Here is a 57,549-nt window from a genome sequence, read left to right as displayed (position 1 = left end):
CCGACGTGCAGGAGTTCCTGAACGTCGGCCAGCACACGGCGCGCAACCGCGACCAGGAGTCCGCGACGGTCTCGCGGCTCGCCAAGCAGGTCAAGGAGGCGGGGGCGCAGGCCGAGCGGTCCAGCAAGCTCGCGGACGACAGCTCCAAGAGCGCCGTCGAGGCTTCCCGGCAGGCCAAGGAGGCCGCGCAGGAGGCCCGTAAGGAAACCGAGGCTGCCAGGAACGACGCCAACCGGGTGGCGGTGGCCGCGGCCACCGCCACCGACGCGGCCCGCAAGGCGGCGGGTGCGGCGCAGCAGGCGATCGCTGCCGCCCGTGGGGCGAGCCGGGCCGCGCGGATCGTTTCGTTTTCCCACGGCACTGGGTGCCGTGGTCACCACAGCCGCCCTGGCCGGGGCCGGCACGCGGTCGCGGCCCTGGCCGTCGCCGTCGCCGCCGGCGAGCCGGGCACTAGGCCGTACGCGGTGGAGGACTACTCGTATCCGGGGCCGACCAGGTCGCCAGCGCCCTGAGGCCGGACCAGTGCGTCAACGTCCTCAGCGAGGCCACCCGCATCGGCCGGCATCTCACGGATGATCTCCACCGCGTCCCTTGCGAAGCAGCGGGGAGACGACCGGCAGTCGGAGCTGTCCACACCCGTACGCTGCTGCCGTGAGCGCACCGACGGCAAGGGCTGCGCCGATGGCGGCCCTTTTGCGCGGGCTTGCGCCGGCGGACCGGGAAGAGGGCGCGGGGACCGGCGGCTGGGTGATGATCCGGGGGTACGGCCGCACGGCCGCCGCATAGCGGCGTCGGCAGACCTGCTCGACCCGTGCACGCCGCGCGGCTGGCAGTGCGGAGAGGCGGTCCAGGAACATCGACTCGTACCGGTCGACCTCGCTGCGCAGCTCCGCGGCGGCCGCGTCGCCGAAGAGCTCCACGAAGGCGGCGTAGACGTTCACGGTGCCCGAGGCGACGTCCTGTTCGTAATGCCCGAGGTCGTTCGCGATGTCCGCGAGCACTTCCACCGGCCAGAGCAGGTCTCGGGTCGCGGGGTCCATCGGCCGTCCGCGCAGGGCGAAGGCCATGGCTCGCAGCAGGCGTACGTCGGTGGGCCGCAGTTCGACCAGGGCCAGGGCGTCCTGACGGGTGACGGTGCCGCGCGACGTGGTGGCGTTCTCCAGGCGGATGAACCGCTCCGCCTCGTCGACCAGGAAGGCCACGTCCTCGTTCCATGCCCCCAGGGCTCGCAGCACCTTCTCGAAAGCCTTCTTGTACGTGTGGAACGCCTCGTAGTCGCTGTTGCGCTCGGCGTCGAGGTCCACCGACGTGTTGCGTTCGGCCAGGGAGTCGACGCGGTAGACCAGGTACTCGACGCCGAGCAGCACGGGCGTGAGAGGTATGCGCTGCCGGCGCGGCACCTCGTCCACGATGTAGTACATCCGCAGCACGTAGTCCCGTGTGATGCCCACCGCCTTCCCCAACGGGGTAGCCGCCAGGCGTGCCAAACCGTTCACCGTGCTTCCTTTCCGGAGATGTCCAGGGAGCGGGCGTCGACCCGCCGGGCAACCGCGAAGGCGACTGCGAAGCCGACCACGAGACCCAGTAGGACGCCGCCCACGACGTCGGAGGCGTGGTGGGCGTCTGCCAGCACGCGGGAGACGCCGACAGCCGCCACGAGGGTCGAGCCCAGGCCCAGGCACAGCCACCACACCGGCGTTCTGGCACGCAGCACGACGAGGAGCACCATGAGAATCAGGGTCGCGGAAGCCATGTGCCCGGACGGGAAGCTGTACCCGGGAGCGGGGAGCGTGCCGTCGGCCGGCGGCGGCATCGGCCGTCCCACCAGCGCTCCGAGCGCCGTCTCCGCCGCGAACTGCACCGTCAGGCCGACGAGCACCCACGTTGCGGCGCCGGGTCGGCGATGGCGCAGCAGTACGCAGAGGACCGTAAGCATGCCTGCTCCCAACAAGGCCGAGCCCACCGTGTCGGCCGGTCCGTCGGCGCCGAGCCAGGAGCCGGCCGGCGTTCCGAAGGCGCGGTCCGCACATGCACGGGCGTTGCCGTCGAACGCGCTGACGGCTCCGCTCCCGGACCCCACCAGCGCGGTCAGCGTGACGAGCGCCATCGTCGCGACTGCCGATCCGAGGAGATGCCTTCTGCCACCCGAGCGGGAACGCCGGCCCTGTTGCGGAGACGAGTTCGTCAGAGCCGGCGCCAAGGCGACATGCCGGCGGCCTTGATGGAGCGGTGGAGCAGGACGCAGTAGGCGACGTCGAGCAGGAACGTCCATCCGTACATGACGTTGATCAGCGGCGTCAGCGGATACGAGCGGCTTCCCAGCGACTTCCGCGTGAAGTCGGACCAGCTCGTGGGCCAGGTCTGCTGCGGTGACGTGGTGACGGTGAGGGCCGTGGCGATCCAGGCACACAGCGTGCCCAGCCATTTGCCGATGGCGATGTACATCGACTGGCCCTCGGGCGAGCCGCGGTCCTCCAGCATCTTGAGGTACAGGATGGACATCATGAGGTTGATGCCGAATCCGGTGTACTCCCCATCGGGGTCTGCCAGGTCGATGAACGCGTGGTAGTTGACCGACAGGGCGGCGGCCACGCACAGTCCGAATATCGGCCGGAAGTAGCGGCCGAGCACGCTGTTCGGGAACTGCGCCGCGCCGTACTTCCACACCTGCCAGGCGATCACTGCGTCGACCAGGAAGCCGAAGATGCTCGCGGTGTGGAAGTAGTCGCCCAGCGGGTCGAGGAGGAAGCCGTAGGCGAACTCCCAGGTCAGATTGGCGAAGAAGGCGGCGAGCGGCACACCGTACGTCTGGTCGGCGAATCCCCGGTAGACGACGGCCACGTAGGCCACCAGCCATCCGACCGCGCACAGCATGCCGAACAGGACGACGGCGCTCGACACCCCTTCGGCCGCGCCCTCCTCCTCGTGGTGGTCGGCCGCCGGTTCCGGGAAGTCGTCCCGGAGCGGGGCACAGTGGAGCGTGAACGCACGCTCAAGTCGCTCGCGGTCCGCCGCGCCGACCGATCGCAGTCCCGCCTCGAACTGCGCTTCCAAACGGGCGACTTCCTCACGCAATCGCTCCGCGGCAGCGTCGCCGTAGGCGTCGACGAAGGCAGCGTAGAGGTTGGTGCGTTTGATCGGACGGGTGCCACCGGCGTACTGCTTCAGGTCCCACGCGACGTAGGCCAGGGTCTCGGCGGGTCGCAGCGTCTCTCGGAGTTCCTCGTCACCGTCGCGGTCCCACGGCCGGCCGAGGTCCCGGACGAGGCGCAGTTCGGCGGGGGCCAACTCCAGGAGCCGCCGCAGTTGTTCCGGTTTCGCCGAGCCCCGGCGGACGTCGAATTCCACTTCGGCCAGTTCCGTGACATCCCGATGGGCGCGCGCGCCGTCGGGGATGCGCGCGCAAAGACGGGTCAGCGCCTTCTCGATGCCGGCATCTCGAATCCTCGCCAGGTGTCCGGACAGATTTCCCCCGACGGGTTCCGGGGCGAGTGCCGCAAGACGAGCGCGCTTCACCGCGAAGGCGAGGTATCGCGCGGTCAACCGGACAGGTGTGGCGCGGAGTTGTTGCCCCGGCGACGACCCGAGGACGGGACCGTGCAGGCCCTCGATGATGGTGGCCTCGATGCCGCGTCGAATCGGTGGGGCCACCTGGGTGACGGCCGAAGCCAACATCCGCCCGGCCCGCTGGGACGCCGCCAGCCTCAGGTTTCGCATGGTGCTCAATCCAGCCTCCTAGAGCCGGTCCTCGCACAGCCCGTCCGATCCGTGGACGCTCAACTGGCTTACCGGAACGCGTAGTTCAGGCGCTACTCACCTGACCGGGTGGTGAACATGGTGTACCATCACCATCCGCACCGCCAGACGTACTCGCAAGACTTGATGCGCAGGCTTCACATCATTCACTACAGATGCCGCCCGCCTGTGCCGCTCTTCGCAGTTTCGGTCGCGTCCAACCAAATCACGGGGGATTGCAATGGACGACGTCTCAGTGCATTCAATTCCGGATTTATGGTACTCACTGTCGGCTGAAGAGGCCGATGGCTTGTGCACGGTAGCGCAGACTGCGCTGACCGCTCAAGGCTCTCCCGCAGAGCCCCTTTTCTATGACGGCCTGGAAGAGTTCGTCCATCGAATACCGGAGTCGATTCACTCGGTATTGAATGAATTCAGGGACTCGTCCTCGTTGTGCGCGCTGCACATCTCAGGCGTGCGCGTCGACCCCGACCGGTGCGGGCCCACGCCGGCCTCCTGGCAGGAAGCCGTCGACGACGGCCGCCAAGAGCTGGAGGAGGCGCAGCTGGCGCTGCTGGCCTCCAGTCTGGGCGAGGTCTTCGCGTGGCCGACCCTCCAGCGGGGCCGGATGGTGCAGAACCTCCTCCCGGTCGAGAGCGACCGGGAGGAGCAGAGCGGCCATGGCTCGGTCGCCCTGGAATGGCACACTGAGGACGGCTTTCACCAGGACAGATGCCGCTACCTGGCGCTCCTCGGCCTCAGGAACCTCGACCGGGTGCCGACCACGCTCGGCACGGTCAACGACCTGCGGCTCACCGAGGCACACCGGTCCGTGCTCCGCGAGCGGCGCTTTCTGATCCGGCCCGACCTGGAGCATCTGCGTCAACTGGCCGCGTTCGCTCCCGACAGTGAAATGCTCCGGCGTGCGCGCGAGATGTACGAGAACCCGGAGCCGGTCGCCCTCCTCTTCGGCGATGCCGAGGCCCCCTGCCTGCGGATCGACGCACCGTACACGACCGCACTGGCCGGCGACGATGAGGCCGTCGAGGCACTGACCGCGATCGTCGACCAGCTCACCCGTGCCCAGCGCGACGTGGTGGTGGACGAGGGAGATGTGCTGATCGTGGACAACTACCGTGCCGTGCACGGCCGTCGGTCCTTCCAGCCGCGGTTCGACGGTACGGACCGCTGGTTGAAGCGCATGAGCGTGGCCGGCAGTCCGCTGTCCAAGGCGACCGCAGGCCCGGACGCGCGGGTACTGGCGATCTGAGCGCACCGGCTGTCGCACCGCGATCCATCCGCCGTCAACCTCTATTTCATCGCCGACCATCGGTACCGTCACCCATTCGCTCGGCGGCCCGTTCGGCGTATCCATGGGGAGAGTGAGCGCTCGTGTCTTTCACGATTGGCAACGCCCGAATGGAAACAGGCCTTCCGGTTTCGATGGATAAATTTCGCCGGCAGGTCAACGAGAAACTGCGTTCCTCCGTCGACTCGGTGGAGCCGCCTCAACTGCGCGAGGCCATGGCCTATTCACTACTGGCCGACGGGAAGCGCATCCGGCCGACTCTGTGCCTGCTGACCTGCGAGATATTCGGCACCGACGTCTCGATTGCGCTTCCCACTGCCTGCGGCCTGGAAATGCTGCACACGGCTTCGCTCATCCATGACGACCTGCCGTCCATGGACGACGACGATTTCCGCCGCGGTAGCCCTTCCAATCACCGGGTGTTCGGCGAGGGCATGGCCCTGCTGGCGGGCGATGCGCTGCTCGCCTATGCGCTGGAGTTCATCCTTCAGAACTCCGGCTCGCTGCACCCGGAGAAACTTCTGGCCGTCATGGCGAAACTGATCGAGGTGGTCGGCCCGTCCGGGCTGTCCGGCGGTCAGGCGATCGACCTCTACTGCCAGGGACGCGACGATGTCGGCCCTTCGACCGTGGAGGAGATGCACATCAAGAAGACCGGCGCACTCATCGAGGCGTCTGTGGTCACCGGGGCGATTCTGGGAGGGGCTTCGCAGGACGACATTGCCCGCCTCACCACGTATGCGCGGAATCTCGGGCTCGCCTATCAGATCGTCGACGACATTCTCGACGAGACGTCGAGTTTTGACGAGTTCGGCAAGGAGGTCGGCCAGGACCGGGCCGCGGGCAAGTGGACGTATCCCCGGCTGGTGGGGGTGGCGGAGGCACGTGAGCGGGTAAGCGGACTGCTCACGCGGGCGGTGGCGGAACTCGACGGGTTCGGCGAGCGCGCGTCGTTGCTCCGCTGGGCCGCCGAGGTGGTCGGCAGCCGGGCGGCGGCGTGACCGGCGCGGACGGATCCCAGGCAAAGCTCCGGACCGTCCCGGCCTCGGCCCTTCCGCCGAATCCCGCCGGGGTGAACATCGCCGCCTCCTGGTATGCCGCGATCAAGACTTCCCGCCTGGGCAAGGGGCCACACCGGATGCGGTTGTTCGGGCGCGAGGTCGTGCTGTGGCGCGACCGGAAGGGGGTGGCGCGCTGCGTGGCCGCGCATTGCCCGCACCAGGGTGCAAACCTCGGCCTCGGAGACGTCGTCAACGGCGAATTGCGCTGCCCCTTCCACCACTGGCGGTTCGACGGGAACGGGGTCTGCTCCGTGATCCCGGGTCTCTCGCGCCCCCCGACGACGGCCCGGGTCCGCTCCTACCCCACCCGCGAGGCGTACGGGATCGTCTGGGTCTGGTACGGCACCGCCGACCCCCTCTTCGAGCTGCCGGAGTTCCCGGCCCTGACCGCCAGACCCCGTCGGTACCTCGGCTTCTCCTACGACGACGCGACCACCGGGACGATCCGCCAACTGCTGGAGAACGCGGTCGACCACCAGCACTTCAGCGCTCTGCACGGACTGGCTCTGGACGAGGTGGAGTTCCGCGTGCTGGCCAAACAGTCCGAGGCGGCGGACAACGGCCCACCGCTGACGCGGGACGACGCCTGGTTCGGCGTGTGGTTCTCCGGCCGGCCGTGGCGGCCACCGCTGCGCCGCTCGCCGCTGGGCTGGATCACCGGTGTCGTCTCCACCTTCGCGATGGGCCGCCGCATGCAGCTGCTGGTCGACGGGTGGCCAGGCGGTCAGCGCTTCACGGCGTACGTCGACGGCGCCGAGGTCTACAAAGTGATCATGGGCATCGTGCCCGAGGGGGACCGGGCCACCCGGCAGGTCGGCTGGGCTGGGGTGCGCCGCACCGGACGCTGGCACCGCACCCTCTTCAACTACGTCCTGTTCTGGGTCCAGAACCGCGCGGGGACCTTCCAGGACGTACCCGTCTACGACTCGACCCGCAACGCCCAGCCCACGGTCTACGCACGCTATGACAACGGGCTGCTCAGGTTCCGCCGCTACTACCAGTCATGGGTCGACCGCGCCGCGGACGAGGGAAAGGCCGGCACATGAGCCTCGCGCCGGTACGGGGACAGCCGCCCCGCGATCTGGAACCGCCGCGCGATCTGGCGCGCGGCTGGTACGTGGCCGGGCGTTCCAGCCGGGTAGGACGACGCCCCCGGGCCGCCGTGGTGGCCGGGCGGGAGGTGGTGCTCTGGCGCGCAGGAGACGGCGCAGCCGTCGTGATGGACCGCTTCTGTCCCCATCAGGGAGCCGCACTGGAACTGGGGCGGGTGGTGGACGGTGAGCTGCGGTGCACGTTCCACCACTGGCGGTTCGACGGCAAGGGGACCTGTGTGGCCGCCCCCGCCACCCGTCGGCTGCCGCGCGGCGCCTCGGCCCGGGTCCACCCCTCCTGGGAAGGGCTCGGCTACGTCTGGACCTGGGTGGGCTCCGCGGTCCCCGAGTACCCGCCGCCGGACTTCCCTCACCTGGACCGTCGGTCCCCCGCCCACCGGCGCTACCGGTTCGCCTTCGACACCCCTGCGCCGGCCCGCCGGGTGCTGGAGAACGGGTTCGACGTACCCCACTTCCCGGTGATCCACGGGGTCGCCGACGATCTGCGGCTCACCTGGGACGCCGTGGCGGAGAAGCACACGATCGCGGCACGCCTCACGACGGACTCGATCAGCCTGCCCGCTCCGCTGGACCGGCGGCAGCGCGGTCTGGGACGGCTCTGTCTGCATCTGCGCTCGACGCCCTCGTACCAAGTGCTGACCTTCGAGCTGAACGACCGCCCGGTGGTGCACGAGTTGCTCGCCGTGACGCCGGTGGCGCAGGGGCGGACCACGATGCACGGCTGGACCGTCATGCCGCGGGCCGATGGTCTGCTCGGCTCGTCCCCGGTCTTCTGGGGCTACCGACTCCAGCACTGGTGGGGGACCCGGGCGGATCTGCGGATCTATCGGGACGCCGAGGAAACAGACGGTTCGATCAACACTGCCGACGACGAGGGTGTGCTGCGGTTCCGTCAGTTCCATCGCCGTTGGACGGGGCGGGGGGACACGTGAGAGGCCGGTCGACGGCGGCGCAGACACGACGGCGGAGTGTTCGGCAGGGGAGGACGGGATGAGGCGCAGGACGTCTGAGCGGATGGCCGCGTCGGCACGGCCCGTCACGAATCTCGCCTCGGGCTGGTACGTCGCGCTGCCCTCCGCAGAGCTGCGTCGTCGGCCGCGCCGGATCACTCTCTTCGGCAAGACCTACGTGGGTTGGCGCGGCGGCAACGGCCGGGCCCGTGTACAGAGCGCGGTCTGCCCGCACGCGGGGGCCGCCCTGCACGGCGGCAAGGTGGTCGACGGCACGCTCGAATGCCCCTTCCACCGATGGCGGTTCGACGAGTCCGGGGCGTGCGTCTTCGTGCCGGGGCGACGCCCCCCGGCGCGGGCCGCCGTCACCACGCTGTCCACCCGTGAACGCTCGGGCTACGTGTGGGCGTGGTACGGCAGCGGGACGCCCCGTTACGAGCCGCCGGACCTGCCGGATCTCGAAGCGCGACGGCTTCCGGGCATACGGAGCTTCCGGCTGGCCGACCCGACCCGGGCCACTACCCGGCGGATCCTGGAGAACACCTACGATCCGGACCACCTGGTGGCCCTGCACGGGCTGACGGTGACCGGAGAGGCCCGGATCGCATTCCCGGACGTGGGCGAGGGGGCAGCCGGCGGCGGAGCGCCGGGCTACGGGCCGGAGGAACGCTGCGACGCGACCCTGACCTGGCCGGCGTACCGGGGCGCGCTGGGCACCGTGTCCAGGGCGTTCGGGCTCAACGCGCACGAGTTCACCCTGCGGATGCGCGGCTGGGCGAGCTGCCAGGACATCGAGTACTACGCGGACGGCCGACGCCTGTACCGGATGATCCTGGCCGTCACCCCGATCGGCGAGCACCACAGCATCCAGCACATCAATGCCGCCGTCGACCCCGACGGGGCGGGGGCCCTGGGGTGGCTGCGTGCGCTCGTGCACCGTGCGGAAGTGCAGGTGGCTGCCCGCCAGGACCTCCCGGTCTTCGACACCTTGCTGCCGGGGGACCGGCACGGCATCTACGTGCCCGGTGACGAGGGTGTGCGGCGGTTCCGGCGTTTCTATCAGCAGTGGGTGGAGGTGCCAGAGCGTGGCTGACGGCGTTGTGAGCCTGGCCGAGGCGGCAGACCTGCCCGTCGAGCGGGTCGGGGGCAAGGCCAAGGGGCTGGGTCGGCTGATGGCGGCGGGCTTTCCCGTACCTCCCGGGTTCTGTCTCCCGGTGGATGCCTTCACCACCGCGGCGGGCCTGGAGGAAGACGGGGAGAGCACGGGCGGGTCAGGGCTGCGCGACGACGCGGTCGCTCAGGTGCGGGCGTACTGGGAGGCCCTGCCCGCCCCGCACGGCGTCGCCGTGCGTTCGTCGGCCACCAGTGAGGACGGTGCGGAGGGCAGTGCCGCCGGCCAGTACGAGAGCGTGCTCGGCGTCCGCACCTTCGAAGAACTGCTGACCGCCGTCGGCCGCTGCCAACGGTCCCGGCACTCCGCCGCCGCCGGGGTCTACCGGGGCCGGATCGGCCTCACCGAGCAGGTCCCGGCGATGGCCGTCGTGGTCCAGGCGATGATCGTCCCCGAATGGGCCGGGGTGGTGTTCACCGCAGAGGCCCCCATCGCGGACGCCGACCATCTGGTCCTCGTGGAGGCGGTCGAGGGGCTCGGCGAGCAGCTCGTGGACGGGACGGTGGAGCCGCACCGGGTGGTGTTCTCCCGGAAGCAGCCGCACGCGCCCGTGTTCAGCACCGCGTTCGGGGAACGGATGGGCGAGACGGACCGGAGCGGGGGCCCGCTCCGCTCGCTGGTGCACACGGCGCTGGCGGTGGAGCGGGCGATGGGTGCACCGCAGGACATCGAGTGGGCGCTGGACGACACCGGACTCCACCTGCTGCAGGCTCGCCCGATCACCGCCGCCGTCCCGCAGCCGACGCAGTTCGGCGACTGGGCGAGCGAGGTCCCCGGTGCTCGGTGGGCCCGGATGAGCATCTGCGACTCGTGGCTGTCCGATCCGCTCTCCCCGCTGTTCGCCACCACGCTGTTCCCGGCGCTCATCGACCGGTGGGCGACCAACTGGGGCGGTCCACGCAGACTGCGCGCGCGCAGCCCGCTGATCCCGGAGCCGATGCACGGGACCGTGAACGGGTTCGCCTATCTGCGCTTCGACTTCCCCCTCTCCCGGTATCCGCTGCGTACCTTGCGACTCATCGCGCGGTGGCTGGCCTTCCACCTCTCGCCGGTGGAACGGCTCTGGCGGCACGAGGTACTGCCCGCGCTCCGGGCGGGCCTGGACCGGGCGCAGGACACGCCTCTCCAGGACCTGACGCCGGCCGAGGTGCTGCGACGGATCCGGACCGTCGAGGGCCTGAGCGCCCGCTACTGGGCGGTGATCGGCGGCCTCGCCTGGCACTGGAACACCAGCGAGTGGCTGCTGGGGGCGGTGTTGGCGCGCGGCGGCCGGCACACCGCCGGGCTCACGACCGGATCCCTGCTCGTGGGCAACGACCGGCTCGCCCACCAGGCCGACCGAGCCCTGGACCGGATCGCCGCGGCCACCCCGGAGGACGAGGAACAACTGCTGCAGGAGTACCTGCGGCGCTTCGGCCACCTGGTGTACAGCCTCGATCCGGCCGAACCCACCGCAATCGACGATCCTTCCATGCTCCGTTCAGTGATCGCCGGCCGCCGCGACGGCGGCGAACCGAGCGCCCCGGGACCGGCATCGAGCCCCGGCGGCGTCCCGGCAGGCCGGCTCGGACGCGGTCCGGTCGGCCGACTGCGGCGCGGGGTCCACCGGTGGGCGAACCACTGGAGCGGAGTACGGGACGAGGCCCTGCACTCCTTCACGCTCGGCTGGCCGTTCATGCGAGCCGGATATCTCGAACTCGGCCGCCGACTGGTCCTCGCCGGCCTGCTCGACGTCGACGATGACGTGTTCTACCTGACCGGCGAAGAGCTGAGCGGCTGGGTGAACGCCGATGCGGACGACACGCGGTGGCGCGAACTGGTGCGGGAGCGCCGACTGAGGCGTCAGAGGCAGCGGCGGCTCAATCCGCCCGACGTGGTCCCCGGCGACGCGCGGATCACGCTCTTCGGGTCCGACATCACCTCCTTGGCGCTGTTCGGGACCGCGCGGGGGGAGAGCAAGGGCGACGGGCTGAGCGGCTCAGCGGTGAGCCCGGGGCGCTACACGGGCCGGGCCCGGGTGATCCACGAGTTCGCGGACGCGGGCACGCTGGAGAAGGGAGAGGTCCTCGTCGTACGGCAGGTGACGCCGGCGTGGGCGCCACTGCTGGCCCGGGCCGGCGCGGTGGTGGCCGATGTCGGGGGCGCGCTGTCCCACGGCTCGGTGGTGGCGCGCGAGTACGGCATCCCGGCAGTGATGGGCGTGCGGACCGCGACCTCCCGGATCGGAACCGGGGACATGCTGGCCGTGGACGGAGACGCCGGCACCGTGAGGTTGCGGAGCGAGCCGTGACCCCGACCGAGTCCCCGCCGAAGAGCATCAGCACGCGCGACCGGGTGATCCGGACGCTGCTCTTCGTGGCGGTGGGCACCGGCCTGGTGATCACCCTTCGGGGTATGGATCTGAGCCACTTGTGGGCGGCGCTGAAGGTCGCCGACTGGCGCTGGCTGGCCGTGGCCGTCCTGGCCAACGTGGCTTCGCAGGTGACCCGGGCCGTCGGCTGGAACGCGATGTTCACCGAGTTCCGGATCCGGTTCCCGCTCCTGGTGCGGATCGAGTTCGCAGTCCAGGCGGCGGCGGCCGTCAGCCCGGAGGGGGTGGGCGAGTTCGTCCGGATCGGCTACCTGTCGCGCGAGGGGGTGGCCCGGTCGGTGACCGTCACGCTCATGATGGTCCGCAAGTTCTTCTCCAGCCTGGGCCTGGTGCCCTTCCTGGTGCTCATCTGCTGGCCGGGGAGCAACGTGCCAGGCTGGGCAGTGGCCGTCACCTGGATGTATGCGGCCCTGCTGACGGTGCTGTCCGTACTGGTCGTGAGGGTCGCGCGCACTCCGTCCGCCCCCGCCCGGGAAGGCCGGCTGCGCAAGATCGTGTTCGACGCGCGCACGGCACTCGGGCCGGTCCGCCGTCCGCGCGTCTTCGCGGAAGTGGGGGCAGCTGCGCTCGTCACCCGGGCACTGGACCTCCTGGCTGCGGTGACCATCGCGAAGGCCCTGGACCTACGGCTGCCGACGGCCGTCCTCGTGCTCGTACTGCTGTCGATCGAGGTATCCAATGTCCTGCCGACCCTGCCGGGCCAGCTGGGTACCTTCGAGGCGGCCGTGCTGGGCGCGACCGCGGGCACGCTTGGGCAGGCTGAAGGTTTGGCCTTGGCTCTGGTTCTCCATGCTCAACAGGTACTTCCCCAGATCCCGGTGGGAACCATCGCAATGGGCAACACCTCGATTTCACGGAACCGATCGAAACGGGACGCATCATGACCGAACTGTGGAACACAGACACCCCCAAGGTAGTGACGCTTCCCTCGGGGCGGATGATCCGTGGACGCGGGCTCAGATACGACCTGCCGGAAGGCCAGACCCCCACGTTCGCGGTGCACTTGACCGATCACGAGCCGCCCAAGCCGCCGTGGGAGTCCCTGTGGATTCCCTGGCGGGACTTCTGGCTTCCCGCCGACCCCGTGGACGCGATGCGCAAACTTCGCATCGCCTACGAACGCGCCGCGGGCGAACGCGTGGAGATCTGCTGCGGGGGCGGCATCGGTCGGACCGGCACGGGGCTCTCCGCGATCTGCGTCTTCGAGGGCATGAATCCCAAGGAGGCGGTCAAATGGGTGAGGCAGAACTACCACTCCCGTGCGGTCGAAGTGCCTTGGCAACGGCGTTTCATCCGCCAGGTCTACGCTGCCGACGCGTCCGGCTCGGGGCGATGAGCCCTTCTCGCCAACGCTTCGTGAAGGTTCATGCTCTTCGTTCAGGTGGTGCGTCCGTGTCCCGGTTGGAGCAGACTCGACGTTCATGCGCGGTCCACTGTGAATGAGGAACGCCCGGGATCCAGCCTGAAGGCAGGATCCCGGGCGCGCGGTGGACCGCCGTTTCCGTCAGATGTTCGCGATGACCCGCGTCAGCTCTCCGTTCGCGGAAAGCTCGACAGTTGTTCCTCCGCATCGCGTGCGCCTGCTCGACGGCTCAGCCGAGAAGACGAGGGCGAACCGGCCTGGAGATCGGCCATGGCCCAGATCGCATTCCGCCCGCGCGACCCTCCTGTCTGTCGCCAACTGGTCCCGATGGGGCCAGAGGGCGACATCAAGTGTCGGCACGACCGCTTCCTCGGTCCTTCCAGAGGTTTCCGGCGCCGCGCTGTCAACGGTTGTGGGAAGGTCGATCACCGTGAGACCGACCAGGGCCCCGGTCTCGGGGTCCACCTTGATCTCCACGTACCCGCCGCTCGTCCCCGTCACCATGAGGTACAAAGGCTGGCGGCCGTTGTCGTGCCATGAGATCTGCAGAGGGACCCAAGGGTCCGATTCCACGGTGGAGCCCTGACAGGGAACCGTTCCAGTGGTTTGGATCATTACGGCTTGGCCTTCTTCGGGCCTTCCGTGTAAAGGCCGTGGACGAGTGCCGGCAGGGGGTCCTCCGGCCGCTGGCTGAACTTCAGCTCCCAGCCGCCCACCTTGAGGAGCTGGTCCTTGGGAACGCCGTTGCGGGTGGCTTCCCGGACCGCCGACTGCAGGCTGCTCAGTTCGACCTGAGCAGCGAGGCCTGCCTGCTCGGGGCTGGCTCCCGCCTTGATACGGGCCTGCAGGTACTCGTCGATGTGCTCGGTCACGTTCGGGTGCACCCACACACGCTGGTTGCCTGCCTGCATTTCGAAGGACTTGGGAACCACGGTTCCCGGCATTTCCGGCTGAGTCCCCTTTATATCGTCCCACACTGTGCCGGTGGGGCAATCCGTGTTGTGTACGAGGACCGGCGTGGCGCCTGCCAGCACGTAATACGTGTGCAGATCGGCGACGGTGAGGTTGAACGCGGGGGCGAGCCCGGTCCAGTGGCGTACGCTGCCGATCCGTGCCGAACCGCCGTCCGGAGTGCGGAGGGCGTCCGCCGTGGTCAGGTCAACGGCGTCCTTCCACTTCTGGTCGCTCTCGGACCAGAACGGGTGGTGGTCGGTCGTGGTGAGCGAACCGCCGCCACTGGCCTGGTCGAGGGTGATGCCGGTGAACTCGCGGTCGTCCGGGGTGTAGATCGTCGCGTCGACCCGGCGCGGCCCGCTGACACCCGTGGTCGGGTCGGTCGCCAGGACCTCGTCGCCCACCTTGACCTGCTCGATCGGACGCGTGGTCCGATCGCCCATCAGCACCGGCGTGCCGACCGGGAAGCTGTTCTTCTTCAGGCAGGGCGGCAGGCTGCCGATCCTCGAACGCTTGGCAGCGCTCTCGATGCCGTCGTAGATCTTACCGGCGATCTTGAGCTTGCCGACCGGCAGGACGCCGGCGGCGGCCATGACGCAGCCACCGAGGGAGGGATCCTTGATGCACTTCTCGATGTCCGCGGCGCCGGAAAGTTCCCAGGCGGCCTTGCCCAGCAGCTTGGCAAGCTCCATGTCGGGCCTGGGCTCGACGAGTTCGAACCTGTCCGGGTTCAAGGCACACGGCGGCAGGTGGTCCCGGTTGAACGGGATGATGCAGCGCTGCTTCTTGTTCTTCTTCTCGGCCTCGGCCTGCTGCTTGCGCAGCTCCTCGGCCTGGCGCTGCGCTTCGGCGATCTCCGCCTCACGCTTGACCTTGACATCGGCCCAGGCCTGGGAAGCGGCGGCCTCCGCCTCTTCCTTGCTCTTGCCGGCCGCGGTGGCCGACGCCCTGGCACGCGCGGCGGAGGCGTCGGCCTGGCGTGCGGACTCGCGGGCGTAGCCGGCAGAGAACTCGGCCCGGGCGGCGCTGGCCTGGGCGGCGTCGGCGTCGCGATCGGCATTGTTGGCGGCAGTGCGGGCGGTGATGGCCGAGGCCTTGGCCTGCTCGGCGCTCTTGGTGGCCGCGTTCGCGGAGGTCTGGGCCTGCTTGGCATAGACGCCGGCCTGCTGGGCGGACTTCTCAGCCTCTCCCTTGGCCTTGTTCGCCTCGATCTCGGCCTTGTTGGCCCGGTGTGCGGCCTCGGCAGCGCGCCAGCTGCTGGCCTGCGCGTTGGCGGCGATGATCTCGCCCTCGGCGAGCATGCGGCCGATCTGGGCGCGGTGGTGATCGGTCAGGTCGTCCTTGCGGGCGGCCACGTACTGGCCGGAGACGACGAACTCGTGCAGCTGCTGCGGGGTACCGGCCAGAGCGGCCTTGGCGGCGTTGCGCAGCTCGGCATTGGTCTCGCTGCCGTCAGCCGCGTCCTTCTTGTTGGCTAGGGTGGAGGCGATGACTTCTTCGTCGGTCATGCGGGCCCCGTACTGGCCGACCTCCAGGAAACTGGCCAGGGCCTTGCCGGAGCCGTCCGCGAGGGCGGCCTTGGAGTCGGCCTTGACGCTCGGACCGCCGTCGTTGTTCACCTTGGACACGGCGACCGCCAGGTCGTCCGCGCCGACGGTGTACTGGCCGGCGGTGTAGAAGTCGGTGATCTGCTGCTGGGTGCCCTTGAGCGCCTCGGCCGCGCCCTGCCGGATGGAGGGGTGCGGGCTGCTGGTGCTCAGCTGGAGGACCTGGTCGCGGATCTCTTCCTCGCCGGCCTTCTTCCAGCCGCTGCGCAGGAACTCCAGGACATCGGCGTCGGTGCCGCCAAGCGCGTTGGCGGCGGCCTGCTGGTTCCAGGGGCCGCGCAGATTGTAGGCGTCCATGGCGAGCTTGCGGCCCTTGGCCGCGATCGCCGGCACTGCCACGTCGGGCTTGGCGGCCTCGGCTGCCAGCGTCTGGGCGGTGGCGTCCAGGGCGCGCGCGGAACGGGCGACTGCGGCGGAAGCGGAGATCAGGCGATGGGTCCGCTCCTTCTCCGAACGTGCCTTCTCCAGAGCGGCCTGGCCACGGGTGGCCAGCTCCTCGGCCTCGACGTCGAGGGCGACCTTGTGGACTTCCTTCGCGGTGGTCACGGCCTTGGTCGCGGCGTCGGCGGCGAGTTTGGCCTCTCCGGCCCACTTGCGTGCGTCCGCGGCGGCCTGGGTGGCCTGGCCGGCGTACTTCGCGGCCAGTTCGGCTGCTGCTGCTGCCTTCTCCGCGTGGCCGGCGGCCTCGCGTGCCGCGTCCCGGGCGCCCCAGGCCTGCTGGGCCGCCCGGCGGGCCAGACCGGCGGCGCGGCCGGCGGCGGCGTTGGCGGCGTTGGCGTGGCGGCGGGCCTCGGCCGCGGCCGCGCGGGCCTCGCCGGAGTAGACGCCGGCGGCCTCGGCCTGCCGGTTGGCCTCCTCGGCGGAGTCCGCCGCGGAGTTCGCGTGGTTGCCGGCGCTGCGGGCCGCGTCGCCGGCGACACCGGCGGCCCACGAGGCCTCGCCGGCCTTCTCGGCGGCGTCAGCAGAGGCGCGAGTCAGCAGGGCGGCGTTCTTGGCGGTGACGGCGGCCTGCTTTGCCTGCTCGGCCTTGCTCGCGTCACCGGCCGCAGCGATCGCCGAGTTGTAGGCATCGTTGGCCGCCCGGGCCGCGGCGGCGGCCGCGTTTGCGGTCTGCGCGGCGGCGATCGAGGCCGTGCGTGCCGCGCGGTTCGCGGCGTTGGCGGCGCCGATGGCCTGCTGCGCCGCGGCGGCGGCACCGCGTGCCGAGGCTGCGGCCTGCTGGGCCAGGTAGGCGGCGCGCTTGGAGTCCTTGCCGGCCTCGGCCATCTGCCGGGCGGCGTTGGCGGCGGCATCCTTGGCGTTCTCTGCCGCGGTGACCGCCCTGGCAGCAGCCTCCTCGGCCTTCTTGGTCGCGGCCTCGGTCTGGGTGCCGGCCTGCTGGGCCTGCTCCACCAACTGGTCGACGGTGGCGTGCTCCTGGTCGCGGTTGCGGGCGACGTACTGCCCGACCTCCAGGAACTCCGCGATGTCGTCGGCCGAACCCCGAAGGGCGTTCTTGCCCGCGAGCTTCATGTTCGGCCCGCCGGAGTTGATCAGCTTCGAGACCTCGACCTCGTTGTCGATCGCCCGCGCTTCGTACTGGCCCTTGTCCAGGAACTTGGCGATCGCCTCCGGGCCGGCCTTGAGGGCGGCCTTTCCGGCCTCCTTGACGCTGGGACCGCCGAAGTTGATGACCGTCGAGGCCTCGACCTCGCGGTCCTCCTCCAACGGCTTCTGCCAGCCGGTGATGAGGAAGGTGCTGAGGTCCCGCCGGGATCCCTTCAGGGCGGTCTTCGCCGCCGCACGGACAGCCGGGCCACCGGTGTTGAAGACTCGGCTGGCGTCGATGTAGTCGTCGTCGTACTGGATCTCCTCCTTGACGGCGAAGAACTTCCTGATGTCCTCGTCCGTCCCGAGCAGAGCCTGCTCCGCGGCCTCCTTGATGCCGGAGCCGCCGGACATCCAAAGCTTGACGATCCGCGCTCTGTCGTCAGGAGCGATGTCCGTCGAGGCATTGGCTGCCACGGCCGGCGTGGTGCCCAGCAAGCCGGCTACGAGCGCCGCCGGCAGCACCAGGCCGGTGGCGGCCCGCAGCACCGAACGGCCTCGGCCTGTTCGGTGGCGGGATGCGGGGCGTTGTGCCCCTGTTGTGAACAGTGTTCGCCGCTTCATTCGGCGTGTTCCCCCTTGGTCAGTGTGGTCGACCGCACCTGTGTAACTGCCACGCATATGCCGTAGCGGCCCTCATGCTCTTGGCGCAGGAGGAGCCTGGACGGCGGCCCGGTTGGTCCCATATCAGGCCGTCATACAGTGGCGGAGGAGCCTGGACCGGCTCCACGTCAGATGGTCGACAAACAAGATGATCTTACGTGTGCTTAACTTCGTTCTGGTTGGGGGGACATGGGGACCCCCCGGCGTCTTCACTGACTTCTAGGGGGAAAAACAGTGGCGATCACTCGCGCCCGCAAGGGACTCTTCGGCAGTCTCGTCTGTGCTGTGACGGCTGTGGTGGGGGTGGGGTCGTTCGGGATTGCGAACGCGAGCCCGCAGGCCCGCGCCGCGGAGGCGGACATGCCGTCCGCGGTGGAGGACTTCGCGTACCCGGGTGCGGCGAAGATCCAGCAGGAGCAGCGGATCCTGCTGAAGAAGGGTGACGGGCACCTCGTGCTGGAGGCCTGTGGTGAGACCAACGACATCCAGGTGAAGTCCCGCATCGGTCAGAAGCTGTACTGCTTCGACGTCATCGGCAACAAGGGCTACGTGGCGCTGGAGCTGCCGGACGCCTTCGGCATGTGGACCGAAGACTTCCCGGTCAAGGCGACCCTGACGGCCAACGGTTCCTCCACGACCGTCAACGCCCCGGCCCACGAGTACCAGCCGCTCGGCGAGAGCGGCGACGTGGGCGCCAAGTCCGTCCTCGTCGAGCTGCGCGTCGGCTACTGAACCTCACCATCACCACCCGGTCACACTCCTCGGCGGTGCCCGGTCACACTCCGGGGCGGGTCTGCCTGCGTGGCGTGGCCGTATCCCGGATGCCCGGCTTCCAAAGGCTCGGGCCTGAGGAGACCGCCGCGCCGACGGCTACTGCGGAGACAGCGCGCTGAGGTGACCTGCCGGCGTCGGCAGGGCCGGACGAGAGACGGACAGGGGCGGGGGCATGATGCCCCGCCCCTGCTGTTCGCACCCCGCCTATCGCGTCTTACAGGATGAGCGTGGTCTCACTTCTACCCGATTCGCAGCCGAATCGGATTCGGGACCGCACGCCAAGTTCCGGTTTCATCGCCACGATATGCCCGTGCAGCGACCTCTCACTCATACCGTGCCGGCGCGCAATCTGCTTGCGCCGGTGGCTGCGAACAACGAGGCCGGGGCAACTGCAGCCGGTCGCCGAATTCGCCGCCCCGGCCCACGAGCGCGGGGCACTGTTCCACTGCGACGCCGCTCAAGCGGCGGGGAAGATCCACACAGAAGATCGGCTCCCTTCAGCGCTCGACGGCCTCGCCATCGGCCTCGTCGTACGGGTCCAGGGCCGCGCGAGCACCAGAGCGGCGCGCGTGACGATCTGGTTCGTGGACCTCTCGGAACTGAGCACTGCCCCTCGGATCTCCGCGCCGCGCTTGCAACACTCCAGCGTGTCACCTGCGCCATTCGCCCCCTCGTCCCGGCGCCGCCCTCGTCTACCGGCGAGCTGCTCCACGGCCTGATCCATGCGCGAACCCCTATGCCTGCCCGCCCTCCCCGCCGAGCACGTCACCGACGGCACGGCAGGAATCCACTCTGTGCTGTGCGCGCCGGGCGCGTTCACCCGGGTCTCGCACGAAGAGAGCCTGCCGTCCCGGACGGTAGGTGCTGACCACCTTCACACTCCGTTCACGGACAACTCCGGGGTGCGTCTTGAGTAGGCGACGCCACGCGTCCTGGGCTTCGCTGCCCTGGAGAAGCACGACCTCGACCCTCGGCATCAACCCGAGCAGCTGTTTCAGGACCTCGACACCGGCCTGAAGCTCGGCCGCCTCACACCTCGTCCCGCATGCGTCTCGTCATGTCCCCTCTCCTACCGACTCACACCATCGCGGGGACCCTACAGGGAACATCTGACACTGCAGACCGCTCGATCGACCCTGCCCACAGGCGCCGGAGAACGAGTAGGGGCTCGGGAACCCCGGCGTCAGATCGCACGCCCTTACGTTCTGTGACGCTCTACCGCAGCGGCTGACCAGGATCGCAGCGCGCACAGGCTCCTGCGGAAGGACAACGCGATGGAACGGCTACCGGGCGAGTACGAGGTCACGCGCTACGAATGCGACGCGACGGGTCCATGCGAGTCATTCGTAGCACCGGCGACGAATGAACCCGAACTCGTCTGCGACAAGCGCGACGGCGGCGGCCGGCGGATATCCGTCGGCCGTCGTGTGTCAGGCGAGCGTGAGGAAAAGTTTCTCCAGTTCCTGCTCGCTCATCGGGGGCGCGCCCTCCTCGCTCTCGGCGAGGCACTGGCGCATACCGCTCGCGACGATCTTGAAGCCCGCCCGGTCGAGGGCGCGGGAGACGGCGGCGAGCTGTGTGACGACGTCCTTGCAGTCGCGGCCGGCCTCGATCATGGCGATGACGCCCGCGAGCTGCCCTTGAGCGCGCCTCAGCCGGTTGAGGACCGCGGTCGCCGCCTCTTCTTCCACCTTCACCGAGTTCCTCCTTCATACCGACCATCGACTCAAGAATACCCCGGCGGGTATAACGCTAGGGGTGTGCGGCCGATTCCCGGGAGCCTACCCGGGGCGCGTCCATGGCGGGCCGTGAGCGTCGTGCTCGCACTGTGCCCCAGGTCACCGCGGTCGCCACCGCGAGGCCGATACCGGTCCAGGCGAGCGGGCTGGCCCAGATCGCGATGGGCAGTTGCTGGCTGAGGACGAAGACACCCATGACGACGACGAACCAGCCGAACGCCTTGCGCAAGGTGTCCTGGGGGATGCGTCCGGCGAAGCGGCTGCCGATGAGGCTGCCGACGACGGCCGCGGCGGTAACCATCAGGGCGAGGTTCCAGTCGATCTGGACGTCGGCGAGGTGGCCGGCGAGTCCGGAGAAGGACTTCATCGCGATGACCAGGAGCGAGGTGCCGACGGCGACGCTCATGGGCAGTCCGCCGAGCAGGGCGAGGGCGGGAACGACGAGGAATCCGCCGCCGGAGCCGATCAGGCCGGTGACCGCGCCGACGACGAGGCCCTCCACGATCACGTGCTTGACGGGCAGTTCCGCATGTGCGGGCTTGGCCTGCTTCGGCTTGCGGGACTTGCGGAGCATGGCGGCGGCGGTGGCGAGCATCATCAGCGCGAACGCGACGAGCAGGACGGTTCCGGGGACGTACTCGGCGAGGCGTCCGCCGCCATAGGCGCCGACCATGCTGACCGCGCCGAAGATCAGACCCGTGCGCCAGCGCACCCGACCCGCGCGAGCGTGCGGGACGAGCCCGACCAGGCTGGTGGCGCCGACGACGAACAGCGAGGTGGCGATGGCCTCCTTGGTGTCCATCCCGGCCAGGTAGACCAGGATCGGCACGGTCAGGATGGAACCGCCGCCACCGAGGATGCCCAGACTGACGCCGATCAGGACGGAGGCTGCGAGGACGAGCGTGATCACGAGCGGTCCCGCAGGGAGGAGATGACGGTGCGGATGTCGGTGCGCGGGCCGCGGTTGTAGGGCAGCTTGGCCAGCATCATGCCCATCGCGCAGGTGTCGCTGAGCGCGGCGAACGTCAGCCCGGCGCCGATCGCGGTGCCGATCAGGTGCGCTCCGGGCACGAACACGCCCACGACGCCGGTGATGAGCACGATCGATCCGGCGATCAGGCGGACCTGGCGCTCCAGGTCCCAGCGCGCCTCACCGCGGTTGACGGGAGCACCGGCAGCCTCCCAGGCCATCATGCCGCCGTCCAGAACCCGCAGGTTCGGCAGACCGGCCTCAGCGAGGGCCTGCTCGGCCTGGGCGGCGCGGGCACCGGAACGACAGACGAGGACGACGTCCTCGTCGAGGTGGGTCAGGAGTTCGGCGCGGTGCTCGCGCAGGGTGTCGAGCGGGACGTTGTAGGCACCGGGGATGTGGACCGTCCGGAACTCGCCCGGGGTGCGCACGTCCAGCAGGCGGGGGCCGCGTCCGCTTTCGATCAGCTGCTGAAGGGCGGTGGGGGTGAGGCCGGCGATACGGGAGGCGTCGGTCGTCATGAGAACTCCGTCGTGGTGAGGTGACTCCGTACGCGAATACGGGGCGGGGTATACGTGAAGTCAAGGGCCGGCGCCCGCGCGAGGAGGGCCCGTCAGGGCAGAGGGTCTCCCCCGAGGGCGCCGGCGGTTCGTCGCGGCCGGGAAGGGCCGGTCTGCGGGCGCGCCAGCAGGTCAGACGGTCGCGGGGGTGTTCAGCAGCGCCCAAGCGGCGTAGCCGCCGAGGATGTCCGAGACGTCGGTGAAGCCGTGGTGGCGCAGCAGGCTCGCGGCGATCGACGAGCGGTGGCCGCCCGCGCAGTGCAGGACCAGGGACTGGTCGCGGGGAACCTCGTCCAGGCGGCGGGGTAGCTCGCCGAGCGCGATGTGCAGGGCTCCGTCGATGAATCCGCTGTCCCCGCGCTCGCCGCAGTTGCGGACGTCGAGGACGACCGGCGGATTGTCGCCCGCCAGGGTGGCACGGACCTGGGCGGCGGTGAGGCGGCTGGCCGGGGTGACCTCGTCGGCCAGGGCGGTCAGGGCGTCGTCCGGAGAGCGCAGGTAGCCGGCCACACGGTCGAAGCCGATCCGCGCCAGGCGCGTGACGATCTCCTCCTCGCGGTTCTGCGGCGCGACCACCAGCAGGTCGACGTCGGCGGGCAGGACGGTGCCGGCCTGCTCGGCGAAGCGGCCGTCGGCCGGCACGTTCACCGAGCCGCGCAGGTGTCCGGCGGCGAACTCCTGCGGGTCCCGGGCGTCAACGACCACCGCGCCGGAAGCGCGGAGGTTGGTGAAGTCCTCGACGCTCAGCGGCCTCGGTGCGGCGGCCGGGTCGAACAGCTCGCGCTCCTTGCGGTTGAGCTCGGCGTCGAAGGCGAAGTAGCCGGGAGCAGCGGACTGGCCGGCGGTCACGATCGCCACGAAGTCCTCCTGCGACATGGGTGCGCAGGCGTAGTTGGTGGCTCGCTGCTCGCCGATGGTGGACTGCTTCTCGGTCGAGAGGTTCTTGCCGCAGGCGGATCCCGCGCCGTGCGCGGGGAAGACCCGCACCTCGTCCGGCAGGCTCATCAGCTTGTGCTGCACGCTATTGTAGAGCATGGCGCCGAGTTCCTCGGCGGTGACACCGACGGAGGCGAGCAGGTCGGGGCGGCCCACGTCGCCGATGAAGAGCGCGTCACCGGTGAGCACGCCGTACGGGACGGCGTCCCGGCCGTGCTCGTAGACCAGCACGCTGATCGACTCCGGGGTGTGCCCGGGCGTCTCCATGATCTCCAGGGTGACGTCTCCGAGGCTGATCGTCTCGCCGTCGGCCAGTGTGCGAATCGGGTACTCGGTCTCGGCCCGGCGGCCGTAGCCGATCCACGCACCGGTCTCGGCCGCCATCTCCAGGTGTCCGGCGACGAAGTCCGCGTGGAAGTGCGTGTTGATGACGCCGACCACGGTGAAGCCGCGAGCCTCGGCGTCCGCCAGGTACTCCGAGACGTCCCGGCGGGGGTCGACGACCACCGCCTTGCCGGTGGTCTCGTCGGCGATCATGTACGACGCCTGCGAGAGGCAGTCGAGGTAGTACTGAGCGAAGAACACGGAAACCTCCGTAGACGATGACTCGGATACCCTGGGGGGTATCCGAGAGGTCAAAAGGTGGCCCGCTCCCCGGAAGGGCCGGCCCGCGTGAACGGGGGAGGGTCAGACCGCCCCGGGGGCGGACCCCGTCACGACCGGGCGGCCCGCGCCGGCCCAGCCCCGGGTCCCACCGGCGACGGAAACGGCGTCCATCCCAACGGCGGCAAGGCGGTCCGCAGCCCACGGGCTGCGATTGCCGCTCGCACAGATCACGTACACCGTTCGCCCCTTGGGTACGCGGGGCAGCGCGGCGGCCAACGTCGACATCGGGGTGAGGCGCGCACCGGGCACGCGCCCCGCCCGGCACTCCTCTCCCGCACGTCCAGAACCACGGTGCCGGCAGTCCAGGCCCCGGCGAAGGTCTCCAGGTCCACTTCACGAGCCATGAGCGAGATTCACCTCCAGATACCCCCTGGGGTATTTCGTTTTCGACGGTAAGCAACTCCCGCCAGGGTTGTCAAATACCCCTCCGGGTATCTGAGCCGCTGGATGGCGGGGCCGTGGAACAAACCCACACTCAACCCCGTTGAAGCTCTCATATACCCCACCGGGTATATGAGAGGAGAGTGGAACCCATGCCGACCGTCGAGCTGACCAAGGAAAACTTCGAGCAGACCGTCACGGGCTCGGAGATCGTGCTGATCGACTTCTGGACCGGATGGTGCGGACCCTGCCGCATGTTCGGCCCCGTCTACGAGAAGGCGGCCGAGCGTCACCAGGACATCGTCTTCGGCAAGGTCGACACCGAGGCGCAGCCGGAACTCGCCGGCGCCTTCCAGATCTCCTCCATCCCCACCCTGATGGCCGTCCGCGACCGGACCGTGCTCTACGCGCAGCCCGGCGCACTGCCTCCGCAGGCCCTGGAGGAACTGATCGCCAGGATCCGGTCCGTCGACATGGACGACGTGCACCGGCAGGCCGCCACCCGCGCGGCCGAGCGGAACTGACGCGCGGAGCGCTACCACGAGATCGCGGCCGAAGGGCTGCAAACGGCCTCTCAGCGCCTGTCGTCCGCCTCCGGCCGGATGCGTCAGGACATCATGCTGCTGTACGCGTCCCGCTCGGGGCCGCCCTCCAACGCCACGACGAACCGGGGCGGCCACACAACCAGGTTGGCGCGGCAGCCGGCGACTCGCAGGCCACCAGCGCTCTACAGACGAGTGACTGAAAAGCCGATGAGAACAACCGCGGTCACCACGATGCCGATCAGCCCGACCCAGCCGCCCACCAGCACGCACGCCGCCACGATGAGGAAGACCCCGACAGCCGTGTTCAGCGTGGCGTACGGGCCTGTCGGAGTGGCGGAACCGGCCAGCGTGTGGGCAGCGGTGTCACCGAAGGACGTGCGGATCAGACCCGGCTCGATCAGGCTGACCTTCACCCCGAAGGGCACCACCTCGACGCGCAGGGCATCGCTCAGGGCCTCCACCGGGTACTTGCCGGCGTGGTGGTAGCCGCCACGGGGAAGACGAGACGCCCGCCCATCGAACCGACGTTGACGATCCGGCCCCCGCCCGCACGGCGCATGCCCGGCAGAACGAGCTGCGTCATCCGGGCGAGGCCGAAGACGTTGGTCTCGAACTGGCGCCGCACACCGTCCAGGCCAGCTCTTCCCCTGCGCCCTCAGCAGCGGCGTGGGGTGCATCTTCCTGCTCCTGCGCATTCCTCTGCGCGGGCGCGGCTGTGCCGCGGCATCTCCTCGCGGGTGCCCGGCTTCGGGGAGCCCGTCGCCTTGTCCGTGGGAGCCAATGCCGGCTTCCTCGAGGACGCCTTGTCCCGACACCGTGGCTGCCGAGCGGGCCAAGCTCACCGGCGGCACGTCCTCCAACGCCGGGGCGGCCGCGTGAGTGGCGCGCTCGTCCTGGACAGTGAGGGCCTCGCCAAGGCCGTGCAACGCGACCGCGAGGTCCACGAATGGCTCACCGCCGCCCGCGACGCCGACCTACCGGTGATCAGTGCTGCGCACGGCCGGACTACACGGCCACAAGTACGCCATCGACGCGATGCTCTGCGCCACAGCCCTGGCACAGCCGGGCCGCGTCACGATCCTGACGTCCGATGGAGAAGACATCGGAATGCTCACCGCCTCTCACAGCCGTGTGGCCATCGACGAGGTCTGATCCAGACCCTCACTCCAGACGCTCCACGGCCAGGTGGGTAGGCCCTCCGTTTCGGTCCGGGCCCCGGCCCGAGCGCGGGTGGCACCCCGACTGGCCCGGTCCCGCTCCTGTCGTCCCGGAGGCCGGTCGGTCAGCTCGTCGCCCGTACCGCGTCTCTGATCAGGTCGGCGACCCGGGTGGGCTCGGAGAGGACTACGGCGTGGGAGGCGTCCGGAAGTTCGACGACGACGGCTCCGGCCCGTGCGGCGCCGAAGCGCTGGACCTCGGGGCTGATCGTGCGGTCCGCCCCGGCCACCAGGGCCCAGGACGGTTTGGTCCGCCACGCCGCCGCGGACGCGGTCTCGGTGAAGGCGGCCGCGGCGAGCGGCCGTTGAGCCGCTGCCAGGACGCCGGCGACGTCCTCGGGCACGTCCGCCGCGAACACGGAGGGAAAGGCCGTCTCCTCGATGGTGACCTCGACCCCGGAGTCGCCGTCGAGGAGCGGGTACGTCCACTCCTTCAGGCTGCCCGTCAGCGGGGACTCGGGGAAGCTCCCTTGGAGCTGGCCGAGGCTCTCGCCCTCGTGGGGCACGTAGGCGGCCACGTAGACGAGCGCCACGACGTTCTCCGCGGCGCCGGCCACGGTGATCAGCGCACCGCCGTACGAATGGCCGACGAGTACCGCCGGACCGTCGACCTGTGCCAGGACGGAGGCGAGATAGGCGGCGTCCGACGTCAGGCCCCGCAGCGGGTTCGACGGAGCGATCACCGGGATACCGCTGCTCCGCAGTTCCGAGATGACGCCTATCCAGCCTGTCGCGTCGGCGAAGGCACCGTGCACGAGGACGACGGTGGGGTTGGTCATGCGAGTTCTCTTCTCGGTGTCGGGCCACTTGTGGGGCGTCGTCACGACGGTCAGGTCGCGGCCCGGAATTCGGCAAGAGGTCCGTGCGACCGTTACTCACGGTAGGACCGTGGATGTGGCGCCTCTTGCCCGTGCGCGCATCCGTGCTGTCACACGCGCGCACACACGTCTCAACGCCTTCGCTCGTCCGGGGCGCCGGCAGTCGTCGCCGCGAAGGCCGATGCCGCCAGCGCCTGCCATTCGCTGGGGCTCATGCCGTAGGCCCCACGGAACGTGCGGCTGAAGTGCGAGGGGCTGCTGAAGCCCCAGCGGTGTGCCACCGCGGCCATGGTGATTCTCCCGTCGGAGCGGCCCAGCTCAAACCGGCAGAACTCGAGCCTGCGCCGCCGCACCCATTGGCTCACCGTGCTGCCGTCGTTCTGGAAGAGCTTCTGCAGGTACCGGACGGAGATGTGGTGGGCGCGTGCGATCGACTCCGGCGAGAGGTCCGGGTCCATCAGATGTTCTTCGATGTAGCCGTGGATACGGGACAGCATCTCGTTGACGGCCCCGGACGCGTCGTCGGCCTCGTCCGTCGTGTCCGCATCGAGGAGCTCCATGACCAGGACGGAGAGGAGGTGTACGGCCGTCCGGGCACGCCGGTCCCCGATCGTGGACCGACGGAACTCCGCCTTGCCGGCGAGCGCGGTCAGGAACTCGGACGCCAGCGCCCCGATCCCCTCCCCGCCGCGTACGGGTACGCCGAACACCCTGTTCAGTTCCGGCTCGGTGACGCCCAGATAGCACCGGGGCACCCGGAAGAAGATCATCTGGCAGCCTTCTCCGAACTGCAGCAGATGCCGACGGGCCGGGTCGCAGAAGACCAGGTCGCTCGGCTCCAACAAGGTCTCGGCGCGCTCGTGGACGACGGTGACGGGCCCACGGACATGGACGCCGAGGTAGACGTGGGTCCGGTCGTTCGTCTCCGGCATCTCGGAAAGCATCTGGACCAGCCACCCCGAGCGGGAGGAGGGCGAGGTCAGATCGGGCGCTTGCCGGGGCACCCGTTCGTCCGCACGTGACATCAGTGTGAGGGTCATGGGGATTCTCCTAGCCGTGGGTGCGTGCGGGCGGAGGGCGGATTCACGCCCCGTTCGCCGGCTCCTCGGCCAGAAACTTCTCCACCACGGCATTGAAGGCCGGCGGGTTCTCCAGGAAGGGGAAGTGCGAGCTCGCCACGTCGGAGGCGAAGACGTGCAGGCGTGCGCCGGGAATCCGCTCGGCGACGAAGCGCTGCGAATCGGGGTGCACATGGCTTCCCTCACAGCCGATCACCAGGGTCGGCACATCGATCCGGGGAAGCACGTCGCGCCAGTCCTGCGCGCAGTGGTCGAACAGCAGCGGTACACCCGCACAAGCGGGTGTCGACCGGATCTCCTCGCCGACGAAGGCCAGCACCTCGGGGTCGGGCTCGCCGGAGAACATGCCGCGCACGAAGTCGGCGCGGACCGTGTCGCCCTCCGGCCCCGCGAGGGCCGCACCCAGGTACAACAGCCCCGACACATCGAAGATGGCGCCGGAGTCCCGCTGTTCCCGCTCGGTCATCCAGGGCACGGCGGCGACCGCCGCGGGCTGGTCGACGGCGACGAAGCGCCGGATCCGTCCGGTCCCGTACTGGTCGATGAAGCTCCACCACACCGAGACGCCCATGGACCAGCCCAGTGCGTCGAAACGGTTCAGCCCGAGATGGTCGACGAGTTCGAGCACGTCGCGGGAGAGCCGGGCGATGCGGTAGCCGTGACTCGGTTTCCCGGACTTGCCGTGGCCCCGGAGGTCGACGGTGACGACACGGCGACCGGGCGCCAACCCCTCGATCTGGTGGCGGAACATCCCCTGCGTCTGCCCCCAGCCGTGCAGCATCACCAGCGGGACGCCCTCGCCGCCGGTGTCCTGGTACGCGAGCCGTGCGCCGTCCGCCGTGAGCAGTTCCTTCATGACCTCTCCCCTGGCCAGAGGCGGTACACCGTTCCCGCCCGTCCCGAACATCATCGATTGGGGCCCGCTGCCCGCACCACCGCGAGCTGTAGGAATCGGGCCGTGGATCTTCCTCGCTTTGTCGAAGCGAGTCGGAGGTCACGTGGCTCCGTCGGCACCCGGTGTGAGGAGTTCTTCGATCCTGAGGCCGAGGTGGAGCGTGAGCCGGTGGGCGCCGTCGTCCAGGTCGAGTCCGGTGATCTCCTGGATCTGGCGCAGGCGGTAGTAGAGCGAGGTGCGGTGGATTCCCAGCGTGTCCGCGGTCCTGGGAATCGATCCGGCGTGTTCGAGGAAGCAGCGCAGGGTGTCCCGCAGGCGGTCGCCGCCATGCGCCTCGGTCAGGGTGCGGAGCGGCTTCGGGACCAGGGACGTGTTCAGGGCGTGCTCGGGGAGCTGGAGCAGCACGGCGAGTTCCCCGAGGAGTTCCCAGTCACCGGCGCTCTTCAGGGCGGGCAGTCGGCGTGCCGCGCGCGCCGCCACGAGCGCCTGCTCGTACGACGTCCACGCGTCGTCCAGGCCGGGGTGCCGGCCACCGACGCCGATCACGGGGTCCGCCGACGGGCCGAGGAAGGTGTGGAGTTCTTCCAGGATGCGAGCGGACTGTGCGGTTACCTCGTCCTGACCGGGTGGGCGGTCGCGCAACTGCAGCAGCGTCGCCCGTTCCCTGCCGATCGCGATGAGGCCCTGGGCCGAACGCGTCTGCCGGAATCCCTCGAGCGCCCCCCACAGGGCCGCCTCGGACTGTCGCACGAGCTCGGTCGCGCAGCTCAGCTGCACGACGGTGACCAGGACGTGCTCAGCCACTCCGAGCAGCCCGAGTTCCCTGCCTCGCCGGCGTGCGGTGGTACGGGCGGCGACGTCGGTGCCGACGAGTTCGAGGACGAGGTCCCGCTCGTCGGCCTTCCGGGTGTCGGTGGCGATGTGCTCTCCGTACATCTGGGCGGCCATGGCGTCCGCGGCCCGGGCGATGGCACGCGTCTCGTGTTCTGCGAGCGTCTTCTCGGGCACGACCACCAGGAGCAGTCCGAGGAGATGCCCGCGCTCGCGCAGGGGCACGACGTAACGGGGCAGCAGTCCGAGATCATCACGGCCGTCGATGAATCCGGCTCTGGACCACTGCGTCACGCCCTGGGCGAGGACGTAGCGGATGGTCGCGTTGTCGGCGCGGCCCTGCAGCAGGGTGCCGATCCGCACCGGGTCCTCGTCACCGAAGTGGCGGCTCGTGCAGACCATACGGACCAGCGGGTCGTCGACGGCGACGGACCGGCCGAGCCGCTCCGCGAGCTCGTCGACGAGTGCCTGAAGCTCGGGGCTGCCGGGGCGGGCTCGCTGGAGCCTTACGGTCATGCGTTGTTCCTCTCTCGATCAACTGTCCCCGCGGACTTCTCCATTCGGCGGTTCTTGATCAGTCTGAGGAAACGACGACGTCGGCACATCGCATGAATCGTCCATTGCCATGACGCTCACATGGGAGACGAAGCGACTACTCTCCGCTGTCACGATGCTTCACCAGCCGGGTCAGCTCCGCGCGCGAGGTGACGTCCAGCTTGGTGAAGGCCCGGCGCAGGTGCGAACTCACCGTGTGCGGCGAGAGGGAGAGGTTCCCGGCCACCTGTCGATTGGTCAGCCCTCGGGCCACGAGCCGTACGACCCGTGTCTCCGCCGGCGTCAACTCGGGCCATTCACCGTCGAGTCGGGCAGGTAAGGGCCGGCGGCGGACACCGCTGGCCCGAAGGCGCCGGCGCACCCGTGCGACGTCCCGTTCGGCGCCCGCCCTCGCATAGAGCGCGAGGGCCTTCTCGAAGTACGGCACCGCTTCGGGCTTGCGGGTGGCCGCCAGCTTGCGTCCGGCGTCCTCCAGTGCCGACGCCCGGGCCAGCACCCGGGGGCAGTCGTCGTACAGCCGGACGGCGTGTGCCAGCCGGTCCAGGTCGTTGTCGAGGAGTCCCCGGGCGTGCGCGGCGGTGGCGGCGAGGAACGTGAGGTCGGGATTGAGCGCGGCTCGCCGCTCGGCCTGGGCGACCGCCTGCGCTGCCCGTTCGTGGGCGCCGGCGCGCAGCGACATGCGGACGAGCACCGGGGCGTCGGCGGGGTCGATCAGGCCGGCGTAGGCGGGCCGGTCCGCGGCGGGTGACGTCATCACCCCGTCGAGTTCGGCCATGGCGCGGTCGGGCCGCCCTTCGAAGTCGGCCATCAGCGCCAGCATCCAGGAGCCGAAGTGCCGGACGACGGGGGCGCCGTCGCCACGCATGCGCCTCGCCTCCGCAGCGTACGCCTGTGCGGTCTGCCGGTCGCCGGTGTGGAGGGCGACGCGCATCATCACGTACCGGAGCGTGACGTCGGCGAGGTTGCCCGGGCCGGGATCGTCGGCCGTGGGGGACGCGGCTTCGGCGTCGGCCCGGGCATCCGTCAGCCGTCCGATCTCCAGAAGGATGCGGGAGCGGGTCATCAGCCACATACGGGTGGCGGCGGTCCGGCCCTGCTCCCTGGTGATCCGGATGCCGTCCTCGGCGACGGCGAGCGCCTCCGCGGTGCGTCCGGTTGTGTTCGACAGGAGAGCATGCCACAGGGCCTCCGGTACCCACAGCGAGGTGCTGACGCCCAGGGCGTCGGCCAGCGCGGCGGACCGCTCGGCCTGCCGGAACGCCTCGGTCAGGTCCATGCGGTGGAAACTCACGGCCGAGCGGACCGTCGTCAAGGTGGCCTCGGCGGTACGGTCACCTGCTGCCGCGGCGGTCTCCCACGCCTCCGCGGCGACCTGTTCGGCCGCCGCGTGCTCGCCCGACATCGACAGGCCGACGGCGAGCATGGCGAGCAGTCGCCCCTTCGCGGTCGCGGAGATCCCGGGCAGTGCTGCCCCGGCGCGGGCCTGCCGGACGGCCTCGGAGAAATCGAACGGTACGGCGAGGCGTGCCAGGGCGAGCCGGATGCCCGCCTCGTCCTCAGGTCCGAGACCGCCGGCCGCCAGAGCGGAGTCGCCCAGCTCACGCGCCTGGGCGGCCCGGCCCGTCTGCCAGAGCAGCGGGAGCGTCTCGGTGATGATCCGCGGCCGCTCCGGAACGTCCGCCGCGGTGAGTTCCAGGGCCTTGAGGCTGCGCTCCGCGGCGGGCCCGGGAGCGGTGGCCGCGAGTTCCGCCGCTTCGGCGCGGAGCCGGTCGGCCTGCGCGGCGTCCCTCGGTGCCGGCCTCTCGCCCTCCGCGGCATCAGCCGGTGCTCTCCCCGGCGGCAGCCCGGCGGCCTGTCGGCGCAGGGCCTGACGCAGGGGCAGGGGGAGGCCGGCTTCCACCGCCTCGCGGATCAGGTCGTGGCGGAAGGCGAGGCGATCGCCGCTCTCGGCGAGAAGATCGGCGTCGAGGGATTCCCGTACGGCTGTGATGAGCGCCGCCGAGGACCTGCCGAGCAGCTCGGCAAGCAGCGCGACGGTGACCGTGCCGCCCACGGCGGCCGCCGTCTGCACCAGCGTCCGCGCCTCGTCGGACAGTTGGTCGAGGCGGCGCGCGACCGAGGGGAGTTCCCGTGGGGCGGAGGGTCCGGCCGGCAGCCCGGCCATGCCGTTCTCGATCGTCACCGCCTCCTCGCGCAGCGAGCCGAGCAGCTCGACCAGCAGCTGGGGCACCCCCTCGGCGCGGCGGGCGAGGCGGAGCACGTCCGGGTCTGGAGGGGCGCCGAGGACGTCCTCTGTGATCCGGGCGATCGCACGGTCCTCCAGCGCTTCGAGGACCAGCTCGCGGGCGCCCGCCTGACGGATCCTGTCCAGGGTGGTGCGCACCCCGGACGGCACGCTGCCGGCGCGCACGGCGACCAGCCACAGGATCGGGTGCGACGAGAGTCCCGCCGCGAGGGTGTGGAAGGTGAGAAGGGTCAGGTCGTCGCACCACTGGAGGTCGTCGAGGACGACGAGCAGGGGTCCGTTCCGGGCCGCCTCCCGCAGGCGGTCCCCCAGCTCCTGAAGCAGCCAGAACCGCTGGCCGGGTGTCGTGGCGAGGTCCCGGAGACGTTGGGCGCCCGACAGCGGTTCCTCGCCGGAGAGTACGCCTTCGAGGAGCGGGCCGAGCGGTACGAACTGTTCGTCGGGGTCCGCCGCTCCCTCGAACACCCGCGTCCCGTGCCGCCTCGCGGCGGCCGCGGCCTCGGCGAGGATCCTGGACCTGCCGATTCCGGCGGGGCCCTCTACGCGGACGATCCCGCCTTTGCCCCGGCCGAGCGCGTCGAGCCGCTCCTCGATGAACGCCAGTTCTCGGTCCCTGCCCCGGAGGGGTGTCCGTACGCCGCCGAGCTCCTCGGGCACGGTCCTTGTCGTCACTCGCTTCACGCTCATACGGCGGAACAGTATGAACCATGTGAACCACCCCGGCGTCGCCCGGCCCGGGGGCCCGTCTCAGTCGAAGCGCAGGTCGGCGAGTTGCCGGTCGAGGACGGTGACGTCGTCCTCGGCCTCTTCCCTGACCGGGCGCGCCGCCATGAGCGCGGCGAGTTCGACGCCCGCGCGGCGGACCCGCCCGGGCAGGCCGTCGGTGTACAGGTCTCCCCCCGAGCCCCAGTCCTCGGAGGCCGCGAACACGGCGGTGGGGACGACGACGGCACGGAGATGGGCGAAGAGCGGGCGCACGGCGTGCTCCAGGACCAGGGAGTGGCGGGCGGTTCCGCCGGTAGCCGCGATCAGGACCGGCTTCCCGGTGAGGGCGTCTGGATCGATCACGTCGAAGAAGGACTTGAAGAGACCGCTGTAGGAGGCCGCGAACACGGGGGTCACGACGATCAGGCCGTCGGCCGCCATCACCGAGTCGATCGCGGCGCCAAGTCGCGGGGGCGGAAATCCGGTCACGAGGTGGTTGGCGATGTCGCCGGCCAGTTCGCGCAGCTCAACGACCTCCGTCGCCCCCTCGTGCCCCCGGGCGGCGAGTTCGTCGCGGGTCGATTCGGTCAGCCGGTCCGCGAGCAGGCGGGTGGAGGAGGGGGTGCTCAGCCCGGCAGAGACCACGATCAGCTTCATGCGGCGGGCACCTCCCCGACGGCTCGGAGGAGCGACGCGTGCGTGGGCGCCTCCGGCACGTCGGCCGGACGTCCCTTGGCGAATTCCCTCCGCAGCACGGGCACGACCTCTTCGCCGAGGATGTCGAGCTGTTCGAGGACGGTCTTCAAGGGCAGGCCCGCGTGGTCCATGAGGAACAGCTGCCGCTGGTAGTCGCCGACGGTCTCCCGGAACGACAGGGTCCGCTCGATGACCTGCTGGGGAGAGCCCACCGTCAGCGGGGTCTGCTCGGTGAAGTCCTCCAGCGACGGGCCGTGGCCGTACACCGGCGCGTTGTCGAAGTAGGGCCGGAACTCCCGCACGGCGTCCTGGGAGTTCTTTCGCATGAAGACCTGGCCGCCCAGGCCGACGACGGCGTCCTCCGCCCGGCCGTGACCGTGGTGCGCGAACCGGCGCCGGTACAGCTGCACCATGCGCCGGGTGTGGTCGGCCGGCCAGAAGATGTTGTTGTGGAAGAAGCCGTCGCCGTAGAAGGCGGCCTGCTCCGCGATCTCGGGGGACCTGATGGATCCGTGCCAGACGAAGGGCGGGACGCCGTCCAGGGGCCGCGGTGTCGCGGTGAAGGCCTGGAGCGGCGTACGGAACATTCCCTCCCAGTCCACGACGTCCTCGCGCCACAGTCGGCGCAGCAAGGCGTAGTTCTCCTTGGCGAGGTTGATGCCCTGGCGGATGTCCTGTCCGAACCACGGGTAGACGGGACCGGTGTTGCCGCGGCCCAGCATGAGGTCGACCCGGCCGTCGGCCAGGTGCTGGAGCATCGCGTAGTCCTCGGCGATCTGCACCGGGTCGTTGGTGGTGATCAGCGTCGTGGACGTGGACAGGATCAGTTTCTCGGTGCGGGCGGCGATGTAGCCGAGCAGGGTGGTCGGTGACGACGGCACGAACGGCGGGTTGTGGTGCTCGCCGGTCGCGAAGACGTCGAGGCCGACCTCCTCTGCCTTGAGCGCGATGGCGACCATCGCCTTGATGCGCTCGTGTTCGGTCGGAGTGCGACCGGTGGTGGGGTCGGGGGTCACGTCCCCGACGGTGAAGATGCCGAACTGCATGGGTGTCTGCTCTCCTGAGCTCGTCCGGTTCCCGCGCCGGGGAACCGCGGGGCCGGGGTGACGCCGGGGGCTGCGGCGTCATCCCTGCGGGTCAGCGGTGGGGCGTCACTTCGCGAGGAAGGCGAGGAGGGCGGCGTTGACCTCCTCGGCGTGCGTCCACAGCAGACCGTGCGGGGCGCCCTCGATCTCGATGTAGTCGGCCGACGGGAGCGCCTTGTGGAAGGGGCGCGCGGTGCCCTCGGCGGGCAGGATGCGGTCGGCGGTGCCGTGCAGGATCAGGGCCGGCACGTCGACGGCGGGGATGTCGGCGCGGAAGTCGGTGTACCAGGTGGCCGGAGCGGCGGAGGCGGCGAAGGAGCCGCCGCGGGCCGCGGTGTCCCAGCTGTTGCGGACGGCTTCCTCGCTGATGCGGGTGCCCAGGTTCTCGTCGAGGTTGTAGAAGTCGTTGAAGAAGGCGGTGTAGTAGGCGTAGCGGTCGGCCTTGACGGCGGCGACGACGCCGTCGAAGAACTCCTTCGGGGCGACGCCGTCGGGGTTGTCGTCGCTCTTGAGCAGGCAGGGTTCGAGCGAGGCCAGGAAGGCGGCCTTGGCGACGCGGCCGGAGCCGTACGTGGCGACGTAGCGGGCGACCTCGCCGGTGCCCATGGAGAAGCCGACGAGGACGGCGTCCTTCAGGTCGAGGGTCTCCATCACGGTGTTCAGGTCGGCGGCGAAGGTGTCGTAGTCGTAGCCGGTGGTCGGCTGGGAGGACTGCCCGAAGCCGCGACGGTCGTACGTGATCACTCGGTAGCCGGCGTCGAGCAGAGCGGCGCTCTGGCGCTCCCAGGAGTGGCCGTCGAGCGGGAAGCCGTGGATGAGGACGACGGGCTGCCCGGCTCCCTGGTCCTCGAAGTACAGCTCGACGGGGTTGGTGTTCTCCTGGCCCACGGTGATGTACGGCATGGGGGTCTTCCTCGATTCGGGGTGGCTGGTACGCGCGTCGAAGCAGCGCGGTGTGCCCGTCACGCTAGGACCGGCCCCGCGCCTCCTGTTGCCGTACCGCGCACCACACCTTGCACGGGGGCGCAGAGCTCGCGCTCAGTCGTCGCCGGTCGTTCCGTCGTCGTCCTCCGCGAGGACGATCCGGGCCAGGTGGACCCTGGAACGCACCGCGAGCTTGCGGAAGATCGACGCCAGATGGGTGTTGACCGTGTGCGGGGAGACGACGAGGGCCTCCGCGGCCGACCGGTTGGTGTGGCCCGCGGCGATCAGCCGGGCCACCTTCCGTTCCGAGGCCGTGAGCGCGTCCCAGCCCTGGTCGGTGCGCGGCCGGAGACGTCCGGTGCGGCGGCCGGGGCGGCGTGTGGCCTGTTCCAGATCGGCCCGGACCCGTTCGGCCTCGGCGTCGGCCCCCGCCTGGGCGTATATGTCGTGCGCCCTGGTCAGGGCGGGTTTCGCGGCGGCGTCGCCCGAGGTCAGGAGCGCGCGCCCCAGGTCGGCGGATGCGGCGGCGAGGGACAGCGGCCGGGGGCCGTCCAGGAGGATGTCCACCGCCCGCTCCAGGAGTCCTTGGTCGGCGTTCACCAGGGCGGACGCGTGGGCGGCCGTCCCCTGGGCGGTCGGCACGGTGGGGTTGCGGGTGGTGTGTGCGGCGGCCTGGGCCGCGAGGTCCTCGGCCAGCTTCCGGTCCCCGCCGCGCAGGGCGATCCCCACGGCCTGGACGACATGAGGGCGCAGGAGCCGCCACCGGAGGAAGGGGTGGTCCCGCTGCACCGACCGGACGAGTTCGGCCGCCGCCGCGTGGTCGCCGTCGGCGTCGGCGACGACGGCCTCGAAGTACTGGTGCGCGGCGTGGTTTCCCTTGTTCGGCCGGTCGGCCAGGGTCGCCCTCACGACGTCCAGGTGTTCACTCGCGGCTTCGCGGTCGCCGCGCAGCATCGCGAGGAGACCGCGGTTGACGCGGATGTTGACCAGGTTGTTGGGTACCTGGAGGTCCGCTTCGAGACGCTCGGCCGTGACGAGGTCGGCGTCCGCGTCGTCGAGCCGGCCGAGCCCCATGTTCAGGGTTCCCTGGGCCCAGCTCAGCATGGCGGGGCGCAGGGGAGCGTCGCCCGTGGTCCGGAGCAGTCGCCGTACGGCGTCGAAGTCGTCCAAGTGGATCAGGGCGACGGCCTCCTCGGGAAGGAAGGCGGAGTCGAACACGCTCAGCGCCGTGTGGTGTTCGACGGCGGCGGCGCAGTCGCCCGCGTTGAGGGCGATCTCGCCGAGACCCCACAGCGCGAGGACGCGCGCCTCCCGGTCACCGGCCCGCTCCGCCTCGGCGAGCGCCCGTTCCCCGGTCTCGCGGGCGGCCCCGAGGTCGCTCCCGCGGGACCGGGCCAGCGCCTGCCGGGCGGTCAGCCGGGCGCGGATCACCGGATCGGTGACGGCTGCCAGCGCCGTCGTCGTGCGGCGGGTCAGCTCGTGGACGTCGTCGAGGTGCCAGAGCGCGTCGCCGAGCACGGACTGCAGACGGGCGAAGACGTCCAGGGGCGGCCGGCGGGCGAGCAGCGCGTCGCCGGTGTCCCGTGCCTGGGTGTACCGGCCCGCGCGGGTCAGCGCGACGATGGCCCGCTCTCCCACGTCGTACGCCATGGGCGCACGGGGCGGTACGAGTTCCAGGGCGCGTACGGCCAGGTCGGCGGCGAGGTCGGGCATCACGGCGAGCACGTCCTCGGCGGCTGTGCGGAGCAGTCCGATCGCCTCCGTGTCGCCGGGTTCGGCGCTCTTCAGCAGGTGCGGGACCGCGTCGCCGGAGCTCCGGCCCGCCGCGACGAGCCGGCTCGCGGCCTCCCGGTGCAGCGCCCGGCGTACGGAGGGGGCGAGGTCGGCGTACACCGCCTGGCGGAGCAGGTCGTGGCGGAACAGGAGGCGTTCGCCGTCGTCGTGGAGGAGAGCGGCGGCGATCGCCTCGTCCACTTCGGCGCTCAGTCCGGAGGCGGGCCGGCCGCACAGGGCGGCGGCGTCGGGGAGCGAGAACGCGCGGCCGAGGACCGAGCCGATCCGCAGGAAGTGCAGGGTGTCAGGCCGGAGGTCGGCCAGTCGGCCGCGTACCCCGAGGACCAGCCGCTCGGGCGGTTCCGGCCCGTCCGCGCCGGTCGCCGCGATGCCCGAGAGCATCTCGGCCGCGAGGAAGGGGTTGCCGCCCGCCCCGTCGAGGAGTTCCTCGATCCGCGCTGGCACGTTGCCGCCGAGGACGTCGCGTGCCAGCTCGGCCAGGGCCGTCTCGGACAGCGGCCGCAGAGGGAGAGTCGTCGTCAGCGGCCCCTGCCCGTACAGCTCCGGGTTCTCCCTGCTCGTGAGCAGCCAGAGGACCGGGGAGCTGAGCAGCCGTGCCGGCATGACGCTCAGGGCGAAACGGCTCAGCGGGTCCGCCCATTGGACGTCGTCGACCGCGAGCAGTACGGGCGTGCCCGCCGAGCGTTCCTCGATCAGCTGGGCCAGTTGTTCGACGAGCCAGATGCGCTGGTCGTGGTGGCCGGCGAGGTCTGCGAAGTCCGTGCTGGACAGCAGCGGCGGGTCACCGTGAAGGAGGCCGGAGGCCAGTGAGGCGAGCGGTGCCAGCTCGTGCAGTTCCTCGGCGCGGCCATGGCTGACGACGAACCCGTGAGCCCGCGCGATCGAGACGGTCTCCTGCAGCAGTACGGTCTTCCCGATCCCGGGCTCGCCCAGGAGCAGCGCGATCGCCCCTCCTTCGCCATCGCGCACCGCCTCGATCAGGGCGCGCAGCCGCTCCAGCTCGGCTTCGCGGCCCCGCAGCCCGGGCCGGCTCAGCGCCGCGCTCCCGGGCGCCGCCGCGCCTTCTCCCTCGGGCCGGTCGGGGCTCATCCCTTCACCGATCCGGCGAGCAGTCCCCGTGCGAAGTGCCGTCGGAGGGAGAAGAAGACGAGCAGCGGGACGAACGCCGCCACGAAGGCTCCTGCGGTCAGCCGCTGCCATTCGTTGCCGTACGTCCCGGCCAGGCTCGCCAGTCTGACCGTCATCGGTGCGGTCTCGGCCGTTCCGCCCGACAGCGTCAGTGCCACGAGGAGGTCGTTCCACACCCAGATGAACTGGATGATGGCGAAGGAGACAAGGGCCGGGCGGGCCAGCGGCAGCACGATCCGGAGCAGCAGCGCCCCGTGCGACGCGCCCTCGACGCGGGCAGCCTCGATCAGGTCCCGGGGCAGCCCCGCCAGGAAGTTGTGCAGGAGGAACACCGCGAACGGCAGTGCGAAGACCGTGTGGGCGAACCAGACCTGGCCGAAACGCGCCGGACCGGTGAGGTTCCACGCGGGCAGGAACAGCCAGCCCTGGGAGAACAGCTTCAGGAGGGGGACGAGCGCCATCTGGAGCGGCACGACCTGGAGCGCGAAGATGCCGACGACGAGCGCGTCCCGCCCCCTGAAGTCGATCCACGCCAGGGCGTACGCCGCGAAGAACGCCAGCACGAGCGGGAAGAGCACCGAGGGAAGCGTGATGACGACGGAGTTGACGAGGTACTCCGCGAGCCGCCCCGACCCGTTCCCGCCACCGGACAGCGCCTCGCCGTAGTTGTCGAGCGTGAGATGCGGCGTACCGAACACGGTCCACCAGCCCGTCGTCTTGATCTCCTCCTCGGGGCGGAACGAGGAGAGCAGCAGACCGAGGGTCGGCGTCGTCCAGAGGATCGCGATCACCACGGCGATCGACGTGAAGGCGCGGGAGGCCAGACGCTCCCGGACGCCGTTCACGCTGTCCTCCGCTGTGCCCGGACCTGGTGGGCGACGAAGGGGGTGACGAGGACGAAGAGGAGCACGGCGAGCGCCGCACCGCGGCCCGTCTCGCCGTAGCGGAAGGCCTGGTCGTACATCTCGTGGGCGATGACGCCCGTGCCGAACTGTCCGCCGGTCATGGTCTTGACGATGTCGAAGGCCTTGAAGGTGCCGATCGCCTGAGCGAGGACCACGACGAGCAGAGTGGGCCTGATCGACGGCATGGTGATCCGCCAGAAGATCTGCCGGGGGGACGCGCCGTCGAGTCGGGCCGCCTCGGTCAGCTCTCCGGGAACGGCCCTGATCGCGCCGGTCAGCAGGACGGCCGCGAAGCCCGCCTGTGTCCACACCATCACCACGATGAGGAACAGGACGTTCCAGGGAGAGTCCACGAGCCATTGCCTCGGTTCGCCGCCGAACGCGACGACGAGCTGGTTCAGCAGCCCGATCTGCCCGGCCTCTGCGGGACGATAGGCGTAGACGAACTTCCAGACGACACCCGCGCCGACGAAGGAGATCGCCATCGGCATCAGGACGAGGGACAGCGCGAACGCTCTGAACCGCGACCGTACGACGGCCGCCGCGTAGAGCAGCCCGACCGCGGTGGACGTCAGCGGCACGAGGACCACCCACGCCAGGGTGTTGCGCAGCGCCATCATCGCCCGGTGGTCGGTGAACATCCACACGTAGTTGTCGAAGCCGGCCCACGTGTCTCCCCCACGGTCGGTGAACGACAGCGCCAGAGTGCGCAGACCCGGCAGGAGAAGACCGATCGTGAGCAGCAGCAGCGTGGGGGCCAGCAGGATCAGGGCCGCGGCCCGCCTCCGTACCGGCCCCCGGTGCAGTGCAAGCAGGATCACGGAGACAACCGCCGCGAAGGCGGCGACGCCCTGGAGCAGGTACAGCAGCTTGGGCTGCTGAGCGACGGCGTCGAACAACATCAGTTTCTCGGCCAGGACCGTTCGACGGAGTCGGCGACCTGCCGGGTGCTCGTGCCGCCGATCCAGTCGACTGCTCCCTTCCAGAACGTCCCGGCGCCGACCGACGCGGGCATCAGGTCCGAACCGTCGAACCTGAACTGTGTCCGGGGGTCCTGGAGCAGTCGGATCGAGAGACTGTCGACCGGGGTCGCGGCGTTCGCCGGATCGACGCCCTTGTTCGCTGAGACGAACGGGCCCTTCTTCATCCGCGCGTTCGCGAAGTCGGCGGAGGCCAGGTACTCCTGGAACGCCCGCACCTCGGGGCGGTCGGCGAATGCCGCAGTGAACACTCCACCGCCCAGTACGGGGCGGCTGGCCGGGTCGGCTCCGGGCAGGAGGAAGGTGTGGACGTCCCTGTCCGGTCCGATCTCGGTGCCTTTCGGCCACATGTCGGCGTAGAACGAGGCCTGGCGGTGCATCGCGCAGTCGCCGGAGAGGACGGGGGTGCCGGCCTCCTGGAAGGAGATCGACGCCATCGACCGGGCCGGACCGAAACCGCCGTTGGCGTACCGGTCGTTCCTGAGGATGGATCCCACGGTGTCCATGGCCTTGATCACACGCGGGTCGTTGAACGGGATCTCGTGGGCGACCCATTGGTCGTAGACGTCCGTGCCCTGCTGACGCAGCAGGACGTCCTCGATCCAGTCCGTCACGGGCCAGCCGGTCGCCTCGGCGGACTCGATGCCCGCGCACCATGGCTTGACGCCCGACGCCGCGACCTTCTCGGTGACGGCCATCAGCTCGGTCCATGTGCGGGGAACGCTCAGTCCCTTGTCCCGGAAGAACTTCGGGGAGTACCAGACGAACGACTTCACATTGGCGACCAGCGGAGTGCCGTAGAGGGTGCCGTCCACGGTCGCGTAGCTGTTCCAGTCCGCCGACCAGCCCTGCTTCGCGAGGGCTGCGACCCCGGCGCTCACGGGCTTGAGCTTCCCTGTCCGCGCGAAGCGTTCCATGAGGCCAGGCTGAGGGAAGAACGCCACGTCAGGGGCGCTCCCGCCGTCGACCCGGACCTGGATCTGGGCCTCGAACTCCCCGTCCCCCTCGTACCGGACGCCGATTCCCGTGCAGTCGGCGAAGTCCGCCCACGTCGCTTCGAACAGGTCGGCTTCCCGGTCCCGGTTCTCCGCGTACACGGTGACCTCGGTGCCGGGGTGCCTGCCGTAGCGGGCGTACGGTGCGCAGTCCGCGGTGGTGTGCGACCGCGAACCGCTTTCCTGCGGGGTGCCGCAGGCGGTGGCGGTCACGGCGAAGGTGATGACGGCGAGCGCGAACCTCGCCCCGAACCTCATGGGTGGGCTCCTCCGATCGCCCACCGCATGCTCTCGGCGGGCGTTTCGGAAAGCTACCGCGTTCGAACGGCATAGACCAATCGTTCGTTGTTCAAGCGTCGGATCAGTGCCCCGTGGAGCGGGCCGCGTCCAGTATCAGCTCCGCCACGGCCTTGGGCTGGGCGAGCATGACCAGGTGTGAGGAGTCGACCTCGACGGTGGTCATGCCGGCACGCTCGTACCCGTACCGCTCCACATCGGGGTTGATCGTGCGGTCGGAGGACGCGACCAGGCCCCACGAGGGCTTGGTCCTCCACGCGGCGACCGGTGCCGCCTCCGAGAAGGCCCGTGCGGCCAGGGGGCGCTGGGAGACGGCGAGCACCGCGGCGAGGTCGGGGGCGACGTCCGCCGCGAACAGAGCGGGGAACCGGTCGACCGCCACCGAGACATCAGTGCCGGTGCCGGTGGAGCCGGGCACCGGGAACGGGGTGTGGACGAGCGCGTCGGCGAGACCGGAGTCGGGGAAGCGGCCCTGCAGTTCGCCCAGACTCTCGCCCTCCTCCAGCGCGTATCCCGCGAGGTACACCAGGGCGCGGACGTTGTCCTCCGTACCGGCGAGGGTGATGACGGCGCCGCCGTAGGAGTGCCCCACCAGGATCACGGGGCCTTCGACGGCACGGACCACCGAGGCGATGTACGCGGCGTCGTCGACGAGGCTGCGGTTGGGCACCGCCGGGGCCACCACGGCGAGGCCGGCGGCGGTCAGTTCGGGGATGACGCGAGCGAAGCTGGAGGCATCGGCGAAGGCGCCGTGGACCAGGACGACGGTGGGGCGGGCGTGCCGGGACATGGGGGAACTCCTCGGTGAGTGGATGGGGAAGGTGTGCGGGTGGGTTCACAGGCCGAAGCGGGCGCGGCGCGCCTCGGGCACCAGGTCGGCGTACTCGGGGTTCTTGCCGATCCAGCCCCGGATGAAGGGGCAGTACGGCAGGACGCTCAGCCCACGGGCACGGGCGTCGTCGAGGGCGTCGCGGGCGAGCAGCCCGCCCAGCCCCCGGCCGCCGAAGCGGGGATCGATCTCGGTGTGGACGAAGGCGATCTCGCCCTCGGAGAGGTGATACTCGGCGAAGCCCGCGGTCTCGGTGCCGTCGCCGTCGCCGTCGCCGTCGGCGTCGGCGAGGATCTCGTACCGGGACTTCTCGGGCCGGTCGGCCACTTGGGGTTCCATGCGCGCTCCTGTGTGGTCGTGGTGCGACGGGTCGGTGGCTCCGATCAGAGAGTGCGGCGCACGCCCGCCTGGCGTTCCAGGTTGCGGAGCTGGACGGCGAGGTCGCCTTCCACGGCGAGGTGGGCGGGGCCGCTGCGGCCGATCGGCAGGACCTGCTCGCTGCGCATGTCCTCGAGCATCAGAGCGAACGCCGTGTACATCGCGACCAGCGCCACCACAAGGCCGAGCACCCCGGACGTGCGCGTCAGCCATTCGGCGCCGGTGACGCCCGCGAGGCCGGTGGCCGCCCAGCGGGGCAGGGAGACCGCGAGGACGAGCCACAGCGCCCGCTTGGGCCCGGTCACGGCGGTCATCAGCGCGCCGAAGCAGAGGAGCGCCAGGTTGAAGACGCCGAGGACCTTCAGGCCGTCGGCCGCGCCGCTGAGCATGATGAGTGCGTAGGGCAGCCAGCTGCCGGCGAACACCGCCATCAGCGTGGCCGCGATCACGTCACGGGCGCCGAAAGCCAGGAAACTGACCAGGAGTTGGAGGACGAAGGCCGGCAGCACGGTGAAGGCGACGGCGGTGCGGGCCTCCTCGCCGAAGATCCCTAGCTGGAGGCAGCCCGTCATCACGGACGCGATGGCGATCGTGAAGAACCCGAGCGGCATGGGTGAGGCGATGGGGCGCAGGTTGATCCGTGTCATCGACCGGAGGTCCGGCTCGAAACGACGTCCCGGGGCCGCGGCCGAGTCCTGTTCGTCGCCGTCGTCGGCCGGGGAGGCGGCAGTCATCGGATGTCTCTCTTTCAGTGATCGAAGCAGGGGTCGACGAAGGACGGCGCCGTCTCGGGGACGGAGCCGCGCGCGACGCGCCACCGGCGGTGCTGCTCGGACTCGGCGACGGCCTCGGCCACCAGCGATGCCTGGTAGGCGCCCCCCTGGCCCGACTGGTAGCCGCCGAAGTGGGCCACGGGGCTCCACTCGAGGCTCACCGGCGGGACGGCCTCGTCGAGGCCCTCGTACTCCGCGGTCGCGTAGACGATCCGGCCGCCGACGACGGTGAGGACGGACTCGATGTCGGGAATGACGTCCTCGGGCACGGTGAGGAAGTCGTCGGAGAGGATCGCGAGGTCGCCGTAGCAGCCCTCCCGCAGGGTTCCCTTGACGTCCTGCTCGCCGGTGAGCCGCGCTCCGCCCCGGGTGTAGAGGCCGAGGGCGGTCTCCCGGTCGATCAGGTTCCCGGCCGGGTAGAGCGCGGTGCCGCCGACGGTGCGCCCGGTGACCAGCCAGTGGAGGGCGACCCACGGGTTGTACGAGGAGACGCGGGTCGCGTCGGTTCCGGCGGCGACGGTCAGGCCGCGGTCGAGCATGGCCCGGACCGGCGGGGTGTGGGCGGCCGCCTCGGCGCCGTAGCGGTCGAGGAACGCGGCGCCCTGGAAGGACATCCGGTTCTGGACCGAGACGGCGCCGCCGAGGGCGGCGATCCGGTCGAGGCTGCCGACCGAGACCGTCTCCGCGTGGTCGAAGAGCCAGCGGTTGCCGCCGGGGAAGAGTCCCTCCGCGGCGAGCTTCTCGAAGACGGCCAGGTCGCGCCGGATCGTCTCGTCGTAGGTCGCGTGGAGCCTGAATCCCCAGCCGTTCTCGAGCAGGAGCCGTACAGCGCCCTCGAACTCGGTTTCGTAGCCTGCGGCGAGCTCGGGCCGGGGCTCGGAGAAGTTCTCGAAGTCGGCGGCGGCCCACGTCAGGTTCTCTCCCGCGCCGTTCAGCCGGAGCCACTCGTCCCCGTCCCCGGGCTTGACCATCTCGGTCCAGCGCTTGAGGTCGGCGAGCTCCTGCCCGGCCGTCTGCGGGAAGAGGTGGTAGGCGATCCGGAGGGACAGCTCCCCCGACCTGGCGAGGTCGACGACCGTCGCGTAGTTGTCGGGGAAGTTCTGGAACCCTCCGGCGGCGTCGACTGCGGACGTCAGTCCGAAGCGGTTCAGCTCGCGCAGGAAGTGGCGCGTCGACGTCCGCTTGTCGGCCTCGTCGAGAGCCGGCGCCTTGGCCAGGGTCGAGTACAGGACGAGAGCGCTCGGCGCGGCGAGGAGGACGCCGTTGGGTTCGCCGTCCCGGCCGCGTACGATCTGCCCGCCGCGCGGGTCGGGGGTCTCCCGGGTGAAACCGGCGGCCCGCACCGCGGCCCGGTTCATCAACGCCGACTGGTACAGGTGAAGGACGAACACCGGGGTGTCGGGGGCGGCCGCGTTCAGCTCGGCGACGGTCGGCATCCGGCGCTCGGCGAACTGTTCGGCGGTCCAGCCGCCGACGACCCGGATCCACTGCCCCTTGGGCGTGCGTCCGGCCTGCTCGCGCAGCATCGCCAGAGCGTGGCGCAGACTGCGGACCCCGTCCCAGCGCAGCTCCAGAACATAGTTCAGGCCGCCCCGGATCACGTGCAGGTGCGAGTCGTTCAGGCCGGGGATCACCCGGCGGCCGAGAGCGTCGACGACCTTGGTGCCGGGCCCGACGAGGTGGGCGAGGTCGTGGTCGTCGCCGAGGGCCGCGACCCGGCCGTCGCGGATCGCGAGGGCGCGGGCCTCGGGACGGTCGGGGTCACCCGTGAACACCTTGGCGTTGCGGACGAGGAGGTCAGCCTGCTCGAGTTCCCGCCGCGGGGCGGGCACGAGGCCCGCCACCGGCATGCTGGTCGACGGCCCGGTCACGCGAGGGCCTTCCGGAGGGTGTCGGTGGCGAGACCGATGGCGAGTTCCGCGGCCTGCGTCTCGCGCAGCGCGTTCAGCATCACGAAGTCGTGGATGACGCCCTGGACGCGCAGGGCGGTGACGGGCACCCCGGCGGCACGGAGCTTCGCCGCGTACGCCTCGCCCTCGTCGCGCAGGACGTCGGCCTCGGCGGTGACGACCAGGGCCGGCGGCAGGCCGGTGAGCTGCTCGGTGGAGGCGCGCAGCGGCGAGGCGGTGATCTGGGCACGCTCGGCCTCGTCCGTCGTGTACTGGTCCCAGAACCACTTCATGGCGTCGCGGCGCAGGAAGTAGCCCTCACCGAACTGGTGGTACGAGTCGGTGTCGAAGCTCGCGTCCGTGACCGGGTAGAAGAGGACCTGCTGGACGAGCGTGACGTCGCCGCGCTGCTTGGCCATGAGGGTGAGGGCGGCGCTCATGTTGCCGCCGACCGAGTCGCCTGCGACGGCGATCCGTGTGCCGTCGAGGTCCTTGTGGTGTCCCTCGCGGGCGACCCACTGGGCGACGCTGTAGTTCTGCTCGATCGCGACGGGGTAGCGCGCCTCGGGCGAGAGGTCGTACTCGGGGAAGACCACGGCCGCCCCGGTGCCGACGGCGAGTTCACGGACGAGGCGGTCGTGGGTGTGGGCGTTGCCGAAGACCCAGCCCGCGCCGTGGATGTAGAGGACGACGGGAAGCGGGCCGGTGGCGCCGCGGGGGCGGACGATGCGGGCACGGACGTCGCCGGTCGGGCCGCCGTGGACGGTGATCCACTCCTCGTCGGCCTCGGGCAGGGGAACACCCTCGCCGCTCTGGACGTCGTCCACGGCCTTGCGGCCTTCGGCGACGGAGATCTGGTAGAGGTACGGCGGCTGGGCGGTGGCGTCGGCGAACGCCTGGGCGGCGGGTTCGAGGACCGGACGGTTCTTCATGAGGGGTTCTCCTTCGGGGTGTACGGGAGGGGACAGTCGGGGACTCAGCGGGTCGCCCGCGCGGCGGCGAGGATCACGTGGGTGACCACGGCCGGGCGGGAGACCGCGATTGCATGGGACGCGTCCACCTCGGTGATCTGCGAACCGGCGCGCCGGGCCATCCACCGTTCGGCGGCCGGCGGGATGTTCTTGTCGGCGGTGGCGATCAGCGCCCGGGACGGGATCGTCCTCCAGGCCGCTTCCCCGGCCCTCTCCTCCAGCGCGGCGGTGGCGACCGGGCGCTGGGTCACGGCCATGACGGCCGCGTCGGCGGTGGGGACGTCGGCGGCGAACTGCTGGTGGGGCTTGGACCGTTCGATGACGAGTTCGGTGCCGGTACCACCGCCGGGCAGCGGGTACGACCGCGGGTTCACGGTGTCGCCGAGGGTGGAGCCGGGGAACTTGGCGGCGAGCCCGGCCGCGCTCTCGCCCTTGTCCGGGGTGAACGCGGCGATGTGGACCAGGACGAGCGTGGGCTTGGGGTCGTGCCGGTCGGTGCCGGTGTCGGCGGCGGCTGGGCGGCTCGCGGGTGCGGCGGGTGCGGCGCCTACCAGGGCGGCCAGCGTCGCGGGCAGGGCGAGGCCGAGGGCGAGGGAGCGCCTCGTGGGATGCATGGGGGTTTCCCTTGTCGGGTGGTGAAACGTTCGGGTGCGCCCGGTCGGGCGGGAGGTGCGCCGTTCCGGCCGAGCAGGTGCGGCGATCGGGCGGGGTCTCGCCTCAGAGGCCGTACGCCTCCAGGAGCCGGAGCCAGACCTCGCTCACCGTCGGAAAGGCGGGCACGGCGTGCCACAGGCGCTCCAGGGGAACCTCACCCACGATGGCCACGGTGGCGGTGTGGATGAGCTCGGTCGCCATCGGGCCGGTGAGCGTGCAGCCGACGACAACTCCTCGGGTCTCGTCGACGACGAGCTTGGCGAGACCGCGGTAGTCGTCCGCGTGGAGCGCGGCGCCGGCGACGTCGTCGATGCGGTACTCCACCACGCGTACCGCGAGACCCGCTTCGCGTGCCGCGCGTTCCGTGAGCCCGACGCTCGCGACTTCGGGGCGGGTGAAGACGGCCTGCGGGACGGCGATGTGGTCGGCCTCCGCGCTCCACGGCTGCCGGCCGCCGGTATCGGCAGGGCGCCCCGCGGCTCGCTCGGCGATCGCCGCCGCGCACGCACGGGCCTGGTACTTGGCCATGTGGGTCAGCGGCGCACGGTGGTTCACGTCGCCGACGGCGTAGAGCCAGTCGCCCTCGACCGCGGTGACCCGGCAGGTGTCGTCGACCGCGAGCCAGTCGCCGGTCGACAGTCCCACGGAGTCCAGGCCGAGGTCCGCGGTGCGCGGCCGCCGTCCGGTGGCGGCGAGGACCTCGTCGCAGACGAGGGCGGTGCCGTCGTCGGTATGCACGGTCACCGTGCGGGTGTCGTCGTCACGGGCGACCCGGACGGCCGACACCCCGAAGCGGATCGTGACGCCCAGGTCGCTCAGCCCCCGAGTGACCTCTTCGCCGGCACACGGCTCCCAGCCGGTCAGCAGGGCCTGATCGCGGACCAGCAGGGTGACGTGGGAGCCGAGCGAGCGCCAAGCGGTGGCCATCTCGCAGGCCACCACTGCCCCGCCGATGACGACGAGCCGCCCGGGCACCGCATCGGCCGTGGTGGCCTGCCGGTTGGTCCACACGCCGATCCGGTCGAGCCCCTCGACCGGCGGAAGAGCGGGTTCCGTGCCGGTGCAGACCACGACCGCGCGCCGGGCCCGCAGGGTACGGACCGTGCCGTCGGCCCCGGTCACCTCCACCCGGCGCTCTCCGGCGAGCCGGCCATGGCCTCGTACGAGCGCGATGCCCGCACCGTCGAGCCAGTCGGACTGGCCGGTGTCGTCGCCGCGCCCGGTGAAGCGGTCGCGGCGGGCGAGCACGCGCGCCGGGTCGAGTGCCGCCGTGACCGCCTGCCGGGCCCCGTCCACCGATCGGGCCTCCGCTCGGGCGGCGCCGGGTCGCAGCAGGGCTTTGCTCGGCACGCAGGCACGGTAGGAGCACTCGCCGCCGACGGCCTCGGCCTCGACGACGACGGCGGTCAGCCCCGACCGGACGGTCCGGTCGGCGACGACCTCGCCGGCCGGTCCGCCGCCGACCACGACGACGTCGTACGTGTCCATCAGCCGCGCACCAGAGGGGTGTCCACGAGGTGCTCGGCCAGGAACCACACCTGCGCTTCGCCGGTACGGATGACATCGGAGACGAGCAGGTCGGCGCTGCCCTCGTCGCCCTCCCCGGAGAGCCGGGCGGCGGCGTCCCGGGCGTCGATCAGGATCCGCTCGTGCGCGTCGAGGAGCCGCGACAGCATGACGGGCACCGGCTCGACGCCGTCCGGCGGCCGGGGGATCGACGTCAGCTCCGCGACGTGGCGCGGGTCTCCGACGGCGACGCCGCCGAGGCTCTGGACCCGCTCGGCCAGCGCGTCCACGATGGCCAGTTGGGCCTCGGCGTGCTTGTCCAGCATCAGGTGGAGCGAGTAGAAGGTCGCTCCGCGCATGAGCCAGTGGTGCTTCTTGTAGAGGGAGTAGAGGATCTGCGTGTCGGCGAGGACGCGGTTCAGCCACTGGCAGGCGTACATGCGGGTGTCGTGGCCGAGGCCGATCGGCAGCTGCTTGAGCGTGCCGAACGCCTGCGTCTCGGCGCCCTTCTGATGCAGCAGCGGCTGGCCGCCGCCGTGCGGGGGCGTGAGGGTGTCCATCGGGTGCTGCTCCTGTTCGGGAGAGAGGGTGGGAAGGGCCCGGCCGCCCGGTCGGGGGTACGCGGACGGCCGGACCCGATCTGCGCGGCTCGCGCTCAGCGCTCGGCGTTCGCCGGGGCGGGGAGCCGGTGCAGCACGAGCCGGGTGAGGAGTCCGCTGCCGAGACCGGCCGCGAGCGCGAGGGCGGCCCACCACAGCGGGTACGGCGTGAGGCCGAAGGCCGCGTCCAGAGACCAGGCGCCGGGGCCGGTGGCGGCGAGGGCGGCCGCGGTGCCGACGAGGACGAGCGGGTACTCGTATCCGTCGTTCTGCACCCAGAGCCCGTGGCGCCATTTCACGGTGAGCGCGACCGTCATGACCCCGATGGTGCCGGTCGCGGCGAGCGGGGTCAGGAGGCCGGCGGCGAGCAGCAGGCCCGAACCGATCTGACCACCGCCCGCCGCCAGAGCGGTGAGGGCACCGCCGCGGAAGCCATCGGCACGGAACTCCTCTGTGCCGCCCTCGAGTCCCTTGCCGCCCAGGTGTGAGCTGACCTTCTGCACACCGTGGCCGGCGACGAGCAGTCCCACCAGCAGACGCAGGATCAGAATGCCGGTGTCCACAGGGGTCAGCCGGCCGCGTGCGCGCCGATGACGCTCTGCGCGTACACGACACCCAGGCCGTACGCGCCCGCGTGGGCCTTGACGATCTCCGTGACCGGGACGTACGTCTCCTGGCGCGCCCAGTCGCGCTGGAGCTCCAGCAGCACCTGGACCCAGGTCACCGGCACCGCTCCGGCGGCGATCATCCGCTGCAGCGCGTGCTCGTGGGCGGCCGGGGTCACGCCGGCGGAGGCGTCGGCGACGACGTACACCTCGTAACCCTGCTCAAGGGCCGAGAGCGCGGGCAGCACCAGGCAGACCTCGGTCCACAGACCCGACAGGATGATCTTCTTGCGCCCGGTCGCCTTGACCGCCGCAACGAGCGCCTCGTCCTCCCAGGCGTTCATGGTGGTGCGGTCGATGATCTCGTGCTTGGGGAACACCTCGGCGAGCTGCGGCAGCAAAGGGCCGGAGAACGACTCGGCGGCGACCGTCGTCAGGACGGCCGGAACATCGAACACCTGAGCCGCCTTGGCGAGACCCACGGTGCTGTTGATGACCGCGGCACGGTCGCCGCTGCCGGCGCCGAAGAACATCTGCGGCTGGTGGTCAACGAAAAGCATGACCGAGTTGTCGGGCGTGAGCAGGTCCTTGCTCGGAGCCGCCTGCACCTTGTCGATGTCGAACATGAGGGGTCCTTTCGAAGCCGTCGGTAACGTGCCCACCGCCTCCGCGGCTCGGCACTTCTTCAAGCTACGAGCGACCCGACCGACCGCGTTGACCTTCTGCGCCCAGGGGTTGGCACGACAGCGCACAACCAGTCCTCAGGCGCTGATCACCGCCACCGAGACCGAAGGACACTCCGGTTCGGCAGGACAGACCGGCTCCGCGCCCCCGTCCCCATGTAACGCATGTAACGCCCATAACACACACTTGAAGAAACGGCAGGTCAGCGGCCCTTTTCGGCAGGCTCAAGGATCGCGACGCACTCGACATGATGGGTCATCGTTTACCCGTCACAGGGGGCGACCCAAGAAAAACTGCTGGTCAGGGGCGGTTTACCAACTCCCCGGACAACCTCGTCCGGGCCCTGAGCGTCATACGAGCGTCACGAGTCACCGCCGCTTCTCCGTGGCCGGCCGTGGCTCTCACCAGCAGCTGAGCCTGCTGCCGGACGAAGAGCCAACAGTGGCCGTTCGCCAGGCCGCAGAGGCGGCATCCGCACTGCGCACGCTGGCGGAGACCGCGAGGGCGGCGGAAGCCGTCGGGGCTGGCAGGGTCCGCGATCAAGCGCTCGCCCGGGCGTACGGGAAGATCGACGGCTCGGACGGATCACCGGCGATGTGGTGGCCAGGCTGGCCGCAGCCCATCTCGAAGCATGCTCGGTAGCCCACCCCGCCCCGGCGCAGACCGCCGACTGGCTGGTGGATCACTTCCCGAGCGACCTGAGCCACGCCACGGACATTTCCCTGTCCGAATGCACGGACGTCCTGAAGGCAACGGGAAACGCAGGCGCGCGAGCGCGCCGCGGCAGCCCCGCGCGAGAACCCCCAAAGACTGCCGCAGCTTGATCACGCGCTGTCATAAGATGACAAGGACAATCTCAGCGGCCCGCCGGGCTTCCGCCCCACTTCACGTGGAACCGAAGGACATGCCCCCACCCGCACGAGCTACTCCGTGCTGCCTGGGGGCGATTTCTTGCTGTTCCGTGAGTCCGCGGCGTCCTTGGCCAACCGCACTCGCCTCGAGGGGCGGCTGGCGGAGCTGCTGAGCGAGAACTTCCTCCACAGGCACGGCCACAAGCCGCACGCTGCGGAGGTTCGCTCCTGGGAGCGGAGCATCCCCGCGCTCACCCACGCTCTGGTCGAAGCGGGTCTCGGTGAGGTCGAAATGCTGGTGGAGTACGGGCTGCCGCTGACGAGCAAGCGCGCGGACGTGATACTGGCCGGGGTGCATCCGGTTTCCGGCGAGCCGTCGTACGTCGTCGTGGAACTCAAACAGTGGACCGAGGCTCAACCAGTGGACGAGGATCCGCTGCGGTGCAGCGTCCCCTCCTACCGCGAGCCGGTACTGAACCCCATCGAGCAGGTGCGGGGCTACTGCGACTACCTTGTCTCATTCAACGGGGCTCTCGAGCAGAACCCCGACTCCGTCACGGGGGTGGCCTTCCTGCACAATGCAGCGGAGGCCAGGGTCGCCGGGCTGCGAGAGGTCGAAGAGGACCACCGCGGCCGCATGTACACCGCCGACCAGCGCGGTGCGTTCCTCGACTACCTGCGTTCGAGGCTGGCCGCCAAGCCGGGCGCTGCCGCCGCCGACGACCTCCTGCAGGCCAGGGTGCGACCGTCCAGGCAACTGATGGCCGTGGCCGCCGACGAGGTCCGCAACCGGGAGCAGTTCGTGCTGCTGGACGAGCAGCGGCTCGCCTACGAGACGGTGATGGCCGCAGTCCGCAAGGCCCACCGGTCCAACCGCAAGCAGGTCGTCGTTGTGACCGGCGGGCCCGGGTCCGGCAAGAGCGTGATCGCCCTGTCCGTACTCGGCGACCTGTACCGGCGCGGTGTGTCTGCCCTCCACGCCACCGGCTCGCAGTCGTTCACGAAGACCATGCGCAAGGTCGCGGGCGCCCGCAAGCCCGAGGTCCAGCGTCTGTTCCGCTACTTCAACAGCTTCATGGAGGCCGAGCCCAACGACATCGACGTGCTCGTGTGCGACGAGGCACACGGCTCCGCAAGACCTCCGCCAACCGCTACACGAAGGCCGCCCTGCGCACCGGACGCCCGCAGGTGGCGGAGCTGATCGACGCGGCCCGGGTCCCGGTGTTCCTCCTCGACCAGCACCAAGTGGTGCGTCCCGGCGAGATGGGCACCGTTGAGCAGATCCGGCGGGTCGCGGCCGAGCAGGAAGTGGACTTCACACTGGTGGAGCTGGACAGCCAGTTCCGGTGCGGAGGCAGCGACGCGTACGTGCTCTGGGTGACCGGTCTCCTGGGCCTGGAGGGCGAGGGACCGGTCGTGTGGGAGCCGGACGGCAAGGTGCAGCTGCTGACGGTGGACAGCCCGCAGGAACTGGAGGACTTCCTCGGTGACAAGCGTGCCCAGGGGTACGGCGCCCGGCTTTCCGCCGGCTACTGCTGGAAGTGGACCACCAAGATCACTCCGGCGATGACGGCGCTGCCCGCGGACGTGGTCATCGGCGACTGGTCGAAGCCGTGGAACCTGTACGGGGACCGATCCCTGCTGGGCGCACCGCCGGCTCCGCTCTGGGCCACTGATCCCGCGGGCTTCGGCCAGGTCGGCTGTGTCTACACTGCCCAGGGCTTCGAGTACGACTGGTCGGGCGTGATCATGGCCCCGGACCTGGTCTGGCGGACAGACCGCTGGGTGGTCGACCGCACCGCCTCGAAGGACCCCTCCTTCACGAAGGCGACGCCTGACGAGGACATCGACCGCCTGATCCGCAACACGTACAAGGTACTCCTGACCCGCGGCATGATCGGAACGGTCGTCTACTCGACGGACCCTGAAACACGCGAGAAGCTCCGTTCGCTTATTCCTTGAGCCACAGCCGCGGTCAGCGGATAGCATGATCCCGCTGCGCACCTTCCCGGAGGGTACGAGGCTGCGGTTCATGCAAGAGGCCGAACAGGCTGTCGGTGACGAATGGTTGTGCCCGTCGTGTGGCGACACACGACGCGAGCGTGGCTGCCCGGTAGGGCGCCCCCTGCCATTCCGAACTCACAACCTGGAGTGGCCGTATGACCCCCGTCGAGTGCAAGCCTGCGCGTCGTGAGCGGATTCGCGGAATCCTGATCGACATCGCTGCCGGAGTCGTCTCCAGTCTTCTGGTGACGGCACTGACCGCGGTGGCAGACCTGTTCTTCTGAGCAGGTAAGTGGCGGGCCCGGAGAGCCCGCCACCCCACGGCCCGGTCCGCTGTCAGAACAGCCGGAGATCGGAGCCCGACGACTTTCCCCGCTTGCGCTTGTTGCGCCTCCCGTTGGCGCGCGGCAGGTGCGGTGTGCGCGCTTCCTTCGGAAGGTTGAACCAAGTGGGTCGAAGCCCGTGGATCTCCACCCGACCCACCAGTTTCTTCAGATACCTGCGGGTTTCCTCGTCCGTGGAGTACAGCACCGTCGCACGGCTCGCCCGGGTCAACAGCACGTGGTACGCCTGTCGGACCAGCCGCGCGAATTCGTCGTCGGCCACACTCGACGCGCTGACCTTCGGGTCCAGCGAACCCGGCACATCAACACGCTTGATGTCCGAATTTGGGCCTTCCTTCCGCTCCTTTCCGCGCTGGAACACCCACTGATCGCCACGGCGCACCATGTCATCGCCCATGATCACCCCGCACCAGTCCCACTCCAGGCCCTGCGCCGTGTAGACGCAGCCGATCTGGCCGAGGCCCTTGGGGTGGACGGACCAGATGTCCGACGGCGGCACCCCGCCCGCGCAGTAGCTCTCGCTCTTCGCGTTCCACGGCCGGTGCCAGTCCCCGATGCGGACATCGGCCTCCAGACGCTTCTCCTCGCCCACGGGCTCCGTCCAGGGCCAGCAGTACCCCGCCACCATGCGTGCGGACGCGCCGGCCCCGGCTTCCGTCAGGATGATCCGTTCGAGCTCCTCCGGGGTCTCCGCCACCTCGACGTGCATCAGTCCGTCCGGCCTCCAGGGCTCCGGCTTCTTGTCCGTCACGCCCAGGACTTCGCGCACCCAGCTGATGTACGAGCCACTGCCACCACAGCGGAACTGCTCGCGCAGTCCGTATTCGAGCAGGTCGGCCCCGCGGCGCACGGCCGCATCCTTGATCAGCGCGACGGTTCCGACTTCCTTCGGACGCACGGACTGGCCTTCGTCCAGGAAGAACACCGTCAGGCGTGACGCATCGAGGAGCTCGTCCACCTGCGGTCCCTTCCCCCAGATCTCCCGCTGCTCCGGCGTCCAGAACCGGTTCGTCGAGCGATCCCGCAGTCGATGCGCCTCGTCGCAGATCAGCACGTCCACCGGGGGCACCGAGGTGTCCACGAAGTTGCTGAAGTAGGTGAACGTCTCCCTGAACTGCTTGTCCCCGTATCCGACGTGCTCCTGAATGGCCGCGTTGAAGGCCCTGCTCCCGCTGGCGTACTTCACGGTGCGCCCCTGCGCCTCGAGCTGCGCCTTGACCTGCAGGCCGATGGCGCTCTTGCCGGTACCGGCACCACCTGTGACAAGGAAGACCACACGCCTCTCGTCGGGGACCAGCGCGGGATGCTCCGGGTCGGGCAGTACCTTGGCCGCCGCTTCGAGGATCTGGTCCGCGACCACCTTCTGGCGCCCGCGGAGGACGAAGACGGTGTCATCGCCTCGGGACCAGTTCATCGCATCGAGCAGCGGTGTGTTGCGCAGCCCCATGGTCTCCAACATGGTCACGGCCTCGGCCGCGCCGCCCTCGGCGTCGAAGCTCGCCCTGATGTCATCGAGGAGCTGGGCCCGCCGATCAGCCGTGTACACGCGTGCGTACGCGCCCGTGGGCGCGTCCACGCCGATCAGCGGACGCACCGAGTCGTCCGTGGCGTTGTGCAGGTAAGCGAAACCCCCGCACTCGAATTCGGTGTTCCTGAAGGGGCCCCTGTCGCTCGTGAACGCCTCGTAGTACTCGCGCAACTGCAGCGCGGGATGCTTCTTCGCCCCCATGCCCGCCACGTGGACCCAATCCGCGGTTGCCTGTTCGATCCTGGTCACCGTCGACCAGCGCTTCAATTCGACGAGCTGCACGGAGGGCCGGTGCTCGTGCGGATGGCGGCCGACCAGCACGACGTCGATCAGCCGGGGTTCCGGCTGGTCGGACTCGTCCATGGTGGCGGCGCACTCGACGACCATTTCCACGTTCCCGCGGTCGGCGGCGACCAGATCGTTCGCGAGGCTGATCAGACTCTCCGCCCAGGCAGAGCGCTCCGTGAGCGAGGCGTCCGAGCCGCGGAAGTACCGCCAGCGCGCAGCGAGGTGCGGCACCATGTGGCGGCGCGCATGCAGGGTGAGCAGATCCTGCGCCGAAAGCTTCAGCAGGAGCATGGACACGAGGTGGTTCCCCCAGGGCACGAGTAGCTCGTGCGGGTGGGGGCATGTCCTCGCGGGGAAGCCCGTCGGGCCGCAATCTGTTCGGTGATCTTAGAGAAGGCATCGTCTGCGGCGTGGCACCGCCCCGGCCCGCGGCCGGAACCATGGCCATGGTGGCCGGATCGCATGCGGCCACCGCCCGGCAGCTCCCTGCCCGCTTCGTCTCGGCTGCCCCCGATGTCGCTGCCGCCGTTAGGATCTGCCGAGAGCTTCCCCTCCGCCGGATGGCTGAGCCGGTCAGCTCTCAGCAGGAAGCGACGAAGCGGGGGCCGCACATGCGGGAAGGCCGGTGGACCACGGTCACCGAGTCCGAGTACGAGCACGAACACCGCGGCTTGGAGTCCATCCGCGAGAAGCTGCCCGACGCGGATCCCTGGCGGGCCTGGTCGAACTTCACCTTCACCGCGAACACCGGACACGTCCGCGAGATCGATCTCCTCGTCGTCGCCCCCGGCGGCGTCTGCATGATCGAGCTGAAGAACTGGCACGGCTCCCTGACCAGCGAGAACGGCACCTGGGTCCAGACCACGCCCAACGGTCGCCGCGTCACTCACGGCAACCCGCTGCACCTGGTCAACAAGAAGGCCAAGGAGCTGGCGGGGCTGCTCGGCCAGAACGGCAAGCGCGTCTGGGTCGCCGAGGCCGTCTGCTTCACGGCCGACGACCTGCGTGTACGGCTCCCCGCCCACGACGAGAACGGCGTCTACACGATCACCGAGCTGGTCGCGATGCTGAACCAGCCCCCGCGCGACGAGCGCCGGCGGATCACCGCCATCGACTCCCGCGAGATCAAGACCGCCCTGGAGCGGGTCGGCGTCCGCCCCAGCGACGCCCGGTACAAGGTCGGGCCGTACGAGCTGAAGCGGAAGGCCTTCGACTCCGGCGAGACCTGGGCCGACTACCTCGCCGAGCACACCGAGCTGCCCGAGGTCGCCCGCGTCCGCATCTACCTGCGCGAGCGCGGCTCGGACGCCTCGATCCGGCAGTCCGTGGAGAGCGCCGCCCGCCGCGAGGCGGCGGTCCTGCGCCGCTTCCGGCACCCCGGTGTCGTCCAGCTCAAGCAGTACGACCCGTCCGGGCACGCTTGGGGCCCCGCCCTGATCTTCGACTATCACCCGCAGACCCTGCGCCTGGACGAGTACCTCCTCCAGTACGGGGAGAAGCTCGACATCCTCGGCCGCATGGCCCTCGTCCGGCAGCTCGCCGAGACGATGCGTTCCGCCCACTCCAGCCGCATCCACCACCGGGCACTCGCCGCCCGCTCCGTGCATGTGATGCCGCGCAACCGCGGCCGCGAGGGGCAGGCCGTCGGCGAGGACGCGGCCTGGCTCTCACCGCACCTGCAGATCTCCGACTGGCAGATCGCCACGCAGCGCAGCGGCGCGGGCAGCTCCGGGCAGGGCGGGACCCGCTTCGCCCCGACCGCGCTGTCTGCGATGCACCTGCCGGAGGGCTCCGACCCGTACCTCGCGCCCGAGCTGACCGCCCTCAATGCCGACCCGGTCTACCTGGACGTCTACGGCCTCGGCGTCCTCACCTACCTCCTGGTGACGGGCAAGGCCCCGGCCGCCAGCCAGGCAGAACTGTTGACGCGCCTCGAAGCGGGCGAGGGCCTACGCCCCAGCTCGCTGGTGGACGGCCTCTCCGAGGACATCGACGACTTGGTGCAGGCGGCCACCGCCTACCGGCCAGGCCAGCGCCTCTCCACCGTCGACGAGTTCCTCGAGATGCTGGAACTCGTCGAGGACTCCCTCACCGCCCCCGCAG

The 57,549-nt window shown here is 70.4% G+C and carries 49 protein-coding genes and 2 pseudogenes (1 of these 51 only partly in view); 16 read left to right on the top strand and 35 right to left on the bottom strand.

The window, feature by feature from the left end; all coding sequences use genetic code 11:
- Nucleotides 1-512 carry the 3' portion of an ALF repeat-containing protein gene (locus HYE82_RS01505; RefSeq protein WP_179172048.1) on the top strand. 259 nt of this gene lie to the left of the window's left edge, so only the last 512 of its 771 coding nucleotides appear in the window; its start codon lies off the left edge, out of view; the stop codon is at nucleotides 510-512.
- Between the two features lie 54 nt (nucleotides 513-566).
- Here the strand turns inward: HYE82_RS01505 and HYE82_RS01500 are convergent, their stop codons facing one another.
- From HYE82_RS01500 to HYE82_RS37500, 3 genes are all read right to left on the bottom strand, one after another.
- On the bottom strand, nucleotides 567-1,496 hold the full coding sequence (locus HYE82_RS01500; RefSeq protein ID WP_179172047.1) for a hypothetical protein: 930 nt from the start codon (nucleotides 1,494-1,496) through the stop codon (nucleotides 567-569).
- Nucleotides 1,493-2,107, bottom strand: a complete 615-nt coding sequence (locus tag HYE82_RS01495; RefSeq protein ID WP_179172046.1) for a phosphatase PAP2 family protein — start codon at nucleotides 2,105-2,107, stop codon at nucleotides 1,493-1,495. The genes HYE82_RS01500 and HYE82_RS01495 overlap by 4 nt, the downstream gene beginning before the upstream one ends.
- Before the next feature lie 77 nt (nucleotides 2,108-2,184).
- The gene (locus tag HYE82_RS37500) at nucleotides 2,185-3,726 is read right to left on the bottom strand and encodes a hypothetical protein (protein ID WP_256986825.1); all 1,542 of its coding nucleotides are present in this window, start codon (nucleotides 3,724-3,726) and stop codon (nucleotides 2,185-2,187) included.
- 250 nt (nucleotides 3,727-3,976) lie between these two features.
- Here HYE82_RS37500 and HYE82_RS01485 point away from each other — a divergent pair, with 250 nt between their 5' ends.
- The 8 genes from HYE82_RS01485 to HYE82_RS01450 all read left to right on the top strand — a co-directional run bounded on the left by HYE82_RS01485 (nucleotide 3,977) and on the right by HYE82_RS01450 (nucleotide 13,045).
- Entirely contained in the window at nucleotides 3,977-5,005 is a 1,029-nt protein-coding gene (locus HYE82_RS01485) for a TauD/TfdA family dioxygenase (RefSeq protein WP_256986823.1), read from the top strand.
- 122 nt (nucleotides 5,006-5,127) lie between these two features.
- Nucleotides 5,128-6,045, top strand: a complete 918-nt coding sequence (locus tag HYE82_RS01480) for a farnesyl diphosphate synthase (RefSeq protein ID WP_309144160.1) — start codon at nucleotides 5,128-5,130, stop codon at nucleotides 6,043-6,045.
- 71 nt (nucleotides 6,046-6,116) lie between these two features.
- Nucleotides 6,117-7,151, top strand: coding sequence for a Rieske 2Fe-2S domain-containing protein (locus HYE82_RS01475; RefSeq protein WP_309144159.1), 1,035 nt, complete (start codon nucleotides 6,117-6,119; stop codon nucleotides 7,149-7,151).
- Nucleotides 7,148-8,149: a Rieske 2Fe-2S domain-containing protein gene (locus tag HYE82_RS01470; RefSeq protein ID WP_179172044.1), complete on the top strand. Its 1,002-nt coding sequence runs from the start codon at nucleotides 7,148-7,150 to the stop codon at nucleotides 8,147-8,149. The genes HYE82_RS01475 and HYE82_RS01470 overlap by 4 nt, the downstream gene beginning before the upstream one ends.
- Nucleotides 8,150-8,207: 58 nt before the next feature.
- On the top strand, nucleotides 8,208-9,260 hold the full coding sequence (locus HYE82_RS01465; protein ID WP_256986822.1) for a Rieske 2Fe-2S domain-containing protein: 1,053 nt from the start codon (nucleotides 8,208-8,210) through the stop codon (nucleotides 9,258-9,260).
- The gene (locus HYE82_RS01460) at nucleotides 9,253-11,628 is read left to right on the top strand and encodes a PEP/pyruvate-binding domain-containing protein (RefSeq protein ID WP_179172043.1); all 2,376 of its coding nucleotides are present in this window, start codon (nucleotides 9,253-9,255) and stop codon (nucleotides 11,626-11,628) included. The genes HYE82_RS01465 and HYE82_RS01460 overlap by 8 nt, the downstream gene beginning before the upstream one ends.
- Before the next feature lie 44 nt (nucleotides 11,629-11,672).
- Entirely contained in the window at nucleotides 11,673-12,593 is a 921-nt protein-coding gene (locus tag HYE82_RS01455; RefSeq protein ID WP_179172042.1) for a lysylphosphatidylglycerol synthase transmembrane domain-containing protein, read from the top strand.
- A complete protein-coding gene (locus HYE82_RS01450) occupies nucleotides 12,590-13,045 on the top strand; it encodes a protein phosphatase (RefSeq protein ID WP_179172041.1) in 456 nt (151 codons plus the stop codon). The genes HYE82_RS01455 and HYE82_RS01450 overlap by 4 nt, the downstream gene beginning before the upstream one ends.
- A gap of 168 nt (nucleotides 13,046-13,213) precedes the next feature.
- On the opposite strand, the gene HYE82_RS01445 is transcribed toward HYE82_RS01450, so the two are convergent.
- Both HYE82_RS01445 and HYE82_RS38815 read right to left on the bottom strand, forming a co-directional pair.
- A complete protein-coding gene (locus tag HYE82_RS01445) occupies nucleotides 13,214-13,549 on the bottom strand; it encodes a hypothetical protein (protein WP_179172040.1) in 336 nt (111 codons plus the stop codon).
- A 137-nt stretch (nucleotides 13,550-13,686) separates the two neighbouring features.
- Nucleotides 13,687-17,637: a polymorphic toxin-type HINT domain-containing protein gene (locus tag HYE82_RS38815; protein WP_309144158.1), complete on the bottom strand. Its 3,951-nt coding sequence runs from the start codon at nucleotides 17,635-17,637 to the stop codon at nucleotides 13,687-13,689.
- 420 nt (nucleotides 17,638-18,057) lie between these two features.
- Between HYE82_RS38815 and HYE82_RS01435 the strand changes: the two genes are divergently transcribed.
- Nucleotides 18,058-18,555, top strand: coding sequence for a hypothetical protein (locus HYE82_RS01435; protein WP_179172038.1), 498 nt, complete (start codon nucleotides 18,058-18,060; stop codon nucleotides 18,553-18,555).
- Nucleotides 18,556-18,818: 263 nt separating this feature from the next.
- Nucleotides 18,819-19,316 carry an aminotransferase class V-fold PLP-dependent enzyme gene (locus tag HYE82_RS37480; protein ID WP_256986821.1) on the top strand — a complete coding sequence of 166 codons (498 nt, stop codon included), beginning with the start codon at nucleotides 18,819-18,821 and terminating at the stop codon, nucleotides 19,314-19,316.
- A 711-nt stretch (nucleotides 19,317-20,027) separates the two neighbouring features.
- Here the strand turns inward: HYE82_RS37480 and HYE82_RS01425 are convergent.
- The 5 genes from HYE82_RS01425 to HYE82_RS39420 form a co-directional block, all read right to left on the bottom strand.
- On the bottom strand, nucleotides 20,028-20,294 hold the full coding sequence (locus HYE82_RS01425; RefSeq protein WP_031004254.1) for a metal-sensitive transcriptional regulator: 267 nt from the start codon (nucleotides 20,292-20,294) through the stop codon (nucleotides 20,028-20,030).
- A 55-nt stretch (nucleotides 20,295-20,349) separates the two neighbouring features.
- Nucleotides 20,350-21,246 (bottom strand): sulfite exporter TauE/SafE family protein, encoded by an 897-nt coding sequence (locus HYE82_RS01420; protein WP_179172037.1) that lies wholly within the window; start codon nucleotides 21,244-21,246, stop codon nucleotides 20,350-20,352.
- Entirely contained in the window at nucleotides 21,243-21,827 is a 585-nt protein-coding gene (locus tag HYE82_RS01415) for a rhodanese-like domain-containing protein (protein WP_179172036.1), read from the bottom strand. Before HYE82_RS01415 ends, HYE82_RS01420 begins: the two co-directional genes overlap by 4 nt.
- A 171-nt stretch (nucleotides 21,828-21,998) precedes the next feature.
- A complete protein-coding gene (locus HYE82_RS01410) occupies nucleotides 21,999-23,387 on the bottom strand; it encodes a rhodanese-like domain-containing protein (RefSeq protein WP_179172035.1) in 1,389 nt (462 codons plus the stop codon).
- Between the two features lie 102 nt (nucleotides 23,388-23,489).
- A complete protein-coding gene (locus tag HYE82_RS39420) occupies nucleotides 23,490-23,693 on the bottom strand; it encodes a rhodanese-like domain-containing protein (RefSeq protein WP_369009798.1) in 204 nt (67 codons plus the stop codon).
- A gap of 308 nt (nucleotides 23,694-24,001) precedes the next feature.
- Here HYE82_RS39420 and trxA point away from each other — a divergent pair, with 308 nt between their 5' ends.
- Nucleotides 24,002-24,373, top strand: a complete 372-nt coding sequence (gene trxA, locus HYE82_RS01405) for a thioredoxin (protein ID WP_179172034.1) — start codon at nucleotides 24,002-24,004, stop codon at nucleotides 24,371-24,373.
- 203 nt (nucleotides 24,374-24,576) lie between these two features.
- Here the strand turns inward: trxA and HYE82_RS01400 are convergent, their stop codons facing one another.
- Together HYE82_RS01400 and HYE82_RS37475 are read right to left on the bottom strand one after the other, a co-directional pair.
- Complete coding sequence (locus HYE82_RS01400; protein ID WP_256986820.1) at nucleotides 24,577-24,855, bottom strand: hypothetical protein; 279 nt, start codon at nucleotides 24,853-24,855, stop codon at nucleotides 24,577-24,579.
- Nucleotides 24,843-24,977 (bottom strand): hypothetical protein, encoded by a 135-nt coding sequence (locus HYE82_RS37475; RefSeq protein ID WP_256986828.1) that lies wholly within the window; start codon nucleotides 24,975-24,977, stop codon nucleotides 24,843-24,845. Before HYE82_RS37475 ends, HYE82_RS01400 begins: the two co-directional genes overlap by 13 nt.
- Before the next feature lie 292 nt (nucleotides 24,978-25,269).
- Here HYE82_RS37475 and HYE82_RS01395 point away from each other — a divergent pair.
- A pseudogene (locus tag HYE82_RS01395) lies at nucleotides 25,270-25,546 on the top strand (hypothetical protein).
- A gap of 130 nt (nucleotides 25,547-25,676) precedes the next feature.
- Here the strand turns inward: HYE82_RS01395 and HYE82_RS01390 are convergent.
- The 22 genes from HYE82_RS01390 to HYE82_RS01285 form a co-directional block, all read right to left on the bottom strand.
- Entirely contained in the window at nucleotides 25,677-26,390 is a 714-nt protein-coding gene (locus HYE82_RS01390; protein WP_179172033.1) for an alpha/beta fold hydrolase, read from the bottom strand.
- 170 nt (nucleotides 26,391-26,560) lie between these two features.
- Complete coding sequence (locus HYE82_RS01385; RefSeq protein ID WP_218782142.1) at nucleotides 26,561-27,469, bottom strand: AraC family transcriptional regulator; 909 nt, start codon at nucleotides 27,467-27,469, stop codon at nucleotides 26,561-26,563.
- Nucleotides 27,470-27,512: 43 nt separating this feature from the next.
- Complete coding sequence (locus HYE82_RS01380) at nucleotides 27,513-28,364, bottom strand: alpha/beta fold hydrolase (protein WP_179172032.1); 852 nt, start codon at nucleotides 28,362-28,364, stop codon at nucleotides 27,513-27,515.
- A 138-nt stretch (nucleotides 28,365-28,502) separates the two neighbouring features.
- Nucleotides 28,503-29,750, bottom strand: coding sequence for a CdaR family transcriptional regulator (locus HYE82_RS01375; RefSeq protein WP_179172031.1), 1,248 nt, complete (start codon nucleotides 29,748-29,750; stop codon nucleotides 28,503-28,505).
- A gap of 136 nt (nucleotides 29,751-29,886) precedes the next feature.
- Nucleotides 29,887-32,721, bottom strand: a complete 2,835-nt coding sequence (locus tag HYE82_RS01370) for a LuxR family transcriptional regulator (RefSeq protein ID WP_179172030.1) — start codon at nucleotides 32,719-32,721, stop codon at nucleotides 29,887-29,889.
- Nucleotides 32,722-32,781: 60 nt separating this feature from the next.
- Nucleotides 32,782-33,396, bottom strand: coding sequence for an FMN reductase (locus tag HYE82_RS01365; RefSeq protein WP_179172029.1), 615 nt, complete (start codon nucleotides 33,394-33,396; stop codon nucleotides 32,782-32,784).
- Complete coding sequence (locus HYE82_RS01360) at nucleotides 33,393-34,481, bottom strand: LLM class flavin-dependent oxidoreductase (protein ID WP_179172028.1); 1,089 nt, start codon at nucleotides 34,479-34,481, stop codon at nucleotides 33,393-33,395. The genes HYE82_RS01365 and HYE82_RS01360 overlap by 4 nt, the downstream gene beginning before the upstream one ends.
- Nucleotides 34,482-34,586: 105 nt before the next feature.
- On the bottom strand, nucleotides 34,587-35,423 hold the full coding sequence (locus tag HYE82_RS01355) for an alpha/beta fold hydrolase (RefSeq protein WP_179172027.1): 837 nt from the start codon (nucleotides 35,421-35,423) through the stop codon (nucleotides 34,587-34,589).
- Between the two features lie 135 nt (nucleotides 35,424-35,558).
- Nucleotides 35,559-38,327 carry an AAA family ATPase gene (locus HYE82_RS01350; protein ID WP_179172026.1) on the bottom strand — a complete coding sequence of 923 codons (2,769 nt, stop codon included), beginning with the start codon at nucleotides 38,325-38,327 and terminating at the stop codon, nucleotides 35,559-35,561.
- On the bottom strand, nucleotides 38,324-39,211 hold the full coding sequence (locus HYE82_RS01345) for a carbohydrate ABC transporter permease (RefSeq protein ID WP_179172025.1): 888 nt from the start codon (nucleotides 39,209-39,211) through the stop codon (nucleotides 38,324-38,326). Before HYE82_RS01345 ends, HYE82_RS01350 begins: the two co-directional genes overlap by 4 nt.
- Complete coding sequence (locus tag HYE82_RS01340; RefSeq protein WP_179172024.1) at nucleotides 39,208-40,173, bottom strand: carbohydrate ABC transporter permease; 966 nt, start codon at nucleotides 40,171-40,173, stop codon at nucleotides 39,208-39,210. Before HYE82_RS01340 ends, HYE82_RS01345 begins: the two co-directional genes overlap by 4 nt.
- The gene (locus HYE82_RS01335; protein WP_179172023.1) at nucleotides 40,173-41,504 is read right to left on the bottom strand and encodes an ABC transporter substrate-binding protein; all 1,332 of its coding nucleotides are present in this window, start codon (nucleotides 41,502-41,504) and stop codon (nucleotides 40,173-40,175) included. The genes HYE82_RS01340 and HYE82_RS01335 overlap by 1 nt, the downstream gene beginning before the upstream one ends.
- Before the next feature lie 103 nt (nucleotides 41,505-41,607).
- A complete protein-coding gene (locus HYE82_RS01330; protein ID WP_179172022.1) occupies nucleotides 41,608-42,333 on the bottom strand; it encodes an alpha/beta fold hydrolase in 726 nt (241 codons plus the stop codon).
- A gap of 45 nt (nucleotides 42,334-42,378) precedes the next feature.
- Nucleotides 42,379-42,711, bottom strand: coding sequence for a GNAT family N-acetyltransferase (locus tag HYE82_RS01325; protein WP_179172021.1), 333 nt, complete (start codon nucleotides 42,709-42,711; stop codon nucleotides 42,379-42,381).
- Between the two features lie 44 nt (nucleotides 42,712-42,755).
- Nucleotides 42,756-43,484, bottom strand: coding sequence for a GPR1/FUN34/YaaH family transporter (locus HYE82_RS01320; RefSeq protein WP_179172020.1), 729 nt, complete (start codon nucleotides 43,482-43,484; stop codon nucleotides 42,756-42,758).
- A 14-nt stretch (nucleotides 43,485-43,498) separates the two neighbouring features.
- Complete coding sequence (locus HYE82_RS01315; protein ID WP_179172057.1) at nucleotides 43,499-45,373, bottom strand: amidohydrolase; 1,875 nt, start codon at nucleotides 45,371-45,373, stop codon at nucleotides 43,499-43,501.
- A 17-nt stretch (nucleotides 45,374-45,390) separates the two neighbouring features.
- Nucleotides 45,391-46,344 (bottom strand): alpha/beta hydrolase, encoded by a 954-nt coding sequence (locus HYE82_RS01310; protein WP_179172019.1) that lies wholly within the window; start codon nucleotides 46,342-46,344, stop codon nucleotides 45,391-45,393.
- Nucleotides 46,345-46,388: 44 nt separating this feature from the next.
- Nucleotides 46,389-46,997, bottom strand: coding sequence for an alpha/beta fold hydrolase (locus tag HYE82_RS01305; RefSeq protein WP_179172018.1), 609 nt, complete (start codon nucleotides 46,995-46,997; stop codon nucleotides 46,389-46,391).
- A gap of 103 nt (nucleotides 46,998-47,100) precedes the next feature.
- Nucleotides 47,101-48,525, bottom strand: a complete 1,425-nt coding sequence (locus HYE82_RS01300; protein ID WP_179172017.1) for an NAD(P)/FAD-dependent oxidoreductase — start codon at nucleotides 48,523-48,525, stop codon at nucleotides 47,101-47,103.
- Entirely contained in the window at nucleotides 48,525-49,103 is a 579-nt protein-coding gene (locus tag HYE82_RS01295) for a Dps family protein (RefSeq protein WP_179172016.1), read from the bottom strand. Before HYE82_RS01295 ends, HYE82_RS01300 begins: the two co-directional genes overlap by 1 nt.
- A gap of 95 nt (nucleotides 49,104-49,198) precedes the next feature.
- Nucleotides 49,199-49,705 carry a DoxX family membrane protein gene (locus HYE82_RS01290; RefSeq protein WP_179172015.1) on the bottom strand — a complete coding sequence of 169 codons (507 nt, stop codon included), beginning with the start codon at nucleotides 49,703-49,705 and terminating at the stop codon, nucleotides 49,199-49,201.
- A 5-nt stretch (nucleotides 49,706-49,710) separates the two neighbouring features.
- Complete coding sequence (locus HYE82_RS01285; protein ID WP_179172014.1) at nucleotides 49,711-50,373, bottom strand: hydrolase; 663 nt, start codon at nucleotides 50,371-50,373, stop codon at nucleotides 49,711-49,713.
- Between the two features lie 1,009 nt (nucleotides 50,374-51,382).
- Between HYE82_RS01285 and HYE82_RS01280 the strand changes: the two are divergent.
- Both HYE82_RS01280 and HYE82_RS37470 read left to right on the top strand, forming a co-directional pair.
- Nucleotides 51,383-53,244 (top strand): annotated as a pseudogene (locus HYE82_RS01280) (DNA/RNA helicase domain-containing protein).
- Nucleotides 53,245-53,441: 197 nt separating this feature from the next.
- A complete protein-coding gene (locus HYE82_RS37470) occupies nucleotides 53,442-53,570 on the top strand; it encodes a DUF6408 family protein (RefSeq protein ID WP_221888720.1) in 129 nt (42 codons plus the stop codon).
- Nucleotides 53,571-53,622: 52 nt separating this feature from the next.
- Here the strand turns inward: HYE82_RS37470 and HYE82_RS01275 are convergent, their stop codons facing one another.
- A complete protein-coding gene (locus tag HYE82_RS01275) occupies nucleotides 53,623-55,737 on the bottom strand; it encodes a DUF2075 domain-containing protein (protein ID WP_256986827.1) in 2,115 nt (704 codons plus the stop codon).
- A gap of 320 nt (nucleotides 55,738-56,057) precedes the next feature.
- Between HYE82_RS01275 and HYE82_RS01270 the strand changes: the two genes are divergently transcribed.
- Nucleotides 56,058-57,549, top strand: a 1,492-nt coding sequence (locus HYE82_RS01270; RefSeq protein WP_179172055.1) for an NERD domain-containing protein, incomplete at its 3' end; no start/stop codon positions are given.

Source organism: Streptomyces sp. BR123, assembly GCF_013401435.1.
Classification (GTDB): Bacteria; Actinomycetota; Actinomycetes; order Streptomycetales; family Streptomycetaceae; genus Streptomyces.
Note: the sequence above shows the minus strand (reverse complement) of the source record. Positions and strands in the feature narration are given on the sequence as shown.

Coding starts and splice junctions, on each gene's coding strand:
- HYE82_RS01495 (WP_179172046.1), bottom strand. CDS start 2,107: ATGGCGCTCGTCACGCTGACCGCGCTGGTGGGGTCCGGGAGCGGAGCC.
- HYE82_RS01485 (WP_256986823.1), top strand. CDS start 3,977: ATGGACGACGTCTCAGTGCATTCAATTCCGGATTTATGGTACTCACTG.
- HYE82_RS01470 (WP_179172044.1), top strand. CDS start 7,148: ATGAGCCTCGCGCCGGTACGGGGACAGCCGCCCCGCGATCTGGAACCG.
- HYE82_RS01465 (WP_256986822.1), top strand. CDS start 8,208: ATGAGGCGCAGGACGTCTGAGCGGATGGCCGCGTCGGCACGGCCCGTC.
- HYE82_RS01450 (WP_179172041.1), top strand. CDS start 12,590: ATGACCGAACTGTGGAACACAGACACCCCCAAGGTAGTGACGCTTCCC.
- HYE82_RS37480 (WP_256986821.1), top strand. CDS start 18,819: ATGAGCGTGGTCTCACTTCTACCCGATTCGCAGCCGAATCGGATTCGG.
- HYE82_RS01415 (WP_179172036.1), bottom strand. CDS start 21,827: ATGACGACCGACGCCTCCCGTATCGCCGGCCTCACCCCCACCGCCCTT.
- HYE82_RS39420 (WP_369009798.1), bottom strand. CDS start 23,693: ATGTCGACGTTGGCCGCCGCGCTGCCCCGCGTACCCAAGGGGCGAACG.
- trxA (WP_179172034.1), top strand. CDS start 24,002: ATGCCGACCGTCGAGCTGACCAAGGAAAACTTCGAGCAGACCGTCACG.
- HYE82_RS37475 (WP_256986828.1), bottom strand. CDS start 24,977: ATGACGCAGCTCGTTCTGCCGGGCATGCGCCGTGCGGGCGGGGGCCGG.
- HYE82_RS01390 (WP_179172033.1), bottom strand. CDS start 26,390: ATGACCAACCCCACCGTCGTCCTCGTGCACGGTGCCTTCGCCGACGCG.
- HYE82_RS01385 (WP_218782142.1), bottom strand. CDS start 27,469: ATGACCCTCACACTGATGTCACGTGCGGACGAACGGGTGCCCCGGCAA.
- HYE82_RS01380 (WP_179172032.1), bottom strand. CDS start 28,364: ATGAAGGAACTGCTCACGGCGGACGGCGCACGGCTCGCGTACCAGGAC.
- HYE82_RS01375 (WP_179172031.1), bottom strand. CDS start 29,750: ATGACCGTAAGGCTCCAGCGAGCCCGCCCCGGCAGCCCCGAGCTTCAG.
- HYE82_RS01370 (WP_179172030.1), bottom strand. CDS start 32,721: ATGAGCGTGAAGCGAGTGACGACAAGGACCGTGCCCGAGGAGCTCGGC.
- HYE82_RS01365 (WP_179172029.1), bottom strand. CDS start 33,396: ATGAAGCTGATCGTGGTCTCTGCCGGGCTGAGCACCCCCTCCTCCACC.
- HYE82_RS01360 (WP_179172028.1), bottom strand. CDS start 34,481: ATGCAGTTCGGCATCTTCACCGTCGGGGACGTGACCCCCGACCCCACC.
- HYE82_RS01355 (WP_179172027.1), bottom strand. CDS start 35,423: ATGCCGTACATCACCGTGGGCCAGGAGAACACCAACCCCGTCGAGCTG.
- HYE82_RS01350 (WP_179172026.1), bottom strand. CDS start 38,327: ATGAGCCCCGACCGGCCCGAGGGAGAAGGCGCGGCGGCGCCCGGGAGC.
- HYE82_RS01340 (WP_179172024.1), bottom strand. CDS start 40,173: ATGTTGTTCGACGCCGTCGCTCAGCAGCCCAAGCTGCTGTACCTGCTC.
- HYE82_RS01335 (WP_179172023.1), bottom strand. CDS start 41,504: ATGAGGTTCGGGGCGAGGTTCGCGCTCGCCGTCATCACCTTCGCCGTG.
- HYE82_RS01330 (WP_179172022.1), bottom strand. CDS start 42,333: ATGTCCCGGCACGCCCGCCCCACCGTCGTCCTGGTCCACGGCGCCTTC.
- HYE82_RS01325 (WP_179172021.1), bottom strand. CDS start 42,711: ATGGAACCCCAAGTGGCCGACCGGCCCGAGAAGTCCCGGTACGAGATC.
- HYE82_RS01320 (WP_179172020.1), bottom strand. CDS start 43,484: ATGACTGCCGCCTCCCCGGCCGACGACGGCGACGAACAGGACTCGGCC.
- HYE82_RS01315 (WP_179172057.1), bottom strand. CDS start 45,373: ATGCCGGTGGCGGGCCTCGTGCCCGCCCCGCGGCGGGAACTCGAGCAG.
- HYE82_RS01310 (WP_179172019.1), bottom strand. CDS start 46,344: ATGAAGAACCGTCCGGTCCTCGAACCCGCCGCCCAGGCGTTCGCCGAC.
- HYE82_RS01305 (WP_179172018.1), bottom strand. CDS start 46,997: ATGCATCCCACGAGGCGCTCCCTCGCCCTCGGCCTCGCCCTGCCCGCG.
- HYE82_RS01300 (WP_179172017.1), bottom strand. CDS start 48,525: ATGGACACGTACGACGTCGTCGTGGTCGGCGGCGGACCGGCCGGCGAG.
- HYE82_RS01295 (WP_179172016.1), bottom strand. CDS start 49,103: ATGGACACCCTCACGCCCCCGCACGGCGGCGGCCAGCCGCTGCTGCAT.
- HYE82_RS01285 (WP_179172014.1), bottom strand. CDS start 50,373: ATGTTCGACATCGACAAGGTGCAGGCGGCTCCGAGCAAGGACCTGCTC.
- HYE82_RS37470 (WP_221888720.1), top strand. CDS start 53,442: ATGACCCCCGTCGAGTGCAAGCCTGCGCGTCGTGAGCGGATTCGCGGA.
- HYE82_RS01275 (WP_256986827.1), bottom strand. CDS start 55,737: ATGCTCCTGCTGAAGCTTTCGGCGCAGGATCTGCTCACCCTGCATGCG.